Here is a 56,581-nt window from a genome sequence, read left to right on the forward strand (position 1 = left end):
GAGACGCCGCCGTCGTTCACCTCGACCACCGCCCAGCCCCCGTCCTGGAGCATGGCCACGTCCAGGGTGAGGAAGGGCGAGTCGATGGTAAGCGTCCGGCCAACGACGTGCTGAGGGGCGTTGAGTGGGGAGTCGCCGCCATGGACCCTGGCGCATATGTCGAAGCCGGTGGAGAAGCACGAGTGGTTCCGGGTCGCCGAAGCATTTGAGGCGAGCGGGCTGACGCAGAAGGAGTTCTCCGCGCAGCGAGGAGTGCGGCTGAGCACGCTTCAGTCGTGGGTGTACCGGCGTCGGCGTCAGCAGGCCGAGAAGGGCGAGGCGATGCGCTTGCTGCCTGTGGAAGTCGCGACGACGCCCCCGGCAACGGAGTCGATGTTGGAGGTGGTGGTGGCCAGCGGAGCGCGCCTGCGATTCTCCTTGGGCACCGACGTGGACTATGTGGCCCACCTCGTCGCGGCGCTGGGGCGGTGAGGCGGTGTTCGCGCTGCCTGCGTCGGTGCGCGTAGTGTTGGCCACGGAGCCGGTGGACATGCGCAAGTCCATCGATGGCCTCATGGCGCTGGTGCGCACAGCCTGGGGCGAGGACGTCTACTCGGGGCACCTCTTCGCCTTCGTGTCGCGGAGAGGAGACCGCATCAAGGTACTGACGTGGAGCCGGGGCGGCTTCGTGCTGCTGTACAAACGGCTGGAGACGGGGCGCTTCCGGCTGCCGCCGGTGGACGCGGGCGCGCAGGTGGTGCACCTGGACGCCACGCAGTTGGCGATGCTGCTGGACGGCATCGACGTGGCCCAGGTGAGGCGCCAGCCCGCCTGGACGCCTCCCGGGCGGACTGGCACGTGACGGCTCCAGCCCGGGACGCGGCTCAGCGGCGGCGTGTTGAGGCCGGGTGCCGCGAGAGCTTCCTCAAGACCACTTCTGCCCCTGGCGCGAGGAGGCGGAGGAACTCAAGGCCGAGGTGAGCCGCATTGGCGGGGAGGTGGACGCGCTCAAGGGGCAGCTGGCAGCCCTGCAGCGTCACGTCTTCAGCAGGCGGGCGGAGAAACTGCCGACGGTGGCCGCCGAGCTGCGAGGGGACGCGGATTCGACGGCGGCTCGGGCCGAGGCCGCGAAGCAGAAGCGCCGGGAGAGGGCCACTCGGAAAGCCGAGGAGGCGCCCGCGCGGGAGATTCGCCACGCGGTACCCTCCGAGGAGCGCCAGTGCCCGGCGTGCGGCGGCGATGAATTGAAGCCGCTGGGCCAGGGACGCACCTCGGTGGTGTACGAGTACGTGCCGGCGCGCTTCGAGAGGCAGGTGCACGTGCAGGAAGTGCTGGCGTGCGCGTGCGGCCGGGGCGTCGTCACGGCTCCGCCTCCGGCGAGGGTGGTGGACAGGGGCGAGTACGGCCCCGGCTTCATTGCCCACGTGGTGACGTCGAAGTGCGCCGATGCCATGCCCTTGCACCGGCTCGCTCAACGAGTCGAACGCGGTGGCATCCCCATGAGTCGCAGCACGCTGACGGACCTCTTCCATCAGGCCGCCTCGGTGCTTCTGCCTCTCTCCCGTCACCTGCTGCAATGCATTGCGTCCGCGGACGTGGTGTGGGCGGACGAGACGCCGCTGCGGGTGCTGGACGTGAAGAAGACGCGCCTGGGCTACCTCTGGACCTTCCTCACCCAGAACGACGAAGGCCAGTGGCTCATCGGCTACCGCTTCAGCATGGGCCGGGCTAGCAAAACGCCCAAGGAAGTCCTGGGCGGTACCACAGGCGCGCTCGTGGTGGACGCGTACACCGGCTACAACGCGGTGACGCTGCCAAAGGGCCGGGTACGTGTCGGCTGCTGGGCCCATTGCCGCCGCCGATTCTTCGATGCGCTGGCAACCGCCCCCGAGGCGCGAGAGGCACTGGCCTTCATCCTCGAGCTCTACCGCGTGGAGGCGCAGGCACGTGAGGCGGACGTGGTGCGCACCGCCGTCCACCGGGAGCTGCGCCAACTGCACAGCGCCCCCGTCCTCGCGCAACTGCGTACCTGGCTGGAGGCGCAGGCCCCGCACCACCCGCCCAAGAGTCCGCTGGGCCAGGCCATTTCCTACGCGGTGAAGCAGTGGGAGGCCCTCACTCGCTTCGTCGAGAATGAGCGACTTCCTCTCGACAACAACCGCGCGGAATCGGCGCTGCGGAAGGCTGCCCTGGGCCGGAAGAATTTCCTCTTCGTCGGCCACGAGGCCGCGGGCGAAAACCTCGCGGGCCTCTACGCCCTGGTGGCCACCTGCGAGGCCAACCAAGTCAATCCCGAGGAGTACCTCGCGGACGTCATGCTGCGTGTGCAGTCGCACCCCAACTCGCGCATCAGTGAGCTGCTGCCTCACGAGTGGAAGCGGAGACGCGCCGCCGACCCGCCCGATTCCCTCCTCCAGCCCAGCCTCTGAACAGCTCGCTCCTTGCGGCGCTCGCCGACCACGGTCCTCGTCCATCTGCAACCGCTCGCGCCACGTCACTGACCGGACGGTTACAGTCGATGCGCCGGGCCAGGGGCTCGAAGCCGGTGAAGTCGGGCACGTCGACGTCGAACTCGTGGTACGGCTCGGCGGCGAGGAGCCGGCCGCCTCCGAAGAAGAGCCGGAACTCGAGGTGGGCCGGGCCCGCGGGTGTCCGTCCGTACGTCTTGAAGGGGAGGAACTTCCGGACGACGAGGCCCCGCTCGAAGCGGTCTCCGCGCTCATCGACGAGGTTGGCGCAAATCTGTTCGAAGCGCGCCTGCGTCGTGCCCTCGGGGATGAAGCAGGCTTCATCCCAACGCTCCTTGGCCGACTTCACGTGGTCCTTCACCAGCCAGGGCTGCGAGCCGAGCGCCTGGGCCGCGTGCCAGGCTTCCGCCGCGTCCATGCCCTCCGTCCAGACGCTGCGGGCGGTGTAGCGGGAGAGCCGGGGGTACCAGTTGGGTAGGTAGAGCGCCGCCGCGTACTGCTCGGGCGTCGTCGTCAGCCGGTGCCCCAGGGCGGACACGGCTTCGTCCAGCGCCATGTACTCCTCCTCCGTCAACATCCAGCCGCGGTAGAGGAGCCGGAGCCTGCCGCGCTCCGGGAGGGTGGACAGCGCCTGCTCGGCATTGCCGGAGAGCAGGGCGCCCAGGTCTGCCTGGTAGGTGTCGACCCCCAGCGCTTCGGCCGCGTCGGCCTCCACGTCGAAGGGGTCGTCCTGGGTGGGATTCCGGCCAAAGAGGATGGCGCGCGCGTGAGACGGACGTCGGGAGCCTGGCATCCAGAAGCCTCGCATCAAGGGTGGCGGTGTGTGGGGGGCACCTCCGACGCGTGCGCGCGCGAACCCTGACACGGCCAGATGACGCCCTGGCCGGAGCGCTCTGTCCCGGTCCCCGCGCGGATTTAGCGGGGACCGGAAGCGGGACGCTCAGTCCCCCAGCGCGTCGTACCGGACCAGCCGGAAGCGGGCGCCCTGCGCCTCGCGGATGCGGGCCGCCAGCTTCTCGTGCAGCTCCGGCGTCCAGGCGCTCCACCGCTGGAAGAAGGCCGCGGTGGCCGCCTTGTCACCGCCGTGCTGGAGCGCGAGCACCTTCTCCAGCAGCGACGTCACGACGGCCGGGTACTTGTCGTACTGGATGCTCAGGCGCGCCGTCTGCGGGTCCGCCTGGAGGAGGCCGTGCTCCAGGAACCAGTTGAACTGCACCAACTGCATGCGCTGGTAGGGCTGGTCCTCGCGCGGGCGCACGTTCTGGATCGTGCGGCGGATGCCGGAGGCCTGCACCGCGCGCAGCCCGGCGGCGTCGAGCGTGCCCTTCTTGTGGAAGTCATGCAGCGAGAAGAGGCTCACCAGGTCCGCCTTCATCTCCTCCACGGCGCCCGCGTAGTCCTCCAGCGCGTCGTCCAGCGTGCGCCCCTTCTGGTCTCGGTCCGGCCCCAGGTAGTGGCCCACTTCGTGCCACAGGGTGCGCTGGAAGTTGCCTTCGGAGACCAGCTCCCGGACGTGGGCGTCCGCCACCGCGGCGCGCCAGATGCGCTCGTCGGACGCGAACAGGTCCGGGTTCCGCATGATGTTCTCCCGCAGGAGGATGGTGCGGCCGTAGCGACGCGCGGCGAGCGCGTCGTTGGGGAGGATGCTCGCGGTGTTGGTGCCGCGCGACTGGCCGAAGTCGGCGATGACGTCGTAGACGCCCACGGGGATGTCCTCGCGCACGCGCTTCTTCGCGGCGTAGGGCAGCGCGTCCTCCACCGCCTGGAGCCCGCCCAGGCGCTTGCGCAGCTCCTGCGTGGCCGACTCATTGCTCAGCAGCACCGACAGGCTGTGGAACGCCTTCACGCCGAAGAGGGCGTCGTCATACGTCTCATACGCGCCCAACTGTACGTTGAGCTTCTGGAAGCGGCCCGTCACCCAGGCCGCGTCGCCGCTCTCGTAGTCGTTGGTGAGCAAGTCCCGCGCGCGGTTGCGCAGGTAGCGCGCCAGCTCCACGTCGCTGGCCTCCAGCCGCTGCGCCGCGCGCATCACCAGCCCGTAGGCCTTCACCAACTCCGGCCCATAGGCCACGGCATAGGGCACCGCGTAGAGCGCCTTGGCGTCGGGCCGCTTCGCCTTCGCTTGCAGGGCCTGGCGAAGGCCCGGATGCAGCGTGTCCAGCACCGGGTGCGTCTGGAGGACCTTCACGTCCTGGCGCAGGTTGGCCGCTGTGGAGCGGCGGACCACCGTCTTCTCGCTCAGAAGGGACTGGCGCTCGCCGGGGTTCGAGGCCAGGAATGCGTCCACCTCCGCCCGCGTGACGTCCACCGGGTACACGTTGCGCGCGGCCACCTGCGCGTCCACTGGGAGGAACGCCTCTCGCGCGTTGCTCAGGGTGCTGGCGATGGGGCCCTGGTACAGGCGGTACAGCGCGAGCAGGTCCTGCGTGCGCTTGGGGCCGCCCAGTTTCTTGTCCAACGCTTCCAACTTCGCGAGTGCCGGGAGCGCCTGGTGGTGGCGCGAGGACTCGTAGAGGCCCTGGAAGATGGCGCCCACCTCCAGCAGGTCCTTCACCGCTGCCTGCTCGTCGGGCGTGAGGCGGGAGAGGTCCGGCGACAGGCGGACCTCCTGCGTCTTGGCGAGGACTTCGGCCACCTTCTCCTCTGGCCAGTAGCCCGGAGGCAGGGCGGGGGAGGGACGGCTCGGGGCGGCGGCCTGTGCCGACAGCGCCAGGAGGGCGGCGGCGCCCAGGGACAGCGCGTGGGGGATTCGCATGGCGCGCAAGACTGCCACGGAGGTGGGCGTATTCCCCACGGCTTCGGTTGGATTGCGTCACGCACGAGTGACGTCCTGTGCGCCGGGCAAGTCTTGCGCTACATGGTGCGCATGAAACTCAAACTTCCCTTGTTTCTTTCGCTATCCACGTTTCTCCCGGCGCTGATCAGCTGTGGTGCCCCGACGTCCATGGACGCCGAGCACGAGGCCGTTGAGCTCGGGACGCAGACGCAGCCGCTGGCCACGGGGACGCCCGCTGGCGAGGGCGTGCTGTCCTTCCTCAACGAATACTCCATCTCCCTCTCCGTGCTCGACCAGGAGGTGCCGCTGAATGCCCTGGCGGCGCAGGCGCTGATTGACTTCCGGGAGGGGCCGGACGGCGTGCTCCGCACGGGTGATGACCGCCGCTTCGTGAGCATCGAGCAGGTGGACGTGGTGCCATACGTGGGCCCCGCGGCGCTCGCGGCGCTGGAGGCGTACGCCAAGGGCACGGGCCGCGTGGAGCTGCCGGTCGATGGGCACGTGGGGACCTTCCACGGCGTGGCCTTCAACATGGCCGAGGCCCGCCGCGCCATCCACGCGGCGAACACGGAGAGCGCGTCGAATCTGCAGACGCTCTTCGGCATCCCCGCGGCGGCGGTGCAGAGCCTGGTCGCGGCGCGTCCCATCCTCCACATGGTGCAGTTGTCGCGGCTGACGAACGTGAATGCCGTCACGATGGGACAGCTCAAGGCTCACACGCAGCAGGCGGCCGAAGGTGACCCGTGCACGGGCCCTGGCATCTGTCAGCCCGGGCTCATCTGCGAGGGCCGGCCCGGTGACGGCTCCAGCCCCTACGGCCGCTGTGTCGACGCTTCGTACCTCTCCGGCAACGGGGACGTGTGCTCCCGCTTCGTGGCGTGCCCGTCGGAGAAGCTCATCTGCATCGGCCTGGCGTCGGGCTGGGTGGAGGGCTACTGCGCCCCGGCGTGGATGGGCGCATCCTTCATCGAGTACTCGGACCTGCGGCTCCAGTCGACGAACCCGCTGGTGACGGCGCCGCTCACCGTGGTGGGGCTGGCCACCGTGCCCATGGACATCAACGTGGAACTGGACGTCGTCCACACCGCGCCGCACCGGCTGGTGCTGACGCTGGAGGACCCGGGTGGTGAGACGGCCCTGCTGTGGGATGGCCCGAACGAGGGCACGCCGCCCTCGCGCATCGTCGTGACGCGGGGCATCCCGCGCGACGGCGTCATCAACGGACGTTGGAAGCTGCACGTCGCCAACCCGTCCGGCGTGGGCAGCGGCACGCTGCGCTCGTGGACGCTGAAGCTCACCAGCCGCTACGACTGAGCCAGTGTATTCGCGGTGGGCCCCCGCGGTTCTTCAGGGGCCCACCGCGCGTTTCACGGTGGCTACGCGGGCCGGGAGACGTGCACTGGTGGCCGTCGCTGGGCCCAGGGCTGGGCCTGCTCGAGCTGTCCCGCCAGTTGGAATAGCGTGGCCTCGTCGGCATACCGGCCGGCGAACTGGACGCCGATGGGCAGGCCCTCCGCGCTCCAGTGCAGCGGCACGGACATGGCGGGCTGCCCGGTGACGTTGAACAGCGCGGTGAAGGGGCAGTGGCCGAACGCGTGGTCGTACCACTCGCGGGCCGTCCGGGGCGCGTTGGCGTCCAGCAGGCCCAGTGGGAAGGGCGGCGCCGCCACCGTGGGCGACAGCAGCACGTCGTACTTCTCGAAGAAGAGCCCCACCTTCCTCGACACGAAGTTGAATACGCCGAGCGCCCGTTGAAGGTCCGTGGCCGTCAACGCCTGGCCGTGGCGTACCACCGCCCACGTGGTGGCTTCGAGCGAGTCCGGTTCGGCCTCGCGCCCGGAATAGTGGCTGGCCATCTCCACGAGGGACGCAATGGTCGCGGACCAGACGGTGGTGACGGCCTCGTGCAGCAGGAGGCCGTCATGGGCGGGCGCGTCTTCGGTGACGTCGTGGCCCAGTTCCTCGCACAGGCGCGCCGCCAGTCGCGCGGCTTCGATGCACTGAGGGCTCACCGGGCCCCCCATGGGCGAAGCCGTCATCAGCGCGATGCGCAGCCGGCCAGGCGTGCGGCCCACTTCCTCCAGGTACGGGCGCCGTGGGGGCGGCGCGAAGTAGGGGTCCCCGGCCTCTGGGCCTTGCGTGGCGTCCAGTACCGCCGCGCTATCGCGCACGGTGCGCGACAGAACGTGCTCGATGCCCATGCCGCAGATGAAGTCGCCGGAGTTCGGTCCCAGCGAGTTGCGGCCCCGTGTGGGCTTCAGCCCGAAGACGCCGCAGAGGGAAGCGGGGATGCGCAGGGAGCCGCCGCCGTCGTTGCCATGCGCCACCGGCACGATGCCTGCCGCTACCGCCGCCGCCGAGCCACCGCTGGAGCCGCCCGGGCTGCGTCCCACGTCCCACGGGTTGCGAGTGGGGCCGTGGAGCAGGGGCTCCGTGGTGGCGTTGTTTCCGAACTCGGGGGCATTCGTCCGGCCCAGCAGGACCAGTCCCGCGCGCCGGTAGCGCGCCATCAATGCACTGTCGTAGGGGAACACCGTTCCCTGGGTCAGCCGGCTCCCGAGGTCGGTGGGGACGCCCGCCGCATGCACGCCGATGTCCTTGATGAGGAAGGGCACGCCCCGGAAGGGGCCGTCGGGGAGGCCTTGCTTCAGCGCTTCGTGTGCCTGGGTGTCGCGCGTGTCGATGACGGCGTTGATCGCCGGGTTGACTCGGTGGATGGCCTCCACCGCCACCCGGAGCAGCTCCTCGGGCGTGACTTCCTTCCGACGTACCAGCTCCGCCAATCCCACTGCGTCAAAGCGGCTGTAGTCATCCAGGTTCATGAATCCCTCACAGGCGCCGGTGGACATGCGGCGGACCGGGCACGGGAAGCAGGATACCCATGAGTCCCGGGTAGTGCTCCAGGCGCCTCAGCCCACCGCCTGGGTGCGCTCCTCCCGTTGCGCATTCACCAGGGACGCGTAGGCGCCCTGGCGTTCCAGCAGCTCCTGGTGCCGACCCACCTCCACCACCTGGCCTGCCTCCATGACGAGGATGGTATCGGCGTTGCGCACCGTGCTGAGCCGGTGGGCGATGACGACGCGCGTGCACTTCAGGGACGCCAGCGCCTGCTGCACGTGCGCCTCGGTGGTGGCGTCCAGGGCGCTGGTGGCTTCATCCAACAAGAGGATGGCGGGCCTGCGCACCAGGGCGCGGGCCAGGGCCAGTCGCTGCCGCTGGCCGCCGGACATGGAGAGGCCCCGGTCCGTCAGCGGCGTGTCGTACTGCATGGGCATGGCCATGATGTCGTCGTGGATGTGGGCCAGCTTCGCGGCCTCCACGACACGGTCCATGTCCAGGTCCGGGTCGCTCAGGGTGATGTTCTCCCGCAGCGACGCGTTGAAGAACGAGGCATCCTGCAACACCACGCCCAACTGGCTGCGCACCGCGCGCAGGTCCAGCTCGCCCAGCTCCGCGCCGTCGTATCGGACGTGTCCGGAGGTGGGCAGGTAGAGCCCCAGCAGCAGGTGCGCCAGGGTGCTCTTGCCCGCGCCCGAGCGGCCGACGAGCGCCACCATCTGCCCCGGCTCCACGCTGACCGACACGCCCTGCACCACCCAGGCGGAGTGGGGGTTGTAGCGGAAGCGCACGTCCTCCAGGGTGACGGCGCCGCGCAACGTGGGCGCGCGCCCCTGGTGCGCCGCGTCGCGCTCGGGGGGCGTGTCCAGCACGTCGTTGATGCGCTCCAGGTAGGTGCTCAGGAACTGGAGCTGCCCGCCGGTGCCCAGCAGGTTGGACAGGGGCACCAGCAGCGCGGTGGCCAGCGCGTTGATGCTCAGCATCTGTCCCAGGGACACCGCGCCGTCCAGCACGCGCCACGCGCCCACGCACAGCAATACCAGCGGGGACACGCGGCGCAGCGTGCCCGTCAGCGCGTCCAGCCACGCGGAGAGGCGGCCTCGCTCCAGCTCCACGTTGAGCAGGTCCACGTAGAGGTTGGAGTAGCTGCCCACCATGCGGCCCTCCACGCCGAAGGCCTTGAGCGTCTGCATGCCGGACAGCATGGCCATCAGGTAGCTCTGGCTGCGCACGCCCATGTCCAGGCTGCGCGACAGCTGGCTGCGTTGTTTGGCCCGGGGCAGCGCGAACACCAGCACCTGCAACAGGCCCAGTCCCACCACCAGCAGCCCCAGCGACGCATCCGCCACCAGCAGCAGTCCCAGGTAGAGGAGCACCAGCGCACCGTCGAGCGCGCTGGACAGCAGGCCGGTGGAGAGCAGATCGCGGATGGCCTGCTGCGAGCCCAGCCGCGTGAGCAGGTCGCCCGCGGGCCGGAGCTGGAAGAACGGGTAGGCCAGGCTCACCAGGTGGTCCAGCAGCCCTTGCGTCATCTGCGAGTCCAGCCGGGTGCGCAGCTCCACCAGGAGCTGTCCGCGCACCACCGACGAGAGCAGCTCGAAGAGCAACACGCCCGCGAGCGCCGCGGACAACACGCCCATCAGGGAGTAGTCCTGCCGGGGCACCACGCGGTCCACCACCATGCCGGTGAGCATCGGCACCGCCAGCGTCAGCACCTGGAGCACGGCGGACAGCGCGAGCACCTTTGCCAGTGTGCCGGCCTGTCGCTTCACCAGCGGCACCAGGTAGCGGTACGGCCCGCGCCGCGATTGGCCCGGCTGGAAGTCCTCGGACGGCTCCATCAGCAGGGCCACGCCGGTGAAGCACTGGCTGAACTGCTCCATGGACACGCGGCGGCGGCCCTGGTCGGGGTCCACCACCTCGACCCAGCCGCGGCCCAGGCGTTCGAAGACGACGTAGTGCGTGAAGCGCCAGTGGAGGATGGTGGCCGGAGGCAGGAAGGGCAGCCGGTCCAGGTCCACGGAGATGGCGCGCACGCGCAGGCCCAGCTTCTGGGCCGCGGCCTTCAGCGACTTCGCGCTGGCGCCGTCGCGTCCGGGGCCCGTCAGCTCGCGCACCGCCTCCAGGCTCATTTCGCGGCCGTGGTAGGCCAGCACCATGGCCAGACAGGCGGCGCCGCAGTCCGTCATCGTCATCTGCCGCACTTCGGGCACGCGCTTGCGCAGGCCGAGTCGCCACCGGCGCTGGGGCTGCTGCGGAGCCTCGGCCGTCATGGCGACACGTTTCCTTCCGGGGCAATGAGCGCCGGCCACGCCAGGACACCGAGCGCCAGCGCGAGGCCAAAGATGAACAGGAGCGCGAACGTCCACCGCGTCCACCGGCCACCGATGCGCAGCAGGTCACCCTCGTCCTGCACGACGCGCTGGTAGTGCGCCAGGGCTTCCTTGCGGAAGATGGAGGGTCGGCCGTCGGTGGGTGGCTGCATCGCAGGGGACGTTAGCGCATGGGGGAGGGGACTGGCCTGGGACTGAGCCAGTCCCCCCAGGCTCGGTTCAGGACCGAGCCCTAACGCATTGTCATTAGAGGCAGTGATACGGCGGGCACGGCGTGCAGTAGTAGCTGCCGAACTGCTCGCAGGTGTCCGCGCCCGAGATGTTCTCCAGGACCTCGTCGCTCAACTCCAGCTCGGCGGCGGGGTTGGCGGGCAGGGACGCGCGCTCCTCCGACGACAGGCTGTTGAAGTACTCGGGGTCACGCCACGCACGGAGGATGTGTTCCTTCTTCTGGCTCATGACTTCTCCTGGACAGGAAAGGGGTTTGAATCAGAGACAGTGGTACGGCGGGCACGGCGTGCAGATGGCGCTGGACTGACCGGGCTTGCAGCCACAGCCGCCGGTGATGCTTTCCAGGACGTCGTCGCCCAGGTCCAGCTCGGCGGCGGGATTCGCGGGGAGCGCGGCGCGCTCCTCGGCGGTCAGGCTGTTGAAGTACTCGGGGTCACGCCACGCACGGAGGATGTGGTCCTTCTTCTGGCTCATGACTGCTCCTGGAATGGGCTGGGGAAACAACCTCCGCGGTGGCCAGCCCACCACCGTGGAAGAGGGGGATGATTCGAAGACGGCCTCGAATCAGAAGCAGTGCCGCGGCGGGCACGGCGTGCACTGGGGGCTGGACTGGCCGGGCAGGCAGAAGTCGCCGCCGGTGATGACCTCCAGGAGGTCGTCCCCCAACTCCAGCTCGGCGGCGGGGTTGGCGGGCAGGGATGCGCGCTCCTCCGACGACAGGCTGTTGAAGTACTCGGGGTCACGCCACGCGCGGAGGATGTGGTCCTTCTTCTGGCTCATGACTGCTCCTGGTCACGGCTGGAGGGACGGCCATCCGGGGTGCCCAGCCCTTCACCTCGGACGATTCGTGGAGGCGCGACCGTCAGCAGCGAGGGCAACCGCTCCGGCATGGCCAGCCGCGCCAGTCCGTAGGCGATGCCCGCCAGGCCCACCATCATGCCCGGCGTCTCCGTGCTGCCTTGCAGGCCGAAGAGGTAGCCGTGCTCGGAGATGCCGCGCAGGATGCCGCCCGCCACCGCGTTCGTGCGCTCCTGGAGCTTTGAGTCCCCCAGCGTGGCCGCCGCTTCCAACAGGAAGTCCGCGTTGCCCAGGTCGCCGTGACACAGACCGTGGTTGCGTCCGAAGCCCCGAGCCAGCGTGGAGTCCAGCGCGATGGCAATCTCCTCGCGCACCGCGGCGTCGTCCACGAAGGGGAGCCCGGACAGTCGTGCCAGTCCGATGCCGGGGGCGCCGGTACACCAGGCCCAGAGGAAGTGCTCCGCGCCTTCCGCCGCCGCCAGTTCCTTCGCGCCCACGCGCAGGTCGGGCCAGTTGCGCTCCTCGGGCGTGTAGAGCCCGCGCTCGAACTCCATGCCCGCCACCGCGGCGTCACGCAGGCGCGTATCGCCCGTCCGCGCGAACAGCCGCAGCAGCGCCAGGCTGATGCCGGCGGCTCCGTGCGCCATGCCTGCGAGGTAACGGTTTCCGGCGGCTTCGCAAATCCAGGCCGCGCCTCGGGCCTGGGGCGTGGACGTCTCCAGCAGCCGCTGGCCGCAGGCGTCCACCGTGGCCCACAACGTGTCCGACGGGCGGTGCTCACCGAGTACCAGCAGCGCCAGCAGGCAGCCCGCGGCGCCCGCGCCCACGTCCAACACCGTGTCCTTCTCCACCAGGGGCCGCAGCCGCCGTACGTATCCGGCGGCTTCGTCCAAGAGGGCGTCGTCCTTCCAAAGTACGCCCAGGTGCGTCAGCGCGTAGAGGATGCCGCCCCAGCCGTTGAGGATGCCCAACCCCACCACGCCGGCGGGCTCCTCCGCGAGGAGGCGCGCCTGGGTGCGCAGCGTGGCCCGCGCCAGCCGCGTGAAGCGCGCGTCTTGCGTGACGTCCCCCAGGTAGCCCAGCGCGAGCGCGATGCCAGCACGGCCCTGGAACACGTCCGGCCCTGGCGAACCGAGCCTCCATCCGCCGTCTCCCGCATCCAGGCCGAGCCAGTGCGCTTCGTCACGGCGCTCGAAGGCCAAGGGCAGCAGCCGTTCGCCCGCGCGTCGTGCTTCCGCGAGCAACGCGTCGCGGAGGCCCGGCTGGGTGTGCTCCCGGAAGGGATACGTCGGACGCGCCACCGTCTGCGAGCTCAGCAGCAGGACATCCAGCGAGCGCTCCAGTACCCAGCGCTGCCGCGTCTGGTCCTCCGGCGACAGGCCCTTCAGCCGGCGGCGCACGCGCGCCATGCCCGTCTCCTGGAAGAAGTCTGGCAGGTGCTGGCCCGAGCCCGCCTCCAGGTCCTTCGAGTCGGCGCGCGCGGTGAAGTACGGCAGGTCTCCCCGCTCCAACTGCTCCGTCTCCAGGGGCACGAGCGCCGCGAAGTCCGGGACAGGCACCACGGCGCGCCACAGGTGGTCGAAGAAGCGTTGGCGCTCGAGCCCATCCGTCAGCGTGTGCGGGTGGTAGCTCTCGAAGAGGAGCGCGCCATACACCGCCGTGTTGCGGAAGAGGATGCGCATGGGCATGTGCGCGAAGGCGGCCAGCGGCCCGTCCTCGGCGAGCAGCGCCTCGCGGTGCTCCAGCAGCAGGCTGTACATGCGGGTGAAGCCGTCGGCCAGCGCGTCGCGGTAGGCCAGGACGGGCGCGGTCTCGCCCTCCAGGCGCGGCAGGTTGTTGGACCCGGGTAGCTCCACCGGACGCCGCTCGAAGCGCATCCGGTCCGTTCCTCGCTCCGCCGTCATCAAGTAGGCCTGCGGCGTGAGCTGACCTGCACGAGCGCCCAGTCCGCTCAGGTCCACCCCGGCCTTCTTGCGCGTGCCCCAGAACTGCTGCGGCAGCAGTCCGCTGCGTAGCACCGACACCGGCGGCGCCTCTACCGCGTGCTCGGAGTCTCGAAGCGTGCGCGTGCCTGACAGCGGGTGGAAGAGCGTCTCCACGTCCACCAGCACCGGGTGCTCACCGGCGGCGATGAGGTTCTCGAAGTGCAGGTCCGTGCCGTCCAGCGCGTGCATCAGCGCGACGTAGGCACCCTGGCGTTCGTAGAAGCGCCGGACCTCCTCCGTCGACGCGCACGGCGCGGGGGCCACGTACTCCATCCACCCGTACTCGCCCCGGTCCAGCGCCTCCGCGCCCTTCATGACGGGCGTGGCGCCGCGCGCGTTGAGCCACGTGAGGAGCTGCTGGAGCCCGGCCTCTGCTCCCAGCGAGCGCGGCTTGTAGACGATCCGCAGCCCGGACTCGAAGCGGAGGATGAAGACGCCCTGACCGCCCCGGTGCGGGTCGGAGAAGCCGCCACGTGCCTCCACCAGTGCGCCGGGAGACTGGCCCGCGTTGAACCGCTGCCAGAGCAGGGGCGCGTCGCGTGTCAGCCGCTTCATCAGTCCCAGGCAGTTGGACTCCCACTCCGCGATGCGCAGGACGATGCAGCGGGCCAGCACGGGGTAGCGCTCCAGGATGTCCAGGGCGAACCGCGGCTGGCGCAGCCGCTTCGTGAAGTCCTGGAAGCGCGCCTCCGGTGTGTCTCCCGCGAGCAGTCCCTCCAACTGGGCGGCATGGAGCTCCACCACCATGGCGCGGCCCAACGCTGGTGCCAGCACTTGGGGCAGGTGGCCCAGCATCGTGGAGACGACGACGCTCGGCTCCAGGTCGAGCCCAGGCGCGGCGTGCTTCAGGGGCTTCAGCGCGGCGGTGAGCTGCGTCACGGCGCGCGACACCAGCGGCTCCACCAGGGGCAGGAAGGCCGAGCGGTCCGGGCCCTCCGTGCGCTCGGGCCAGATGACGGGCGCGTGCGAGGGCTCCGCGTAGGCTCGCTCCAGCACCTGCACCCAGCCGGGGACTTCAGCAGGCGTGGTCCAGGGTGCCTCGGCGGGCACCTCCAGCAGCATGAGCAGCTCCGTCTCTGTCAGCCCAGAGGATTGCAATCTGCGCTGCCACCAGTCCGCCTGTCCGAAGGGCTCCTGCTGACGCCACGCATCCAATCGCTTGCGCGCCGCGGCGGATGCATCGGGTTGCGTCGTACTGGCTTTGAGAGTGAATGCGGCTCGCTCGGCGAGTGTGGTGGCCCGTGCCCAGCGTGCGAACCGCGACGGAGCGTTGGCTCCCGGCGTCGCCTCGTCCTGCCTCTGCGTGATTTCCACGCGTCCTCTCGTTTCCTGGGCAAAGCCCGGTGAGCTGGCTTCGTTGGAGTATCAGGGAGACGACTGTGATACAGGTAAGGCATTTCGTCTTTGCATGTCAATGCTGAGCGCCCGTGTCCGCATGGCATGCAATACATGCGGGAAGGTGGGAGTGATTTGTACGACGCACTCATCATCGGCAGTGGCGCGGGCGGCGGGCCGCTGGCGTTGAAGTTTTCCCAGGCAGGGCTTCGCGTGCTGGTGTTGGAGCGAGGCCCGCGGCACTCGCCGCGGGAATACGCGCACGATGCGACGGGGTTGGGGCCGCAGGACCTCATCCCCCGCGTCGAAGACGACCCACATACCGTGGTGACACGGAAGACGTCCGTGCCGCTGCGCACCGCGCTGGGCTGGACGGCCAGCTGCGTGGGCGGCGGCACCGTGCACATGGGTGGATATTTCTATCGCTTCCATCCGGATGACCTGCGCATGCGCAGCCGTTTCGGTGACTACGAGGAACTGGCGGACTGGCCTTATGACTACGCCGCGCTGGAGCCCTGGTATGCCGTGGCGGAGCAAGAGGTGGGCGTCTCCGGGCTCGCGGGTGTGAATCCTTTCGAGGGACCTCGCTCGACACCGTTTCCGCTGCCTCCGCTGGATGCGCATCCCCTGGCCGCCGCGTTGGAGGAGGCCTGCGCGCGGCGGGGGCTGCATGCCTTTCCAACGCCGCGCTCCATCAACTCGCGGCCCTATCAGGGGCGCCCCGCGTGCGCTTATTGCCTGGAGTGTTCCGGCCTGGGATGTCCGGTGGGCGCGCGAGGAAGCTCGCAGGCCGCGCTGCTGCCTCGCGCCGAGGCCACGGGCCACTGTGAGGTCCGCGCGCGGTGTCATGTCCGCGAAGTCACGGTGGGGCCGGATGGCCGCGCCACCGGGTGCGTGTACCTGGACGTGGAGGGGCAGGAGCACCGCGTGACGGCCCGCGTGGTGTGCGTGTGCTGTTCGTCCGTGGAGTCCGCGCGGCTCTTGTTGCTGTCGCGCTCGCCGCGCTTTCCCAACGGGTTGGCGAATGGCAGCGGGCGGGTGGGGCGGCACCTCCAGTTCCACGCCGTCACCATGGCGCAGGCGCGCCTGCCGCGAGACCGCCTCCCCGGTGCGCTGCTGGAGAATCCGCACCCGTTCATCGGCCGCTCGGTGATGGACCACTACTTCCTGCCCGACGGCGTGTCGGACCTGCCCAAGGGTGGCATCCTCCGCTTCGGACGCGGGCCGCCCGTGCCCGAGTCCCGGGACGGGGCGAAGGCGTCGGACGTGCTCTTCTGCGAGGTGTTCCACGACTTCCTCCCGAACGCCGGAACCTTCGTGGAGCTGGACCCGGAGGTGAAGGACCGGTGGGGGCTTCCGGTGGCGCGCATCCACCTGGACCGGCCACGGCACCACGTCCGCGCGGGGCAGTGGCTGCTGGCGCGCACCTTCGAGTTGTTCCGCGACTTGGGCGCCGAGGAGTGTGTCCCCCTCATCGTGGGCGGCACCTCGTCGTACCTGGTCCAGGGGACGTGCCGCGCCGGAGACGACCCGGAGACGTCGGTGCTGGACGGCCACTGTCAGACGCACGAGGTGGACAACCTGTTCGTGGTGGACGGCAGTTTCATGCCCACCTCCGGCGGGGCGGCCCCCACGTTGACCATCCTGGCCAACAGCTTCCGGAGCGCGGACCACATCGTCCGCCGCTTCCAGGCGGGGGACTTCGCCTGAGCCGGGGCAGGGGGAGGCCGCCTGCCACGCGACGGTGCGCGCTCATGGCCGTTGCGCGACGCATCCTCGGGGCGTAGGGAAACAACGCCCCATGTCCGCCACCGCCCAACTGCTCGAAACCGTCCGGAAGGAAGCCAAGCCGGGAATCTGGTCCAACGGCGTGAACCTCGCCCGCTCCGGAGCCGTGGTGCTCCAGTCCCAGAAAGGGGGCGAGCTGGAGCTGAGGGTGCGCGCCAAGGGGCGCCCGGTCGCTCTCACGGTCGTCCTGTACCCGAACGACGACGCCTGGGAGTGTGACTGCCCCAGTCAGGTGGACCCCTGCGAGCACGTGGTGGCGGCGGCCATCTCCATCCAGCAGGCGGAGAAGCAGGACACGCCCATGGAGACGGCGGCCACCCGCTGGGCCCGCGTCGTCTACCACTTCACCCGCATGGACGGCGGCCTGGAGCTTCGCCGCTCCATTGTCCAGGTGGACAGCACGGAGACGCCGCTGGAGGGCAGCCTGACGTCGCTGATGGCCCGGCCCGCGGAGGCCGCGAAGCTCCAGGTGGAGAACGCGGACCTGCTGGCCGACCGCATCCTGGAGCAGCGGCGCACGCGCGGCACCCTGGCACCGGAGACGCTGGAGGCGGTGCTCAAGGTGCTGGAGTCGGCGCGCAACGTGCTGCTCGACGGGCGCCCGGTGGCGGTGTCCGACGAGCAGGTGCTGCCGCGCGCGGTGGTGGAGGACCGCAGCGGCCAGATTGTGGTGACGGTGACCAAGGACCCGCGCATCCAGGAGGTGGTCAGCCCCGGGGTGGCGCTCGCGAGTGACACGCTGGTCCGCCTGGGCGAGACGTCCATGTCCGGCCCGTGGCTGCAGAACCTGCCCATCGTCCGCACGTACTCGGCGGACCATCTGGGAGACCTGACCTCGAAGATCATGCCCGAGCTGGGGCGCCGCCTGCCGGTGGAGGTCCGCAGCAAGCGGCTGCCGCGCCTGGACCGCGAGCTGAAGCCGCGCATCCTGCTGGAGCTGAACCAGCTCGACGCCGGCCTGTCCGTGCTGCCCACGCTCGTCTACGGCGCGCCGCCGGTGGTGCGCATCGACAACGGGCGCATGGTGTACCTGCGCGGCGCTGTGCCGCTGCGCGACGAGTCCGCCGAGCAGCGCCTCATCCACCAGCTGCGCGACGAGCTGAACCTGGTGCCCGGCCGCCGGCTGACGGTGCAGGGCTCGGAGATGGTGCGCTGGGCGGACAAGCTGCGGCGTTGGCGAGGCGACCTCGCCGGTGACGCGGCGGGTCTGGTGAGTCCCGACGTCAAGCTGCGCCCGTCGCTCCACCTGGAGTCCAGCGTCACGGGGCAGGGCGTCCCCGACGTGCGCTTCCAGCTCTCCTTCCAGGTGGAGGGGGCCAAGGGCGAGGTCAAGGCCGTGGACGCCGCCGCCGTCATCCGGGCGTGGACGGAGGGGCTGGGGCTGGTGCCGCTGGACGGTGGTGGCTGGGCGCCGCTGCCCCGGGCCTGGCTGGACAAGCACGGTCAGCGCGTGGCGGACCTGCTCAACGCGAGGCAGGAGGATGGGAAGGTCTCCAACCACGCGTTGCCGGAGCTCACCGCGCTGTGCGAGACGCTGGAGCAGCCTCCTCCGCCGGGCCTGGACCGGCTGGCGCCGCTCATCTCCGGCTTCGAGAAGCTGCCCCCGCCCGAGCTGCCCGCGGAGCTCAACGCCACGCTGCGCCAGTACCAGCTCCAAGGCGTCAGTTGGCTGGGCTTCCTGCGCGGCGCGGGGCTGGGCGGCATCCTGGCGGATGACATGGGTCTGGGTAAGACGCTCCAGACGATTTGCGCCCTGGGGCCCGGGTCGCTCGTGGTGTGCCCCACCAGCGTGCTGCCCAACTGGGCCGCGGAGCTGAAGCGCTTCCGCCCGTCGCTCAAGGTGTGCGTGTACCACGGGCCCGGCCGCGCGCTGGAGCCGTCCGCCGACGTGACGCTCACCACCTACGCCATCATGCGCCTGGACGCGGCGGTGCTCGGCGCGAAGACGTGGGACTCGCTGGTGCTGGACGAGGCGCAGGCCATCAAGAATCCGGACAGCCAGGTGGCGCGCGCGGCCTTCGGGCTCAAGGCGAACTTCCGGCTCGCGCTCAGCGGCACGCCGCTGGAGAACCGGCTGGAGGAGCTGTGGAGCCTCATGCACTTCACCAACCCGGGCCTGCTCGGGGGGCGCAAGCACTTCGAGGACAAGATTGCCCGGCCCATCTCCGAGGGCCGGCAGGACGCGGCCGAGGGGCTGCGGCGCCGCATCCGTCCCTTCGTGCTCCGGCGCCTGAAGCGGGATGTCGCGCCCGAGCTGCCGCCGCGCATCGAGTCCGTCATGCACGTGCAGATGGATGAGCGTGAGCGCTCCGTCTACGACGCGGTGATGGCGGCCACGCGCAAGGAAGTGGTGGCCCTGCTGAACGAGGGCGGCAGCGTGCTGAAGGCGTTGGAGGCCCTGCTGCGGCTGCGTCAGGCCGCGTGTCACACCGCGCTCGTTCCGGGCCAGCGGGCCAACACGTCGTCCAAGGTGGAGACGCTGGTGGACGCGCTGGAGACGGCCGTCTCCGAAGGCCACAAGGCGCTCGTCTTCTCGCAGTGGACGTCGCTGCTGGACCTCATCGAGCCGCGCCTGAAGGCGGCGGGCATCGGCTTCGGCCGGCTGGACGGCACCACGGCCAACCGCGGCGAAGTCACCGAGCGCTTCCAGTCCACGGAAGGTGAGCCGGTGCTGCTCATGTCCCTCAAGGCGGGCGGCACGGGCCTCAACCTCACGGCGGCGGACCACGTCTTCCTGGTGGACCCGTGGTGGAACCCGGCGGCGGAGGCGCAGGCCGCGGACCGCGCCCACCGCATTGGCCAGGAACGCACGGTGATGGTGTACCGACTGGTGTCCCAGGGCACCGTGGAGGAGCGCATCCTGGGGCTCCAGGAGAAGAAGCGGGCCATCTTCGAGGCGGCCCTGAGCGAGGCCGCCGCCGCGACGGCCATCACCCGTGAGGATTTGCTCGAACTCTTCTCATGACGCGCGCAGTCCTTCTCTTCGCAGTGGGGTTCCTCACGATGCTTCCCGAATCCGCCGACGCCCGGCCCCAGGCCGCCGCCACGCTGCACGCGCTCATCCAGCAGGAGTGGCAGTACCAGCTGGAGCACAGCCCGACGTACGCGTCCGTGCAGGGCGACCGGCGCTGGAACGACCGCTGGGATGACCTGAGCCTCAAGTCCATCGAGGCGGACCACCAGCACAACCTCCAGGTGCTCGCGAAGCTGAAGAAGGTGGACCGAAAGGCGCTCTCCGCCGCGGACCAGCTCAACTACGACCTGTTCCGCCGCGACTACGAGACGTGGGTGGAGGAGCACCGCTTCAAGACGTACCTGATGCCGGTGAACCACATGGGCGGCATCCCGGAGGGCATCAAACAGCCGCCGGGCGTGCAGACGGCCTACCAGCTCGCGGACAACCTGCGCTTCGAGACGGTGAAGGACTACGAGGACTGGGTGGCCCGGCTCCAGGGCTTCGGCACCTACGTGGACCAGGTGCTGGCGCTGCTGCGCGAGGGACTGCGCGAGAAGCGCATCCATCCCCAGGTCGTCCTCCAGCGGATTCCGCCGCAGGTGGCGAAGCAGCTCGTGGCGGACCCGGCGGACAGCGGCTTCTTCGCGCCGTTCCGCCGCTTCCCCAAGGGCATTGCCTCCGTGGAGCAGCAACGCCTGTCCGCGGCGGGCCGCGCGGCGATTGCGCAGGGCGTGCTCCCCGCGCTGAAGCGCTTCCACCAGTTCCTCACCGAGGAGTACGTCCCGAAGGGCACGGAGGTGGTGGGCATCTGGCAGCTGCCCGAAGGCGCGGAGCTGTATGACTTCCTCGCGCGCAAGTTCACCACCACGGGTCTGGGCGCGGAGGAGATTCACGCGCTCGGCCTGGCCGAGGTCCAGCGCCTGCGCGCGGAGATGGAGGCGGTGAAGGTCCAGACGGGCTTCAAGGGCACGCTGGCGGAGTTCTTCCGCTTCCTGCGGACGGATGCGCGCTTCTATGCGCGGGACGGGGACGAGCTGCTGATGCGCTACCGGGCCTTGTCCAAGCGCATCGACCCGTTGCTGGTGCGGCTGTTCAAGACGCTGCCCCGGCAGCCCTATGGCGTGGAGCCGACGCCGGAGGCCATGGCTCCGGACGCGACCACCGGCTTCTATTACCCAGGGGCGTCGGATGGCTCGCGGCCGGGCACGTACCTGGTGAACCTGTACCGGCCGGAGACGCGCCCCCTGTGGGAGATGGTGCCGCTCACGCTGCACGAAGCCGTGCCCGGTCACCACCTTCAGACGGCCCTGGCCGCCGAGCAACCCGGCCTGCCCGAGTTCCGCCGCTACGGCTACTACGTGGCCTATGGCGAAGGCTGGGCGCTCTACTGCGAGACGCTGGGCGACGAGCTGGGCCTGTACTCCAGCCCCTACGAGAAGTTCGGCCAGCTGGCCTACGACATGTGGCGCGCGGTGCGGCTCGTCGTCGACACCGGCATGCACGTGAAGAAGTGGACGCGGCAGCAGGCGCTCGACTTCTTCATGGAGAACTCACCGCGCCAGGAGCTGGACACCACCAACGAGATTGACCGCTACATCGCCTGGCCGGGGCAGGCGCTGGCGTACAAGGTGGGGCAGCTCAAGATTCGCGAGCTGCGCACGCGCGCGGAGCAGGCTTTGGGCCCGAGCTTCGACGTGCGCGAGTTCCACGACGTCGTGCTGCTCGACGGCGCCCTGCCGTTGGACATCCTGGAGGCGCGGGTGCAGGCGTGGGTGGCGGCGCGGCAGCATGAGGCCGCCGCGCCGAAGCCTCAGCGCGCGCCCTGAGGCGCGCGCGGCGTCACGGCGCGGGCGCGGGAGGCGCCAGTCGGCCGTACTTCTTCATCACCTGGATGAGCCGTTCCTGGGGCAGGCCGTAGACGCGGCTGCTCTCCGCGCCCGTCATCGTGTCGGACGCCAGCATCGAGTTGAGGATGGCCTCCTGCGTGGCCTGGATGGTGGCCTCGAAGAGCGGCGTCATCCGCTCGTTGTCGAGCGACGAGACGCTGGCCACGTCCGTGCCCGTGGGGGGCTTCAGCCGCTGCGTGGAGAAGGCCAGGAAGATGTCGCCAGAGGAGTTCCCCCCCAGGCCGCCCATCTTCCCGATGCCCAGCGGCACGCGCTTCGCCAGACGCTCCAGTTGATGCGGCAGCAGCGGCGCGTCCGTCGCCACCACCACGATGATGGAGCCGGCGCCCTCGGGCGTGCGGGGCTGGGTGTCGCCACGCGACGTCGCGCAGGCCGGCATCTTCTCGAACATGCTGTGGCTCGGCTTCTTGGGCCCGGTGTAGCAGGGGCGCAGGTCGTTGAGCTCCTCGCCCACGGGCACGCCCTCCACGGTGAAGAGGTGCCGCGCGCCGTAGTTGCACTGCAACAGCACGCCCACGGTGTAGCCGCCCTCCGACGCGGGCAGCTTGCGTGACGCCGTGCCGATGCCGGCCTTGAAGCTGTGGCACACCATCCCCGTGCCACCGCCCACCGAGCCCTCCGCGACCGGGCCTCCCTTGGCGCTGTCGAGCGCGCGGTGGGCGTGCGTGGCCTTCACGTGGAAGCCATAGATGTCATTCAGCAGGCCATCCCACGTCTCCGCGACGACGGGCAGGCCCAGCTCCCACTCCAATCCGCGCTTCATCGCCCACGAGATGACGGAGTCGCGGACGGTGCCCACGTCGTTGGTGTTGGTGAGCATGACGGGGCCGGCGAGCTGGCCGGACTCGGTGAGCCAGTGGGAGCCCGTCATTTCACCGTTGCCGTTGAGGGCGTAGATGGCTGCGAAGACGTCCTCGGACACGCCGTCCTTGCCGCGAGGCAGCACGGCGGTGACGCCGGTGCGCACCGCGCCCTTTCCCCGCGGGCCGCGGGTGTCGCCCGAAATCAACGTCGTATGGCCCACCTCCACGCCGGACACGTCGGTGATGGCGTTGTTCGGGCCCGACTGTCCGCCAAAGGTGATGCCCAGGTCGCGGGCGCGGGGCCTCGCCTGGGTGGACTGCGCTTCCGCTGGAAGGGACCACAGCAACAGACAGGACACGATTCCCAGTCGCAAAGGGAGACGGAACGGGTTCATGGCGTGGCGTCATATCGCGACCGCGTCAGGCCCCCAACTGGAGGTCCCGTCTGGCCATGTCCGTTGTCTCCCTGCCAGTATCTCTCTGAGTCCCCTCGCCGTCGGGAGGCCGCCGGGCCGCACATGGCTGAACACGAAGACCTCGATGCGCTGTGGCGCAAGGCGCGGCCGGATGACCTCGCCTCGCTGCGGCGGCTGGATGCCGCACTGGTTCGTTCCGGCTACCAGGTGGAAGGAAAGACGGTGCGCGAGTGGATTGCCGCGCTCGCCGGAGACCGCATCCGCTGGTTCGACGGCAGGGATGCACATGACCGCGTGTGCCAGGCGGGGCTCGCGGCGGTGCCCGCGCTCATAGAGGCCCTGGCGCGAGCGGACCAGGAGGCTTCCTGGCAAGCCACGCGCAACATGCTCGGGCAGTGCGTCGCGGCGCTGGGCACCATCGACCCGCTTCCCACCTGTGCGATTCCGGCGCTCCTCGACGTGCTCCGTCAGCCCGTGGCGCGGGTCCGGCGAATGGCGTTGGCGGTGCTGACGCGCATGCGCCCACGCGCCACCCCCATGGCCCTGCGCGCCGTCCTGTCGTGTCTCAAGGAGCGGGGCGACACACCGACGCGGTTGCACGCGGCGCAGGTGCTGGCGGCGATGCAGGACCCGTTGCCGGAGAAGGTCCGCGTCGTCGCGCTATCGCTGCTCGAAGATGCCCACCGCGCGGTGCGCCGGGAGGGGCTCCATGTCCTCGCTCGCTTTCCGCGCGACGAAGAGGTCCTCACCGCGCTGGAGGAGCAGGCCATTCTGGACGATGAGAATCGGAACGAGGCCCTGCGCGTGCTGTCGCTGCTGGCGCCGGCCCGAGCGATTCCAAGGCTGCTCGAAGTGGCGAGCAGCGCGAGGTCGCGCCGGCAAGAAGACGGGCCGCCTCCGCCTTCCTGGCGGGGCCCGCTCGGTGAGACCCGACGGCTCGAAGATGGGAAGCGAGCCCTCTTGTTCATCGCCCGGCTGGGCGTCCGGGGCGCGGAGGCGCTGGCGTCGCTCGACGCGCTCCGGGCCGTCGAGGTCCTGGCACCCTATGTGGACGCCGTCATGGACGACATCACGCGCGCGGTGCTGCGAAATCGAGCGCCGCCCTTGAGGACGGAGCGTTTCCAGGAGCCGCTCTGCGCCGCGCTCTTGACGGACGTGGCGTGGCCCGTCGAGCGCACCGAGGAGCCGTCCCTGGCGCTGCGCCCGTGGCTCGAGTCCCTGGCCGCCTTCGGCACGGAGGTGGAGGTGCGCGTGGCGCTCGCCGCCGCGAGGCATGTGCTGTGGCTGTGGGAGTCCCAGGACCCGAACAACGACTGGTCGCGCCGCGCCGTCATGGCCATGGACCGCTGGCTCTGTGAGCCCTCGGAGGCGCACGCGGCGCAGGTGGCCGCGGTGGGAAACTTCACCCCCAGCCAGTTCTGCGCGCCGGATGCCTTCTCCGCCGCCTGGTCGGTGAACTACGCCTGCGGGTGTGTCCCCCGGCCGTCCGCGCCCGACGCCCCGCGCCGGCCTGAAGAGGACCCCCTGGGCGCGTGCGTCCATGCCGCGTGCCGGGCGCTGAGCCGCCGGTCAGTCATCACCTTCGCGCTGGGCGCCAGCGAGGAGTCTCCAGAGCCACTCAGCCCGCGTGAGTCGGCACGACAGGTCCATCGTGCCATCGTGGACGAGGTGCTGCCCTGGGCCTGTGGTGCCTGGGACCCCGTGAAGGACACGCCACGGCTGCGCGATGCGCTGCGCGCGGACGGCTGGCGCATCCCCGGCGCGCCCTGACTTCGCGCGTCCGGCTGTCCGCGGGTGTGCAGTGGCCGTGAGACCGCCGGGCCGGGAAGTGTGCACGCGTCAGACGCTGACGTACGTGAATGCCCCCCGAGCGCGCGTGCGGTCCGCGGGGGCAGGTGACAACCCGCTGGCCGCAGGCCTGAGGTCCGGCCCCGTGACTCATGGGGGCGTCCATGGCGTGGAGGGCAGGGGGCGGAGTCCAGCGGTGGTGGGCCGCCCTGCTGTGGGGGACGTGTGTCCTGCTGGCGGGCGTCGTCCGCGCGGACGGGTGGCACGTGGAATACGACGCGCCGGTCCCGCTCTTCCTGGACCGCAGCTACATCCTCGACTCCCCCAACCGCATCCGCCGTCTGGGGGCGCCGAACTCCCCGGAGAAGCTCATCTTCGAGGCGCAGGTGGCGCCCAACCTCTTTCTGCCACAGCTCCATCACGGAGACTTCACGCGGCCCGGCGGTGAGTATTTCCTGTCGCTCATCATCACCCCGGCGGTGCAGCTGCGCATCGTGGACACGGCGAGCGACCCCGCCATCCCGCCGTCCTTCATCGCGAAGGCGACGTTCCAGGTGGCGCACCTGCGACCGCTGGCGAAGCCTCGGGCGGAGGGCGCGGCGGTGCGGGGATTGGCGCTCGCGCTCAACGTCATCGTGGCGCACTACTCGAATGGGGAGTCCGGGTGCTTCTACAGCAACCAGACGCGCGGCGAATCCGGGTGCACGCCGTCGGAAGGGCAGCTGCCGCTGAACGAGGTTTCCGGCAGCTTCACGACGAACTTCTTCCGCATGGAGTTCCACAGCCGGTTGGCTTTCGACGTGGAGCCGGACCTGCGCAACGCGTGGTTGGTGGGCGGGTTCGCCGCCTTCGAGCTGAACACCTCCATTGGCCCTGGCCGCATCACCCGCTCCCAGCGTGCCGTCTACGGTGACGGACACTGGGCGGCCGGCGTCATGGGCCAGCGCACGTGGAGCAACCACCGCTTCCCGTTGGAAGTGTCCGTGTCGCAGCCCTTCGGGGAGACGCCCTCGCAGCGGGCCACGTGGAAGGCTGAGTTCGGCGTCTACCCTCGGTGGGGCGCGGGTTTCGGCGTCTTCGCGCGGTACGTGAAGGGACAGGACTACTACAACATCCTGTTCCTGGAGCCCGTGGCGCTGTGGCAGTTCGGGCTCGCCTTTGAGCTCAACCCCGGCGCGCGACTGCGGGCGGCCGAGGAAGGTCGGCCGCCCGGGTTTCCTTGAGCCGCTTCAGGGCAGGCGCGCGTCGAGCCACGTCAGGTGCGCGTCGACCGTCTCCGCCACCACCTGCGCCTGGTCCGACGCGCTGGGGTCCGTGTAGGGATTGCCAATCTCCTTGTGCTGCCACTTCACCCACGTCTGCTTGTACCAACCCCAGTCGAGGTTCGTGCCCGTCGAAGGCGGGGTGCTGCCCGCGTAGCCGGAGAAGGCGCGGATGCCCGTGGCGGGAGCGACCTCCTGGCCGCCCACCACGTGGAAGATGTGGAGCCTGTCGCGGCGGGGGAACTGGGCCGTCAGGTTCGTGGCCCACGCGCCATAGAAGGTGCCCCAGGGCCGCACGGGGTTGTTGATCTTGCTGTCGAAGGTCCCCAGCTCTCCCTGGCTGTTGCGGCACACGCCGTCGAACGACGACACGTAGATGTCGATGCCGTCGAGCGCCGTGTTCGCGCGGAGCGCTTGCGCCATGCGCATCATCAAGCATCCACCGCGCGAGCTGCCCGCCAGGTAGATGGCGCGCGTCTCCGGACGGACCTGCGCCTGGAGCCAGTTCGAGAAGCCATTCACGATGCGCTGCTTCGTGTCGCTGTCGAACAGGTGGTCGAAGTTGGCGTCGTTGACGACGGACAGGTACGTCTTCCCGCTGGGAAACCAACCCAGGGCGCGCAGCTTCATGGCCAGCGAACGGCCGTCCAGGCTCACGTTGGGACAGGAGACGCTGTCACAGGACGCATCCCAGTTGGAGGCCTGCCCGGTGACGCCGCTGGAGTGGCCGCTGCTCGAAATCTTCTGGCCCGCAGACATGATGACCAGTGCTTCTCGCATGGCAGGCGCGTCCACCTCCGCGATGCGGATGTTGTGGAGCGCGACGTCAAAAGCGCCCGCCGCGCGGAAGTGCTCGAACCCCGCCGCTGCTTGATAGGCTCCCGAGCCGTTCCTGTAGACGACACGGCGGGACACCACCGTCTGGCTGCTGCCGCTGGGATACGTCAGCGCCTGGGCATGGGTGTCCAGCGCGCCGTCGGACTCGGACGCGGACGGGGCCGGCTCCATGGGGCCGCCGCAGCCCGCGAGGGCGCCTGTGAGCAGCAGGGCCAGGTTCAACCTGGAGAAGACACGACGAGCGACGCGTTCGGTGCGGACCATGGTGTGCTCCGAGGGCGGAGGGAGGTGCATCGGCACGCCCTGGGCACGCCCCCCTGGGCCCAGGGCGAAGTCGAAGTGCTCAGGGCACGCTCACGGTGGCTCGGGCCAGGGCGAGCCAGGAGTTTCGCCGGCCCGGGTCCTCCAGCGGCGCGGTGTCGTACCGCTGGGCGTACCCGGCGGCGCCGAGGCCGAAGAAGGACGTCACCCACCAGCGGACCGCGAGGGCGCCGCCCGTCGTACCGCCGGGCTGGATGTCGGAGGCACCCCGGCCCAGCCACAGCCGCTCCACGCGCGCGCCGAGCTCGACGGCGCCCGTGGGCACCTGCCCGGCGTTGACGGCGTCCATGCCGGTGGGGTCGTTCGGCGCCACGGGCCAGCGAGCGCCGTCGCCCCGGGGGCGTCCCACCACCACCCAGGACACCTCCAGCGAGGCACCCTGGCTCTCCATCCGCGGCAGTCCTTCGCGCGGGGTGTTGGGATTGCCATCGGTATCGCGAGAGCGCCGCTCCCAGGCCGCGGCGCCTTCCGCCAGCACCCGCACGGGCCCAACGTCCAGCCGCGCGTGCGCCTCCACCACCGAGCGAGGCCCTGACACCGGCGGGGGCCGGTAGAAGACGAAGTTCTGGGGGCCGATGCCACCGATGCCGGCCCGGTCGTAGGCGTTCTCCACATGGACACCCGCGCCAGCGCGGAAGCCCCAGAAGGCATCCACGTTGCCCCGGGCGCGGCCCCAGCGTCCGTCCACGCGGGCGTCCAGGGCGGGCAGGCTGTTGTCATTGCCCAGCGGACTGCGCGAGCCATTGCCCACGCGCACCCAGGCCTCCACGGGCAGCGCCTTGGGCGCCCACCAGGCCTCGATGCCCAGGTCGCGGCGCGGCCAGAACGTCTGCGCCAGCAGGGACAGCTCGGGAATGGCCCGAGTCTCCAGGTTCTCGTCGCGCGCGCTGATGAACAACGGCGTCTTCGACATGCCCATGGACAGGCGCAGCGACTCCCCCAGGGTGGCGGCCACGAAGGCGTCGACGAGCGCGGGCTTCTCCTGCGCCCACTCCGCCACGCCGGAGGCCATCAGCCAGGGCACGGGGTAGGCCCGGGCGCCCACGCGGAGGCGGGCCAGCGTGACGCCGTCGAAGCCCTCCACCTCGGAGACGTGCTGACGCCAGTCGATTTCACCCACCAGGACGGGCTGGAGCCAGTCCGGGGCCGCCAGCGCGGGCGTGCTCGCCAGCGTGGCCACTGCGATGAGGACATGGCGCATTCAGTCCACCGGGACAATCTGGAGGAAGTGCGTGGTGCCGTTGGACTCGTCCCTGTCGTGGTCGGCGAGGAAGAGGCGGCGGTTGGCGGCGTCGTAGGCGATGCCGCGCACGTTCTGGAAGCCACTGGCGATGACCCGCTGCGCGCCGGTGCTGGGATTGATGCTGACCACGGTGCCCTGACGGGTGCCCGTGAGCAGCGCGCCGCCCGGCCCGAGCGACAGCAGGTCCGGCTCGGTGAGGGTGGCGATGGTGGTCAGCTCCGAGGGACGCGCCAGCGGCGAGCGGTACACCTTCCCGGCAATCTGGTCCGCGATGTAGAGCGAGTCACCCACGGCCAGCACGCCCACGGGCTTCTCCAGCGCGCCCACCACCTCCTGCTCGGTGCCGTCCAGGTTGAGCAGGGCGATGGCGCCCACATTCACGTTGCTGTTGCGGACGAAGTAGGAGTTGAAGAGCCGCCCGTCCTCCGTCACCGTCAGGCCGATGCGGCGGCGGTTGGTGGGCAGTCCCGGCACTGTGCCGGTGGTGCCGTCCGGCCGCGCGAAGAGCACCGCGCCCGCCGTCCCGAAGCCGAAGCGCACCGTCACCAGCGTGCCGTCCGGCATCCGCACCACCTCACCCAGGTTGGTGCTGTTGGGCGGCGCGTCCGGCAGCGCGACGGCCAGGGACACGCCTTCACCGTCCCGGTATTTGAGGATGCGGTGGTTCTGGTCGTCGGCGATGTAGAGCGTTTCGTTCTCGGCGTCCCAGAACATCCCGTTGGGGTCGCCGTCCAGTGGGATGGCCTTGGGGCCCCGGTCCACGGGCGCATCATCCCCCGGACGGTCGGAGGGGGAGTCAGAGCAGCCCACGAGGGTGAGCAGGGCAAGAAGGGGCAACAGGGGAGCGCGCATGTCCGGGCTTCTAACTCACGGGACGGTGAATGTTGGCTGATTTCCCAGTCTAGAAAGCCTCGCCCACGTTCAAGTAGAAGCTCGGTTCGCTTCCGTAGGCGATATCGAGCCGGATATTGACGGGAACGTTTGACATGGGTGCGAAGCGCAGCCCTCCGCCAGCCGCGGGTTTGATGTCACGCAGGTCGAAGTCGCGTGGGCTGCGTGCCACCGTCGCCGCGGAGACGAAGGCCACGCCGCCCAGTCGCCAGAAGAGGGGCGCGCGGTACTCGACCTGCGCGCCCAGGTGCTGGCGCTCGCGGAAGCGCCCCTCCAGGTAGCCTCGGCTCAACTCCATCCCACCCAACCTTCCCGTGTCATAGAAGGGCGGTTCACCGTCGCGCAGGTCGACGAGTCCCTGCATCGCGAGAACGTGCCGCTGTCCCCATGGAAGTGTGAGGTAGCGCCGGACATCCAGCCGCAGCACATCGAAGACGTAGTCGGAGCTCCACGCGTCCCGCGCCCGGCGCAGGTTGAGCCGCGCCACCAGACCTGTCAGCGGATTGAGCGTGTTGTCCCGTGAGTCATAAAGGGCGGTGAGTCCGAATTGAACCGTCGAACCGCCCTCGGCGCCCGTCATGCGCCGCACCGCCCCGTCCTCCGCGACATAGGTGAAGCGCGCGTGCTGATAGCGCACGGTGGGGCCGACATAGAGGCGGGGGGCGATGCGCCACTTCGGACTCAGTTCAAGCTCGAAGAAGATGGGGGTGAAGTCCTCCTCGTCCTCCGCCCGCGTGCGTGCGCCCATGCCGAAGAAGCGGTCCGGGAAGCGCGCCGCGCTGGCGGTGGCCGTGAGGTTCAGCCGGTCGTCGAGCAGATTCACGTCCGGCTGGAGGAGGAGGGTGAACTGGCCACGGGTGCTCGCGGCGGCAGCCAGCATCACCTGGGACTCCCTGCCGCCTCGCGACGCCGGGGGCTGATAGATGAGCGATGCCGCGCCGCCCAGGAGGAAGCTCGTCTCCGGCTGGTAGGCGGGCAGCACGAAGGGGACGACGCTGAAGCGCCCCTCCGGTGCTTCCTCGCGAGTGGCCACGAGCAGGACGCCGAGGACGGCCGTGAGGAGCGGTGTCATGGCGGGGCCTCAGACGTTTTCGTCGAGCCAGTCGAACAGGCGCGCTTCGGCCAGCGCCGTGGACGCCGCCTGGCAGTGCAGGGGCGCGGCCTCTTCGTGGGTGAACATCATCAGGTGCTTGGGGCCCCGGAGCGCGTCGTAGAGCTTCTGGGATTGGCCCGGCGAGGCATCCTCCGCCTCGCCCTCCATGATGAGCACCGGGCAGCGGATGCGGTCGACGATGGCCTCGTTGGTGAACTCCTCCAGCTTGCGGAAGAGCTCCGACGGCGACCGGGCGCCATGCTTCCAATACACGTCACGCAGCCAGTACTGGGCGGTGGGCCAGCGGTCCGCGAGCGCGGTAATCGCCTGGTCGAACTTCTCCGGGTGTGACTTCAGCAGCGCCAGCGAGCCCGGGAGGAAGCGGTTGAAGTGCGAGCTGGTGGACTCCCACCAGCTGAGGACGCCGGGGTTGGCGATGCACAGGGCGATGCGATGCTCGAACGCCGCCGCCCGAGGCGCCAGGGCGCCGCCGAACGACAGGCCCATGAGGAGGATGCGGCGAGGGTCCACCCCGCTGATGCGCTCGGCCGCGTCCACCACGGGGCTGACGGCCTTCTCCCAATCCGGCCGGAAGCTCAGCCGGTGTTCCCGCAGCGAGCGGCCCTGGCCCGGGCCGTGGAACATGAGCACGTGGTAGCCGCGCCGGGCCGCGCCTTCCCAGACCCACTTCGTCTCCTCCGGCCAGGCATGCAGCCCCTGGTGGAGGAGGATGACGGGCGCGCTGGGCTTCGCGTGCGGCGAGCGCACGAAGTACGCCGCCAGCGAGGTGCCCTCGTAGGGGATGGCCAGCGGCTGCACGTCGTAGCCGAGCAGCCCGTTCGACTTCTCGAAGGTGGTGGCCGCCTGGCGCGTCACCTCGAGCGTCCGCGGGTCCTCCAGGTCCGTGTAGTGCATCGTCGCCGCGCGGTAGTAGTTCGCCGCGCGCGCGTAGGCCTGGCCGGCGCTCAGCAGGTGGCCCTTGGACTCGGCGTCCTGGGCGTGGCCGTGGACCCGCCGCGCCGTCTGGGTCCACGCCTCGAACCAGCTGCGCTCGTCCCCGGGCTGGATGCGGCTGGCCGTCTCCAGCACTTCTCCCACGTCGCTTTGGCCATGGGTGGCATGGCTGAGGAACCAGAGCACCTGGTTGTCCATCAGCCCGTCCCCCGTGAGGCGGATGTCGTACCAGGCGTCGCTTCGGGGGTTGAGGCCCTGCACGTCCTTGGACACTGGTGCCAGCGCGCTCCGCAGCCCCAACGCCGCCGCCGCGCCGCCAGCAAACAGCCCCGCTCCCATCAGCACGCCTCGTCGAGAGGGTCTTCCTGCGGTAGGTTCGCCTTCGGGCTTGACCATGGGATTCAATCTCCTGGGTTAATCTGTTGATTGAATCAATAGATTTAAAGTTACCCGCGCCTGTCAAGCGCCAGCGCGGACTCACGTCGTTTCAGGGGTTTGCAGGGATGGGGACCAAGGAGCAGGAGGCCCGGGAGCGCATTCTCCGGGCGACCATCGTGTGCATCGGCCGGGATGGACTGGATGCGACGGGCATCCGGGAGATTGCCCGCGAGGCGCAGGTGAACAGCGCGGCCATCAGCTACTACTTCCGGAGCAAGGAGAAGCTGGTTGCCCTGGCGCTGGAGCAGACGCTGGACCAGGCCTTCGGGAACGTCCTGGAGGACTTCGATCGGCTCCGGTTGGAGGGCCTGGGCATTCGCGAGGCGTTCGAGACGCTGCTCGAGGATTTGATGAGCAACTCGCTGCGCTACCCGTACATCGCGCACGCGCACTTCCACGACGCGCTGGCCCATCAGCGCTACGACAGCTCCGCCATCCAGCGCTTCAATGCGTTCCTGGCCGAGCTGGCCGGGCGGCTGGCGCCGGGGACGCCGCATCTGCCGGAGAACAGGCTGCGGATGGCGCTGACCCAGGTCTGGGCCTCCCTGAGCCTGCTGTCGATGATGCCCCGGCTGTTCGACCAGTTCATCCTGCTCGACTTCGGCACGCTCGACACGCGGCGCGCCTGGGTGCAGCAGTCGTCACGGCTCCTCTTCGTTCCCTGAAGGCGGCTCGCGCGCGTTACTGCGATGGTGATTCACGCATGGCCGCGGTTGCCGACGTCGACGCCGCGGCTCGGCCACGCCGCGAGCCCCAGGGGAACTCGCGACGGGCCGTGTCACACGTGTCTCGTCAGAACGCCGCGCCGTTCGCGCGCAGCCCTGGAGAGCTGGCGACCCCCGGCGTCAGCGTGTCATGCGCGACGAAGTTCGCATTCGGCGAGGCGTCCGTCGAGCGGTTGGCGGAAACCCCGGGCACGGTGGACGTGTAGTCGTAATAGTCCACCAGGGTGGAGTCCTGCCGCCGGACGCGCACGACGTCACTGCCGTTCCCCAGGCCCAGCAGGCCACTGGACGCGGCCAGCGCATTCGCCTGTCCCGCAGGCACCGCCGCGGCGCCACCGAAGACGACCACCGCCTTACCACCACCCAGCTGCGTCCCCTGCGCGAAGACATGCCGCGCGGAACCGCTGGTGGCGTCCCACAGCGTCCAGCCGGAGATGTCCACGGGGAAGCGACTGGCGTTGACCAGCTCCACGAACTCGTGCGCGGATGTCTGGGCGCCTTCATTGGCCAACACCTCGTTGATGAACACGCGCGCGGCGCCATTGGCGATGGTCAGCGCCTCCTCATTCATGTCCGTGTGCGCCGGTTCGTAGACATCCACCACGCGTACCCACACGCTGGAGGCCGCCTCGTCCGGAAGGCTCCAGACGACGCGCCCCAGGGCCGCCGGGACGGACTCGGCCAGGAAGCTCCAGTCTGTGCCGCCATTGGTGGAGACCTCGACGCGGACCCTGCCCACGCCCCAGGACGTCCAGGTGATGGGCAGCGTGCTCCCGCCCTGGTACGTCCCGTCGTGGGGAGACTTCAGGCGGAGGAAGGGGCCGGTCGCCGCGCTGAAGGAGTAGCTGCTGACGACGGGGCGGTGGTCGCTGACCACGTTGAGGAAGTCGGGGAACCACTCGTCCACGTAGAGCACGCGGGCCGATTCCGCGACATAGCGGTCCGCCACCTCGTTGGTGGCCAGGGTGTGGTCGACGACGTTCTCGAAGCCAATGGAGGTGTCATCCCCCGCAAGCGACAGCTCCCGGGTGATGAAGGTGTAGCGAGCCGAGTCGGAGACGAGGTTCTGGTAGGGCGTGGCCAGCGGCGCGCCGGAGGTGGGGTCGAGCGAGATGGACTCGTCCACGTCGTCATTCCAGTCGCCAATCACGAAGACGTGCTGCGTGGGCAGCTGCTCGTCGAGGTACGTCTTGAGCGCCGCGGACGCGCGCTCCCGGGCTTCGCGCGGCCCCGTCGGGTCGGCGCTGTTGGCGCGCATGTGGACGACGATGACGGTGAGCGGCGTCTCCGCCCCGTTGATTTCGGTGGTGAAGTCCACGCGGAGCGGCGGGCGGTCCGCGAAGTCGGAGATGTTGCCAATCCGGACCAGGGTCGCGCTCTGGAAGGTGAGGGAGCTGTCGTAGAGGACGCCCAGCTTCTGGCTGCTCGTGCCGTAGGGAGACGTTCCGCCAGAGACGAAGACCGCGTTGTTGGAGAGGAAGCCGTCGAAGCCGGGGAGCTGGGCCTTGAGCAGGTCGAAGTCGGCGGTATCCACCATCTCCACCATGGCCCACAGGTTGGCGCCCGCGGCGAGCATGATGTCGCGCGCGCCGGCAATCTGCCGGTCATCGGACGTGCCGCCATCCGACGAGGAGTTCGACGGGCCGCGCGAATCCGAGCCGAAGTAGGTGAGGTTCCACTGGCCCACCGTGAACACGGGGGCGCCCGGCGCGCTCACGGAGAGCGTCAGCTCCCGGGTGCCCGTCTGGCCATTCGCATCCTCCACCGTGACAGTGAAGGTCCTGTCGGCCACCTGGGCGGGCGTGCCGCTGAGCGTGCCCGTGGCGGACAGCGTGAGGCCCGCCGGCGCCGTCCCCGCCGTGATGCTCCAGGTCAGGGGCGCGGTGCCACCCGCGGCGGCCAGCGTCGTCGTGTACGCCCGGCCTACGGTGCCTTTCGGCAGCGCCTCGGTGGTGATGCCAGGCGGCGCATCCTGTCCGGCGTCCGTCCCCGCATCGGAATCGGTGCCCGCATCGGAATCGGCGCCCGCATCGGAGTCCGTCCCAGAGTCGCGATTGTTTCCGGCGTCGACGACGCCACTGTCCGCGGGCGTGGGCGTGGGGTCGTCCCCGCAGGCGGACAATAGGAGCAGGACGAGAAGCGGCGCGAGTGCGCGGGGTGGCGACATGAACGACTCCATGGCAGGGAACGAAGCTCGAAGGACAGCGACGGTAGCCGATGGGGAGGACATGCGCCCCCTACCACGACAGGGTCGCCGCGTCCTCAGGTCGCGCCTTCGTCAATGACTGACTGGATTGAGGCAGCCAGCCAGCGCTGGGTGGAGGTGTCGAGCCCTTCGGAAAGCCGTTGAATGGGCAGCAGCCTCCCGCTGACGAGCAAGCCATTCCAGAGGATGTTGAGCCGGGCCGCGCGCCCCTCTCCATCCGGAGCGCCCAGCCAGCGGGCCAGGGGCGTGATGACTTGCTTCTGGAGCAGTTCGACGCTGGTCGCGTGGGCTTCGGGGTCGGACGCCGAAAGGATGAGCATCGCCAACGGACCCGAGGCGTCGTGTGCGCCCAGGAAGAGGGACACCACCGTCTCTCCAAACTGGCGCCTGTCTATCTGGAGCAACGGGCCGATATCGAGCACCTGCGCCAGCGTCTCCCGGTACAGCCCCTGCTTGGAGCCGAAGTAGCGGCCCACGAGCGAGGAGTTGACTCCGGCCAGCGCCGCGATGTCCCGCACCCCCGTGTTGGCGAAGCCCTGTGTGGAGAAGAGGGTCCGCGCGGCGGTCATCAGGGAGGTGCGTGTGCGTTCAGAGTCTCTTTGCCGAGCGGCTGGCTTTGCAGTGGGCAGTTGGGGCGGGGGCATCCGGGTTTACTTACAATTCTGATTGAGTTATGTCTATGTAAGTAAACGGTCGTGTACATCGTGCGTGGCTCCCAACTCGAAAGGATGTGTGCGGATGACTGCGACAAAGCAGGATGGGCGCGCTTTTTCTCCGGAAGCCTTGAAGGAGAGGTACCGCCTCGAGCGTGAGAAGCGGCTGCGTCCCGACGGCAATACGCAGTACATCCCCGTGAAGGGCGTCTTCGCGGACTTCGACAAGGACCCTTACGTTGAGCCTGGGTTCACGCGCCCGGCGCTGGCGGAAAAGCTAGACGTCTTGATTGTCGGAGGTGGGTTTGGCGGCATGTTGTCGGCCGCGCGGCTGCGTCAGGCGGGTGTGGACTCCATCCGCATCGTCGAGAAGGGCGGCGACTTCGGTGGCACCTGGTACTGGAACCGCTATCCAGGCGCCGCTTGCGATGTGGAGTCCTACATCTACCTGCCGTTGCTCGAAGAGACTGGCTACATGCCCACGGAGAAGTATGCGCGGGCGCCCGAAATCTTCGCCCATTGCCAGCGCATCGGCAGGCACTTCCAGCTCTACGAGAAGGCGCTGTTCCAGACCCTGGTCCAGTCCATGGACTGGGATGAGGACGCCCGGCGCTGGAATGTCACGACGGACCGAGGGGACCGGCTGGCGGCGCGGTTTGTCATCATCGCGGGAGGCATCCTCCACAAGGCCAAGCTGCCCGGCATCCCAGGCATCGAGACGTTCAAGGGGCATTGCTTCCATACCAGCCGTTGGGACTACGCCTATACCGGTGGCAGCCCCACCAGCCGCATGACCCGGCTGGGCGACAAGCGCGTGGGCATCATCGGCACGGGGGCCACGGCGGTTCAGGCCATTCCCCAGCTGGGCGCAGTGGCCCGGCAGCTGTATGTCTTTCAGCGCACCCCCTCGAGCGTTGGCGTGCGCGGCAACCGGCCCACGGATGACGCCTGGGCGAAGTCGCTCCAGGCCGGCTGGCAGCAGGACCGCATCCGCAACTTCTCCGCGATTGTCTCCGGCCGCCCGCTGCCGGTCGACATGGTCCAGGATGGCTGGACGTACATCTTCCAGGACGGCGCGACCCAACAGGCTCGGACGCCCGAGGAGGCAGTCGAACTCCGCCAGCTGGCTGACTACCAGAAGATGGAGGAGATCCGCGCGCGGGTGGATGCCATTGTCTCGGATGCGGCGACGGCCGAGGCGCTCAAGCCCTATTACAACCCGATGTGCAAGCGGCCCTGCTTCCACGACGAGTACCTGGAGACGTTCAACCGGCCCAACGTCCAGCTCGTCGACACCGAAGGCAAGGGCGTGGAGCGGATTACGCCGACGGGCGTGGTGGTGAAGGGGAAGGAGTACCCGGTCGACTGTCTCGTCTACGCCTCGGGCTTCGAAGTCTCGGGTGACTACACCCGGATGCTGGGCTTCGACATCCGCGGCCGCGACGGCACCTCGCTCCGGGAAAGCTGGGCCGACGGTCCGGCGACGCTGCATGGCATGCACAGCCGCGGCTTCCCGAACCTGATGATGTTCACCACGACCCAGAGCGGCTGGGCCATCAACTTCGTGCACATCCTCGACGAGCAGTCCCAGCACGCCGCCTACATCATCGGGCGGTGCCTGAAGCAGGGCGTGGAGGTCATCGAGCCGTCGGCGCAGGCACAGCAACAGTGGTGGGACGTGATTCTCTCCCGCCTCAGGACGGGGATTTCCTTCGGCGGGGCGGATTGCACGCCCGGCTACTACAACAACGAGGGCGTCAGCCCGGGGCCGAACGCCATCCGCTACGCCACCTTCGGGGGCGACACGCTCGCGTTCATCGACGTCCTGCGTGCCTGGCGTCAGGGTGATGGGCTCGTGGGCCTGGAGCTCACGCAGGGCAAGGTGGCTTCGAATCCATGAGTGCTTCCCTGTTCCGATGTGTCTCCAAGTCCCTGGCCGCCGGTCTGCTGTTGATGGCGGGCCCGGCCCTGGCCACCCCGCCCAAGTCCTACCGTCAGGAGGTGGTGGTGGCCGGCTCCCACTTCCAGGGCGTCCACGGGCTCGCCGTGGATGGAAAGGGAAACCTGCTGGCCAGCAACCTGCTGGGCCAGTCGGTCCACGCCGTCAACCTGAGCACGGGCGTGGTGAGCACGCTCGTGGGGCCTCCGCTGGGCGGCGCGGATGACGTGGCGCTGGGGCCTGACGGTTCCATCTACTGGACGGGTTACTTCTCCGGCCAGCTGATGCGGCGCACCCCGGATGGGAAGACGCGCGTCATCGCCAGGAACCTGCCGGGCCTCAACTCGCTGGCCTTCCGCGGCGATGGCCGGCTCTACGTGACGCAGCTCGGACGGGGTGATGCGCTGTGGGAGGTGGACCCGACCGGGCGCAAGCCGCCCCGGAAGGTCATCGACGCGCCCGGTTATCTCAATGGCTTCGAGTTCGGCCCGGATGGCCGGCTGTATGGCCCGCTCATCCTCAAGGGGCAGATAGCCCGCGTGGACGTGGACACGGGCCTCATCGAGAAGGTGGCGGAAGGCTTCACGGTGCCCGTCGCCGTCAACTTCGACGCGCGCCGGGAGAACCTCTACGTCGTCGACGCGGCGACGGGTGAGCTGGTGCGGGTCCGTCTGCCGTCGGGTGCCAAGGAGGTCGTCGCGAAGCTGCCCACCGGGCTCGACAATCTGGCAGTGGGCCCGGATGACCAGGTGTACGTGTCCAACATGGTCGACAACGACATCCGCGTGGTGAATCCCGCCGATGGGGCCGTCCGCCTCCTGGTCGAATCTCGCTTGTCCGTGCCCTCGGGTATCGCCGTCGTGCCGGATGACCCCGAGGAGACACTGTACGTGGCGGATGTGTACGCCCTGCGCCAGGTGGGCGGGCGTGATGGCCGGGTGACCCAGACGACGCGGGTCCTCTTGTCGCAGCTGAACTTCCCCATGAACGTGAGCGTGACTGCCCGGCATGTCGTGCTGAGCACGGCCTATCTGGGCAGCCACAGCACCCTCCAGGTGTTGGACCGCGGCACGGGAGCGCTCCTGCGGACCATTCCCACTCCGAATGGCGCGCAGGGCGTGGTGGAGTTGGAGGACGGCACGTTGCTCGTCGCCGAGGCCGCCACGGGCCGGCTCGCTCGTGTGGATACCTCCGAGCCCGCCGTCACCACGGTGCTGGCGGAGAGGCTGGGTGGGCCCGTGGGACTCGCGGCCGACACCAAGGCGAACGAGCCTGCGGTGTATGTAACGGAGGTGCGTTCGGGGAAGGTGACCCGCGTGCGTCTGTCGGATGGGGCGCGGCGCACGGTGGCCACGGGCCTCAAGGCGCCCGAAGGCATCGCGCTGCATCCCGACGGTGGATTGATTGTCGCGGAGGTGGGCCGCAAGCGGCTGGTGCGCATCGACGCGGCCACGGGCCGGGTGACGGTGCTCGCCAGTGGCCTGTGCATCGGTCTGCCTGAGAGCGAGGGACTGCCACCTGGCTACATCCCCACGGGCGTGGCGGTGGGCGCGTCGGGCACCCTCTACGTGACGTCCGACATCGAGAGCGCGCTCTACCGCTTCGTCCCCGTGCCTTGAGCCTGTGCGGCCACCGTCACACGGGGACTTCGAGGTTCATGGACAGACCCGCTTCGAACTCGGGCGCTTGCCGGAGCCGCTCCAGGACGATGCGGGTGCAGTGGAGCGTGACGAGGGGAATCGTCCCCGGTTCGCTGATCCACCGGACCGCGTCCATCAGGTGGTGGGCTTTCAGGAACGCGAGCACGGCGTCCCAGAAGCGGCGTCCCTCGTCGAGCGCGGCGTGGTAGGCGGACCGGCGGTCCGGGGCCGATGCCGGGATGGCATCGGCTCCACGCTTCTTTCGCGGCAAGGGCCGGTACGGCGCGGCGCTCTGCCGGGGCATGACGATGGCTTCAATCCACATCGCGTCACCCTCCACACTCCCGGTCCTCGGGTGGGTCTGGGGATTATCGGACATGGCGCGTGCAGGTTGCGCCCCCTTCAGCTCGCCCTCAAGGGTGGGGCCCACTTGCCCCCATGGCATGCGTTGCCTGCTTCGGGGCTCAAGGCTCGCTCGCACTTCAGGCGTGACAGTGCGCGCACGTCTGCTTGCCTGCTGGGGTGCGCTACGCCAACTGCTTGAAGTTGCAGGAGCGCCTGTCAGGTGACGCGGTGGTGTGCTCCGGGCCGCCTACCGTCCGTGCAACCACATCCTACCTTGTGAGGCATGAAGGCATCTCGTCGGCAGCTCCCCGTCTATGTTCCGCCGCGGACGGTCTGGGTCGTCGGAACGCAGGTCCTGCTGCTTATCCTGTGCTGGGCCGCGCTCCGGGCGCTGTACCCGGTGCTCACGCTGCTGGCTGTCGTGCTGCTGCTCTCCATCGCGCTGAGTCCGCTGGTGCGCAGGCTGACGCAGTGGGGGCTTCCTCGCGGCGCGGCTGTGGCCATCGTGGCGCTGGCGCTGTTGGGGATGATGGGTGTCCTGGTGGGCTCGTTGGTGCCCATGCTCATCCACCAGCTCCAGGGCCTGGTCCAGTCGATGCCCGCCATGCTTGAACGGCTCGCGCAGTCCCACTGGGTGGAGGAGCTGAGCGCGCGTTATGGCGTGCAGGTCCAGGCGGAGGACCTCATCCGCTTCGAGCCCTCGGACGTCGCGGGCCGCCTCATCAATGTCCTGTCGTCGACGCTGGGCCTGGTGGCGGGGGGCATCACCGTGGTGGTCCTCACGGTGTTCAGCCTGTTGTTCGGTGAAGACCTCTACGAGAGCGGCATCCAGTGGGTATCGCCGCGCCGCCAGCCTCGCGTGCGGTTGCTCATGTCCCGGATGCGCAAGGCCGTGGCCAACTACCTGGCGGGGACCCTGCTGGTGATGACCATTGGCGGAACGGTCGCCGCCACCATGGCGATCATCCAGGGCGTGCCGTACTTCCTGCCGCTGGGATTGATGGTGATGATGATGGGCGTCATTCCCTACCTGGGCAGCATCGTCAGCGCGGTGCTGGTGGGCGTCATCACCCTGGCCGCGGTGGGCCTCAAGGATGCGCTCATCGCGGTGGCCGTGTTCATCGTGTACCAGCAGATTGAGTCCAACGTGCTGGGCCCGATGATTCAGCGGAGGGCCATCAAGATGAACCCGCTGCTCATCTCCATCGTGGTGCTCTGCGGCGGCGCGGTGGCGGGGCTGCCCGGCGTCGTCCTGGCCGTGCCGCTGGCCGCGGCGGCGCAGGTGCTGGTGCAGGAGGTGCTGGGGCTTCGCCAGGAAGCGTGGCAGCGCAGCCATCGGTTGGAGGACTCGAAGCGGGAGCCGGGCCGAGGCGCAGTGGAGGAAGGGTTGCTCTTCGCGGGCCCCATGGCGGGACCACGTCCGTCAGCGCCGCCGAGCAGAGAGCCACCACCGCCGCCGGACACTCCCTCGGCGCACTGAGCGCGAAAGCAGAAGGGCCTCCAGACATCGACCCGGAGGCCCTTCGCGTTCATTCCGCCGTCACGCCGGGTGACGGGGTTCGTTCATCAACGGGCCGCCTGCGTCGAGCGGCCCTGCACGCTGCGCGTCTTCTCCGGCGCCGAGGCGGCCACCGCGGCCGACACGCCGAAGACGAGGTCGTCGCGGTCGTTGTAGCTACCGGCGGTGCACGAGCTCGCGGTGCCGCCGTATCGGAATTGCGCGCGGATGGCGTGGTTGCCCGCGGTGGCGCCCAGGTTGAAGGTGTGCGTGAAGGTCCGCGCACCGCTGCCCGTGCAGGCCACGTCCGTGGTCAGCGCCGTCCACGACGGCGCGGAGGTGTTGGTCGTGTAGTACAGGTCGAAGCGGTCCGTGGTGCCCCAGCACCACACCGTCACCTCGGCCGTCACCTGCTTGCCGACGGAGAAGGCGCTGTGGTCCACCGTGCGGAGGACGACACGGTCGACGCTCTCATCGCTGTGGTAGGTTCCGGAGTTTCCGTCCGCGCAGGAGGCGTTGATGGTGTTGGGCTGGTTGGGCTCGGCGCCGCCGGACAGGGTGCCGCGGCCGTTGACGAGCACCGTCCCGGTGTCACACCCGCACACGTTGCCGCAGGACGGGGCCCGCAGCGTGGCGTTGTAGGTGGCGGCCACCGGCGTGCAGATGTTGGTGGTGGTGAAGCTTCTCGCCGTGCTGTAGGCGCTGGTGCCGCAGGAGTCGGCTGCCCGTGCGCGCCAGTAGTACGGGGTGCTGCTGCTCAGCGCTGGCGTCACCGTCCACGCGCTGGCCGTCAGGGCGGTGGCCGAGCGGACCACATTGGTGAAGGCCGAGTCCGTGGCCACCTGGACCTCGTAGGTGGCGGCGCTGGGCACGTCGCTCCAGTCGAGCGCCGCGGACGTGCCGACACCGGTGGCGCCGTCGGCGGGGCTGCTCAGCGTGGGCGCCGCCAGGGCGACGCAGCCGCGCGTGGTGAAGGTGGACGCCGCGGACCAGGCGCCCACGCCGCCGCACGAGTTGCTCGCGCGCACGCGCCAGTAGAACGGGGTGCTGGTGGCCAGGGCTGGCGACACCGTCCAGGTGCTGGCCGTCAGCGCGGTGGTGCTGGCCACCACGTTGGCGAAGGCCGCGTCGGTGGCGACCTGCACCTCGTATGTGGAGGCGCCGGAGACGTCGTTCCAATCCAGCACCGCGGACAGCTCCACGCCGGTGGCGCCGCCGGAGGGCGCGGCGAGCACGGCCGTGCCGGGCGCGGCGCAGACGGGCGTGGCGCACGTGCACGCGCTGGCGGCGCCGTAGCACGCGTTGGAGGACGCCGGGACGATGGAGTAGCAGTACTGCCGGCCGTTGGCGACCTCGCCGTCCGTGTAGGTGGTGCCGGTGACGGTGGCGACCTTCGCCTTGCCGAAGTCGCAGCCCGCGAAGCCCTCCGTCTTCATCACCCAGTACTGGGTGGCGCCCGCGGACGCGTTCCAGCTCAGGCTGACCTGCCCGTCACCCGGGGTGGCGGTGGTGTTGGCGGGCGCCGCGGTGGGGCCGGCGGCGCAGCCGCTGTTCGTCACCGTCGGGGTGGAGCACGCGATGCGGTGCCGGTTGTACGCCGCGTAGATGGCGGACATGTGCGGCGTGCCGTTGGCCAGGTTGCCGTCGTCGTCGTCCGCCGCCAGCCACTGCATGTAGCCGTTGGTGGCGCCACAGCCGTCGGATGTGCCCGCCGTGCAGTTACAGGCGTGCCACGTGCCCACGTTGCCGCTGCCCTGGTAGAACGTCTTGTTGCCCACGATGAAGGCGGTGTTGGAGTCGTAGTTGAACGGCGGCGCCGTCAAGTCGCGCGTGACGAAGTCCCAGGCCGCCTGACGCACGGGCGAGGCCGCGCAGTGGACCTGGCGGCTGCACGGGCCGGAGCCGGAGCTGCACATGGGGCACACGAAGTTCTGCGGCGTGGCGGGGATGTTGGGCACGCTGGCGGCCCAGTCCGCGTCACGCACGCCGGAGCACTTGGTGTTGCACCACGACTGGCCGGAGACCTGCGCCTCCTGCTGGTTGTAGCCCGTGCCGTCCGGCGTCAGGCCGCAGCCGGTGTTGACCGTCTGGAAGAAGCCATAGCCCACGCAGGACGTCTGCAGGCGGTAGATGGCCGCGATGTCCGCGTAGCCCTCCGACGAGTTGCTGAGCGAGCCGTTGGCGTCGAAGTCGTCGATGCCGTGGCCCCACTCGTGGTCGAACACGGCGCCAATCTCACCGGTGTTCCGGCAGCCGCCGCCGCTCCGGTAGAAGTTCACCGAGCTGCCGTTCCAGAAGGCGTTGCAGGTGCTGTTGATGTTGACGTTGGAGAGCAGCTGGCCCTGGAGCCAGGTGTTGGTGGGCAGCCACCCGCGGGCCTGCTCGGCCAGCTTGTTCAGCTCGTAGAAGCTGGAGCGGGACGCGGAGGTGTTGCCCGGCGAAGTGCCCGGAGGCACGTTGCAGTCGTGGCCGTTCCCCATCAGGTCGATGTTGCCCGAGGAGCTGACGTTGATGGCGCCGCACGAGTCGCTGATGCGCACGTACTTGCCCGCAAGCGTGGTGGTGACGGTGCCGGAGCTGTAGTTGAAGACGCCCGCGCCGTCCGTGAAGTTGTTCGGCGCCGGCAGGCCCGTATTGGCCCAGGGCATGGGCGAGTTGGGCTGTATGGTGCCGCACGTCTCGTTGGAGGTGCAGATGTCGATGTTGGTGGTCGGGTAGATGCCGCCCTTGATCTGCGCGTCGAAGTAGTGGTTGTCGTCCTCCACGGCGAGCACCTCGCCCGTTTGGGCGTCCACCGTCGTCTTCCAGCGCTCGTTGCCGCCGGCCTCGGAGAAGCCGTAGGTGTACACGAGCCGGTGCTCGTAGCCGGTGCCGACGGCGCCGTTGAAGGACTCGCCGTTGAGCGCCACGGGGGCAATCTCCAGCGTGGGCTGCTGCCACAGCGTCTGGGGACTGGTGCTCAGCCCCACGAAGCCGTTGCCGGACACCAGCGCGTCCTGCGGGGCCAGCCGGGGGCGGGTGTCGATGCGCACGTTGGCCCAGGCCTCGGTGCCGATGAGGATGAGGTTGCCGTGGCTGATGGTGGCCGCGATGCGCCCGTGGCGCACGGGGACGCCGTTGACCTGCTGGGAGATGTGGACCTGGATGAGGTCGTCGTTGACGTACGTCACCCGGGGGTTGCCCATCTGCATCAGGTCGACGTTGAACGCGGACTGGTTGTCCGCGATGAACTTGAAGATGATGTCACCGACGGCGGCCTCGTCCACGTTCGCGATGGAGCGGCCAATGGACTCACGGACCTGGTCCATGGTGACTTTGTTGTTGAAGCCGTCACCCGGGATGAGGGGAATGGTGCCTTGCACCGCGGTGGGCGTTCCCGTACGCGGGTCGACGTAGACGTTGAACTCGCGCCCATTGCGCTTGAAGAAGTCGTCCCACGCGTCGGCGCCGAGCGAGTTCATCTGCTGGCGGGCTTGCTGCAACGGCATGTTCTGGATGGGCAGGTACAGCTCTGGTTTGAAGAAAGCCTTGTCGGCGACGGCGCTCTGTCCCTTGTCAGGTGGCTTGAAGGCCCAGGCGGAGGTGGATAGGAGCAGGACGAGACATGCTGCTGACACCCGTGTGTGGCGCATGCGTTTCTCCTCTGCGGACCCGCGGAGGCACATGCCCTCGCGGTGGCTCCTGCACGGAGCACGTCAACGCCCATACCGGGTGTGAAATTAAATCTGAATACGTGGGATTCCGTTCGCTATTCCCGAAGAAAGTTTTGCAAGAATAACGGGACTTAGAAGTGTTCACTGGTGGCGTGCCTGGCGTTCGAACCGCCGTGCACGAACCGGGCTGTCATCCCGCGGGATTGAAGTTTTCCCATGAGGGCGCGAATCGCCTTCAGTCTGGCCAGATGCGCACCCAGTCATCCTGGATGAGCTTGCCGCTGGAGCGGTCGGTGCTCCCGCTGGCCATGAAGCGCCGGGGCGCGGTCAGCGCGAGCACGCTGGCCTCCACCCAGAAGAAGAGCAACGCGGCGGCGGCGACGGCGGGCAGCCGCGTGGCCCACCGCTGAGCGGAGGCGCGTGTGGCGAGCACCACGAGCGGAAGCAACAGCAACGGGATGAGCGCGGGAAAGACGGCGAGCAGGCCGCGCGTGTAGCCGAAGAAGGCGACGGTGATGAGGGCCCGATGCAGCAGCACCGCGGTGAACAGCGCGAAGCCGCGCCACGCGGGCCGCAAGGACAGCGCGGCGCCCGCGAGCAGCAGCAGGGTGAGCGGCCACTTCAGCCACGCGCTCTCCGGCACGAAGACGTCCACGGGGGCCCGGGCGCCGTTCAGTCCCGCGGGCAGGTTGGAGGCCCCCAGACCCAGCCGGAAGCCGTCCAGCCAGCGGTCCAGCTTGGCCAACCACAGACGCGCCGCGTCCGCCGGGTAATCCCGCATCCACGCGAGCCCCTCCGCGTACCCGTGCAGCAGCAGGTGTCGCTGGGCGGAGTTGGCCACGTCCAGAAAGCCCTCCTGGCCCATCTGGTTGACGCTGTCGGGCGTGAAGCCCCCGGTGGCCGCGGCGTGGTTCGCCATGGCGAAGTTGATGGGGCCGTACACGGTGACGGGGGCCAGCACGGGCAGCGGCTCCAGGTGCGGCGTCCGGGCGTTGAGCTCGCGCAGCACGCGCGCGTTGTGGATTGCCCAGGGGGCCAGCACGACGGCGGTGACGAGCAGGGCCGCGCCCCAGCGCAGCGCCAGTGTCCGCGCGGGCATGGCGCCTCGGTAGAGCCAGGCCCAGGCGAGGAGGAAGGGCCAGAGGTACAGGTGCTCGGCGCGGGTGAGCGAGCCCAGGCCCATGACGGCGCCCAGCAGCACGGCGCCCGTCCACGTGGGGCCCGCGCGGTGCTGGAGCATCAGCGCGCAGGTGGCCGAGAGGAAGAAGACGTAGAGCACTTCGTTGCTGTACGTGGTGGACAGCACCAGCCAGCCGAAGCTGCACGCGAAGAGGGCGGCGCCCAGCAGGCTCCAGCCGGTGCCCAGCACCTTGCGCCACCACCACCCCGTGAAGGCGACCGTGCCCGCGTTCAGCAGCGCCAGCGCGAGCTTGTACGGGTAGGCGCTGCCCTGCGGCGGGCCCAGCACGCGGTAGAGCAGCCCCAGGAGCCAGGGGAACAGGGGCGGGTGGTAGGGCAGGGTGGCGGGCCCGGTGTGCCCCCGCGCGAGGTCGGCGGCGTAGGCATGGAAGAAGCGCGCGTCGCCGTAGAAGAAGATGGAGAAGGGCCAGGTCCGGTCGGGCGACGCCTGCAGGTAGAGCCAGCGCAGCAGCAGGCTGAGGCTGAAAGTCACGGCGGCGCCCAGGGCCACCGGGTGCCGCCGACACAGCTCGCTCACAGCGGTGAAGCGCCTGCGCATGCCACCCCCCGGACGCGTTGCCCGCCACCTTAGCCAGGCGCGAGCGCGGCGGCCAGGCGGCGCTCAGCTCCGCAGGGGCGGCTTGCCCTGGTGCGCCACCAGCAGGTCATGCATGTCGTTGGCGTGCTCCTCCTCCTTGGCGAGGATGTCCTCCATCATCCGGCGCGTCGTCGGGTCATGGTTGGCGAAGTAGCGCACCATCTCCTGGTACGTCTGGATGGCAATGCGCTCGGCGATGAGGTTCTCCTTGATCATGTCCACCAGGTTCTGCCCTTCGGCGTACTGGCTGGCGCTGCGGGTCAGCAGACCTTCGGGATTGAAGTCCGCCTTGCCTCCGAGCTGGTTGATGCGCTCGGCGATGCGAAGCGCATGCTGCTGCTCCTCGCGGGCGTGCTCTCCAAACTCGTCCTTCACGGACTCGCTCTGGATGCCCACCGCGGCGACGTAGTGGTAGGTGTAGCGCAGCACGCAGACGATTTCCGTCGCCAGCGCGTCGTTGAGCAGTTTGATGGTGGCGTTGACGTCGCCCTCGTAGTCCTCGGTGATGGCGCCTTCCTCCAGGTGCTCCCGGGCGCGGCGGCGAATCTCGGTGATGTCCGTGAGGAAGGGCTGCTGGGCTTCGGCCATGGTGCTCCCCCTGTTCTGGGCCTCGCGCAAAGGTAGGAAGGGCGGGGCGAGTCGCAGCCACCCACGGGAGGAACGGTCCGCCACCACGCCCCGGGGGCGGACGAGGGCTCGGGGACTTCTTCCGGGCTTTCAGAAAAACGACGAACTTCCACGCGTCGGTGGCAGGCTGCACGCGTTCGTTTCCTAGACTCGGCCGCCGCGGCAGTCGCCCGGCCGGTCTGTCTTGACGCCCGGCATGGAGGGAAGTGTGTCCCACGCAGGTGAACAGTCCATCCTGGCCATCGACCTCGGGACGTCCGCCGTCAAGGTGGCGGCCGTCACGCTGAGGGGACGGATTCTGGGCGGTGACGTGGAGCCGCTGGAGTTGTCCCTGCTCCCGGATGGGGGCGCCGAGCAGCAGCCGGAGGCGTGGTGGCGCGCCATCGTCCTGGCGACGCGGCGCCTGCTGGCCTCCGGGGCCGTGCGCGCGGAGGACGTCATCGGCGTCAACTGCAGCTCGCAGTGGTCCGGCACCGTCGCGGTGGACGAGTCCGGCACGCCCGTGTGCCCCGCGCTCATCTGGATGGACTCGCGCGGAGCGCCGGACGTGAAGCGCGCGGTGGGCGGCTTCCTCTCCGTAGAGGGTTACGACGTCCGCCGCCTGATGACGTGGATTCGCCTGTCGGGCGGAGTGCCCAGCCTGTCGGGCAAGGACCCGGTGGGCCACATCCTCTACCTGCGGCGCGCGCGCCCGGACGTGTACCGCCGGACGTACAAGTTCCTGGAGCCGAAGGACTGGCTCAACTTGAAGCTGAGTGGCCGCTGCGCCGCCTCGTATGACTCCATCACCCTGCACTGGGTGACGGACAACCGCGCGCTGGGCCGCATCGCCTATGACGACCGGCTGCTGAAGCTGGCGGGGCTCGAGCGGGAGACGCTCCCGGACCTGGTCCCTGCCTCCTCGGTATTGGGGCCGCTCCAGGCGCAGGCCGCGAGCGAGCTGGGCCTGCGTGAGGACGTGCAGGTGGTGACGGGCGCGCCGGACATCCTCGCCGCCGCCGTGGGCTCTGGGGCAGTGGGGGACTTCGAGCCCCACCTGTGCGTGGGCACCTCGTCGTGGCTGTGCTGTCACGTGCCCTACAAGAAGACGGACCTCTTCCACCAGATGGCGTCCCTGCCGTCCGCCCTGCCCGGGCGCTACCTGCTGGCCAACGAGCAGGAGTCCGCCGGCATCTGCCTCACCTTCCTCAAGGACAACATCCTCTATGGCCGGGACGCGGAGGCGGGCACGAGCGGTGACGCGCCGGATCTCTACCGGGTGATGGAGGCGCAGGCGGGCAACGTCCCCGCGGGCAGCGACCAGCTCATCTTCCTGCCCTGGCTCAACGGCGAGCGCAGTCCGGTGGACGACAAGTCGCTGCGTGGCGGCTTCTTCAACCAGTCCCTGAAGACGACGCGGGCGCACATGGTCCGGGCGGTGATGGAGGGCGTGGCCTACAACTCGCGCTGGCTCTTCACCTATGTGGAGCAGTTCGTGGGCCGGCGGTTGGACTCGCTGCGCATCATCGGCGGCGGGGCCCGCTCCGCGCTGTGGTGCCAGATTCACGCGGACGTGCTGGGCCGCGTGGTGCAGCAGGTGGATGAGCCGGTGCTCGCCAATGCACGAGGCGCCGCGTTCCAGGCCGCGGTGGCGCTGGGGCGGCTGACGGTGGAGGAGATTCCCTCGCTCGTGCCGGTCGCCCGCACCTTTCATCCGGATTCGAAGAACGCGGCGCTCTACGACGAGCTGTTTCGCGAGTTCGTCAACATCTACAAACACAACAAGGCCATCTTCGCGCGGCTCAATCGCGCGCGAAGCGCCTGAACCCCCAGGAGTTCGCCATGGCACTTCCAGACCTGAAGGCGCTGAGCCTGCTCAACCACGTCCCGCCGCGGCTGCTGTCCGCGGCGGAGCGCTATCTCAAGGCGGTTCCGGGCGTGAAGGGCCTGCTCAACCGGGAGACGGGCTCGCTGCTGTCCGAGTTGGAGAGCGGCCTCAAGCCCTACCGCGGGAAGATGCAGTCGTTCGACCACCTGCCGCCGACGGGGCGCCCGCGCGAGGACGTGCTGCGCGAGCTCCAGGCCCTGGAGTCGCAGGAGGAGTACCGTTGGCGCGAGGGCCGCGTGTCCGGCGGCGTGTACAACGGTGACGCGGAGCACATCGCGTTCCTCAACCGCGTCTATGCGCTGCATTCGCAGAGCAACCCGCTGCACGCCGACCTGTGGCCCAGCGCCACCAAGTTCGAGGCGGAGGTGGTGGCGATGACGGCCAGCATGCTCGGCGCGGACGTGGCGAACGTGGGGCAGCCGGAGGAGGCGCGCATCTGCGGGGCCATGTCGTCCGGTGGCACCGAGAGCATCATGCTGGCGATGAAGACGTACCGGGACTGGGCCCGGGACACCAAGGGCATCACCAGGCCGGAGATGGTGGCGCCCGCCAGCGCGCACCCGGCCTTCGACAAGGCGGCGCACTACTTCGGCATCAAGATGGTGCGGGTGCCGGTGGGCCCGGACTACCGCGCGGACGTGGCCGCCATGCGCAAGGCCATCAACCGCAACACCATTGTCCTCATCGGCTCGGCGCCCGGCTTTCCGCACGGTGTCATCGACCCCATCGAGGCGCTGTCCGAGATTGCGCGCAAGAAGCGCATCGGCTTCCACACCGACGCGTGCCTGGGCGGCTTCGTGCTGCCCTTCGCCATGAAGCTGGGCTACGACGTTCCGCCCTTCGACTTCCGCCTGCCGGGCGTGACGTCCATGTCCGTGGACACACACAAGTTCGGCTATGCGGCCAAGGGGTCCTCGGTGGTGTTGTACCGGGGCACGGAGCTGCGCTCGCACCAGTACTTCACGGCGACGGACTGGCCCGGTGGCATCTACTTCTCGCCCACCTTCTCCGGCAGCCGGCCGGGCGCGCTCATCGCCTCGGCGTGGGCCGCGTTGGTGAGCATGGGGGAGCAGGGTTACCTGGACGCCACCCGGCACATCCTGGAGACGGCGGCGGCCATCAAGAAGGGCATCCGCGACATCCCGGAGCTGCACGTGCTGGGTGACCCGCTGTTCGTCATCGCCTTCGGTTCGGAGTCCCTGGACATCTTCCAGGTGATGGAGCGGATGAGCGAGCACGGGTGGAACCTCAACGGCCTGCACAAGCCGTCCGCCGTCCACCTGTGCGTCACGCTGCGCCACACGCAGCCCGGCGTCGCGGAGCAGTTCCTGGTCGACCTGCGCGACGCCGTGGACTACGTGAAGTCCCACCCCAGCGCGAAGGGGACGATGGCGCCCGTGTACGGCATGGCGGCCTCCGTGCCCTTCCGCGGTCTGGTGAGCGACCTGCTCAAGAAGTACATGGACCTGCTCTACAAGGTCTGAACGAAGTCCGAATAGGGCTGGGCGGGATGGGAGATGGATGCTGGGCGCAGCCGCGAGAGCTGCGCCCATTGCTCCTGGGCGAAGCCATCAGGATTCAGTCGGACGGCCCCCTTGCTGCGAATGGTGACATTCAGAGCAAGGGCAGGCCGCCGTAACATGGGCGCCTGTTGCAGTGCCTCCAGTATCAGTGCGGCGGTCATCGGTTGTCCGTGTAGATAGCGCGTGCCCGGCATGAAGCGCTTTCGCTGCTCCCTCCACCAGGCCTCAATGGCCTCGTGGTCGGGGAATGGCAGTTCGTCCTCGGGCGCCGGGACGAGCGGGGCATCGTCCTCATCCCCCTCATTGTCTGGTGCCTCCCGACGGAAGGGTCCTTCCACGACCAGGCCCGTGATGGTGGAGATGGCTTCGGCCGCGAGGTGGGCCACCTTTGGATTTCGCAAGAAGGGGAGGCAGGCCTCGACGGCCGCCGGACTCCCGCTGGTTCCCAGTGCCCGGAGCACGTCCCCCTGGAGTTCGGGCGCACCCAGCGCCTTCGTCAGCATCTCGATGTCCTTGGGTTGGCCTCCCATCGCCACGAGGAGTGCAGCTCGCGCCATGGCCGGTGCGCGGGCATCGACGAAGTGCCTGCAGGCGCTCCATGCCGCACGTCGGCCCAGCAACAGCCCCGCGACGAGCGCGGCGTCGCGGACGGACGCGTCGGGCGAGTCCAGGGGGCGCGCCATCGCCGCAGTGTCGAGTGGCGACAGCCAGCGGCCCACCGCGCGCAGAGCGGCGGCCTGGAGCCGGGGGACGGCGCTGGACAAGAACGGTTTCAGTTCGACACGGGGATGCGGCTGCCGGAGGCTCACGGCATCGAGCGCGGTGGCAAGTACGGACGCGGGGGCCGTGCCTTCCGTCAATATCTTCTCCAGCCGTGCCGTGAGGGCCTCGCCCCCTCCCAGTTCCAGCACGCGGCGGATGCAGGACTGTCGCTGCTCCGAAGCCTCGTCAAAGCCATCCAGCAGCGTGTCGAGATGCGCCGCCATCGAATCCGACAGCAACGTGAAGGCAGCGGTACAAAAGAGGCCGGCCTCCTCTTCTTCGAGCGCGGGTCGCAGCAGCCGCTCAATGGCGAGCGCTCCGCCCTCGCGCAGGCCTTCCACGTGCGCCAGCAATCGCTCCTCAGGCCCGTCGATGACCTCTCGCAGCACGTACCGATGCGAGCGTAGCGAACGTTCCCACTGTCCCCAGAGAAAGGCTGCTTCGTTGAGATGCTCTTCGAGGATGTCCCAGAGAATCATGGACACCTAGTTGACCTTCACCGAGGCGCCCTTGATGCGATTGGTGCCTGTGGCGTGGGTTTCGACCTGGACGCCCCGGATGACGACCTTCCCATTGCGCCGCAGCGTGATGGTGGCTTCGCCACACCGGAGCACGACCTCCTCTTTCCCCTCCAGGACGACTCGCCGGCCATCCACATGGGCATCCAAGGCGGATTCGGAGTCGGCTGCTCCCGAAAGCAATGCCTCGACCAAGGGCGCGGTGGACGCCGGTTGAAGCAACCCGATGAGCACCGGCCGCGACAGGTCATCCTGCTCGAAGAGCAGGACCGCCCCTGGCCTTCGCGCGGTGGCGTCCGCCAGGACCTTGGGGCTCATTGGGATGATGGTGCGCGCGCAAAGGGGACCCGCCGTATTTCCCTCGAAGTCCACCTGTGGATTGCCCGCTCCATCCACTCCCACGAGCCAGCCGACCCGTGGCCCCCGGGAGTCGACACGCGGCTCTTCCGCATCTCCTACGAACGGAACCGTTTCTCCATCCTTTGCGTGCATCGGCTTTTCTCCTGCCTTGGGGACTTGCCTCGCGACCGCTTGTCAGACGCCCGCGTAGCCTTCGGCGGGTTTGAACTGAAACCCTCGCATGCCTGACTTCTGGAGCACTTCCTTCACTGACTCGTGGACGATGAGGACGGACGGCTTCCCGAAGAGCCTGAACAGCTTCGCCCCCTGGATTTTCTGGGGGGCCAAATGCAGTTCCTTCAATTCGAAGATGGTGTTCTTGCCCAGGGGCTCCGCTGGGAAGCCGGCCATGGGCGTGAAGACCGACGCTTGCCGGTCCATGCAGTCAATCAGGCCGACGACGTTGGCCGCCTGATGGCCGGACGTCTTCTTGCCTGACGACTCGTCGATGAGCGTCAGCGGGTAGTAATCGACGTTGTCGATTCCGGCTGATGCCAGGGCCTCGCGGAAGCGAGGGGAAAAGACCAGGGTGGCGGGAGACGCGCTCATGTAGTCCACCATGTCCCCTTCGGCGCCCACGCGTTTTCGCGCGGTCAGGGGAGGCAGGGGCCCCAGCTTGGCGCCGCTCATGAACGACACCTTCTTCTTTTCGAATCCCGGAATGGGATCCAGGTACAGGCTCGCTGCGTTGTCTTCGGCGGGCCCATAGCGAATGACGTGGTACATCAGACTCTCTTCGAGGCTTTGCGTTGCGTGTTCTTGAGGATCTGCTGTCGCTGCTGCTCCATATAACGTTGCCGCCGATCCTCCAGGGTGCGAACCGCGCTGGTATAGACCGACAGCGAGTTCAAGTGCAGCCCCCAGAACTCCACGCCACTGGCTTGTTGCCGGATGCCTAGGATTTGAGTCTGGACGAACACCGAAGCTTGCTTCAACTGCTCTGCAAGGGCGAGCTGTAATGCGTATCCGTCCGGCCAAGGACGTGCTGAGAGGCGTTGAGTGAGGAGTCGGCGCCGAGGACCCTGGTGGGAATGTCAAAGCCGGTGGAGAAGCAGGAGTGGTTCCGGGTCGCCGAAGCCTTCGAGGCGAGCGGACTGACGCAAAAAGCGTTCTCCTCGCAGCGAGGCGTGCGGCTCAGCACGTTGCAGTCGTGGGTGTACCGGCGCCGACGCCAGCACGGCAGTCAGGCAGAGGTAGTGCGCCTGCTGCCGGTGGAGGTCGCGACGAGGCCCACGGCGACGGAGTCGATGCTGGAGGTGGTAACGGCGAGCGGAGCGCGGGTGCGCTTCGAGGAGGGCACCGACGTCGACTACGTGGCCCGGCTCGTCGCCGCGCTGGGGCGGTGAGGCAGTGTTTGCCCTTCCAGCCTCGGTGCGCGTGGTGCTGGCGACAGAGCCGGTGGACATGCGTAAGTCGATTGACGGCCTGATGGCACTGGTGCGCAGCGCATGGGGCGAGGACGTCTACTCGGGGCACCTCTTCGCCTTCGTCTCGCGCATGGGCGACAGAGTCAAGGTGCTGACGTGGAGTCGAGGCGGCTTCGTGCTGCTGTACAAGCGGCTGGAGACGGGCCGCTTCCGCCTACCACCGGTGGACGCGGGCGCGCAGGTGGTGCACCTGGACGCCACGCAGTTGGCGATGCTGCTGGACGGCATTGACGTGGCGCAGGTGAGGCGCCAGCCTGCCTGGACGCCTCCCGGGCGCACGGGCACCTGACGCGCCGGGCCCGGGACGCAGCGTGGCGGAGGCATGTTGAAGCTGGGTGCCTCGAGAGCTCCCTCAAGACCACTTCTGCCCCTGGCGCGAGGAGGCGGAGGAACTCAAGGCCGAGGTGAGCCGTATCGGCGGGGAGGTGGACGCACTCAAGGGGCAGTTGGCGGCCCTGCAGCGTCACGTCTTCGGCCGCAGGGCGGAGAAGTTGCCGACAGTGGCTGCCGAGCTGCGAGGGGACGCGGACTCGACGGCGGCCCGGGCCGAGGCCGCGAAGCAGAAGCGCCGGGAGAGAGCCTCCCGGAAGGCGGAGGAGGCACCCGCACGGGAGATTCGCCACGCGGTGCCAACCGAGGCGCGCCACTGCCCTGCGTGTGGCGGCGAGGACATGAAGCCACTGGGCAAGGGCCGCGCTTCGGTGCTGTACGAGTACGTGCCGGCGCGCTTCGAGAAGCAAGTGCACGTGCAGGAAGTGCTGGCGTGCGCGTGCGGCCGGGGCGTCGTCACCGCCCCGCCTCCGGCCAGAGTAGTGGACAGGGGCGAGTACGGCCCGGGCTTCATCGCGCATGTGGTGACGTCGAAGTGTGCCGACGCCATGCCGCTGCACCGGCTGGCCCAACGTGTTGAGCGCAGTGGCGTCCCCATGAGTCGCAGCACGCTGACGGACCTCTTCCACCAAGCCGCCTCGGTGCTGCTGCCGCTGTCGCAGCACCTGCTGCAATGCATTGCAGCCGCGGACGTGGTGTGGGCGGACGAGACGCCTCTGCGCGTGCTGGACGTGAAGAAGACGCGGCTGGGTTACCTCTGGACTTTCCTCACCCAGAACGAAGCCGGTGAGTGGCTCATTGGTTACCGCTTCAGCATGGGCCGGGCGAGCAGGACGCCCAAGGAAGTCCTGGGAGGTACCTCGGGTGCGCTCGTGGTGGACGCATACACCGGCTACAACGCGGTGACGCTGCCCCAGGGCCGGGTGCGCGTCGGCTGCTGGGCGCATTGCCGCCGCCGATTCTTCGACGCGCTGGCCACCGCGCCCGAAGCGCGCCATGCCATGGACCTCATCCTCGAACTCTACCGAGTGGAGGCCCAGGCGAGAGGCGCGGACGTGGTGCGCACCGCCGCCCACCGCGCTCTGCGCCAATTGCACAGCGCCCCCGTCCTCGCGCGACTGCACGTCTGGCTTGAAGAACAGACGCCGCGGCCCCCACCCAAGAGTCCGCTGGGCCAGGCCATTTCCTACGCCCTCAAGCAGTGGGCGGCCCTCACGCGCTTCGTCGAGAATGAGCGCCTACCCCTGGACAACAACCGCGCGGAGGCGGCGCTGAGAAAGGCCGCCCTGGGGAGGAAGAATTTTCTCTTCGTCGGCCACGAGGCCGCGGGGGAGAACCTGGCCGGTCTCTACGCGCTGGTGGCCACCTGTGAGGCCAACCAAGTCAATCCCGAGGCATACCTCGCGGACGTCCTGCTGCGCGTTCAGACGCACCCCAACTCCCGCATCGACGAACTGCTGCCCCACGAGTGGAAGCGACGGCGTATCGCCGACCCGCCCAACTCACCTCTCCAGCTCTGCATCTGAACAACTCGCTCGTCGCGGCGCCCGCCGAACACGCTCCTCGTCCGCCTGCAACCTCTCGCGCCACATCACTGGCCGGACGGTTACGTAATGCGACATCTTCCTTGCCCTGGCAGACCTCCGCGTACGCGTTCTCGATGTCATCCAAGAGATCTGCGATGGGGGAGGTGTATGCGCCAGGATGGCTGCCGTTGTGCTGCTGCAGGAGGTGGAGCGCGACGTCCGCCTCGTCTTTGGGCAGGAGCATCCCGTTGGAAATACCGTTGATGTCCCATCCTGCGAGGACGGCGTTGTCCTTCAAGGTCGAGGTGCTGTCCAACTGCTCAACGGGTGTGGATCTGGCACTGAGCAGCGAGCGAGCTGACAGGCAAGGGGACCACCGGAGGCCTGATGGTCGGCAGCATGCGAGGCCACTGGTGGGTTGTGCCACTGGAGGACATCCAACGATGCCAAAGGTGACCATCGAAGTGCCGGAAGGATTCGAGGACAGCGTCAAGGCGCTGGAGGAGACGCTGAAGCGCGCCCACCGAGGGGTGGAGGGAGCGAGCAGAGGGGACCTGGCCGCGTTCGACGCCGCATGGCAGGAGTTGAATGCCGGAGCGGAACAAACGGAGCGGTTGATTCGACTGGGGAGCCTATGGTTCAGTTACCGCAGAAGCTGTGCTGGAAGATGGCACGGTTCTGACGGCTCGATTCAGAGACACTGGCGACAATCCAATGCGTATTCCCAAACGGGAAAGCACGTCATATATCGCGGACTCTTGGAAACTGGCGGCAGGGGTGGCGGACCTTCCTGACTCTTCAGATGAAGAGACCTTGAGCGGGGGCGCTGGTGATGGACATTCCGGCGATGGATTGACTCTCTATGAGGAGTATCGTGGCTTTGTTGCGAACGGGCAATGGGGGACCACGGATCCAGCCAAGGTTGAATTCCATGTTTACAATGGACTTCACCCCTACCCATCAATACTCACTCAAGTGACCGCAGGAATCCAGACATTCAAGAACGCGACTGGGCTCAATGTCCATTCCAACTACAGAGAGGCTGATTTTGAACAGGCATCAGACCCCTCTGATATCGACCCTTCCAAGCGCGTCATCAACTTCAATGCATTACACGAAGGTGGACGGCATCGCGTTGATCAGCACATCATCATGCTCATTCCGTCAATCAACCCATTGTCCGTCGTATCACAGGCACACCGTGGCCCCAGTAGCCCCGTCAACATTCCCATGATTGAGATCGGGCAGATGACCGACCCTGGGGACATCGCAGGCACCGTTGCGCATGAGCTCGCACATAGCGCCAACGTCCCTCATCACGGGGAAAATGGCCACGATTTCGTCACCTGGATACCTCAACTCACTGACTATCTTGAAATCTCCACCGCAACTCCTGCGCCAGGAGTTCCTATTACTCTGCGAATGGAGGCGGACGGGAGTCTAGCTCCAATCCTGGCAAATCCATTGCAAATGCTACTACTCTCGATCGAAGTCACAGATCCAACGAAGGGTAGTCGATTCGGAGGAGACGAGAATTGCCTAATACGATATTGCGGAGCAAACGCAGTGAAATGGAACAGCAAGCCGTCTGCGGAGCGATTTCTCATTCTTCCAAGAGAAACGCCGGGAACGCAGTTGTGTTCAGATGGCCTCGGCAAGACTTTCAATGCAACCGTGAGACCTGACTACTCCCCTCCAGAGAGCCGACCTTCGCGCCACGGACATG

The 56,581-nt window shown here is 68.8% G+C and carries 45 protein-coding genes and 1 pseudogene (2 of these 46 running past the window's edge); 19 read left to right on the forward strand and 27 right to left on the reverse strand.

Going from position 1 to position 56,581, the window contains the following annotated elements:
- On the reverse strand, positions 1-266 hold the 5' portion of the coding sequence (locus tag BHS09_RS39915; protein WP_140798105.1) for an ATP-grasp domain-containing protein. The gene continues 61 nt to the left of window position 1, outside the view; only the first 266 of its 327 coding nucleotides appear in the window; the start codon lies at positions 264-266; the stop codon falls past the left edge of the window.
- Here BHS09_RS39915 and tnpA (BHS09_RS13940) point away from each other — a divergent pair.
- The 3 genes from tnpA (BHS09_RS13940) to tnpC (BHS09_RS13950) are packed head-to-tail and all read left to right on the forward strand — an operon-like array spanning position 157 to position 2,408.
- Complete coding sequence (gene tnpA, locus BHS09_RS13940) at positions 157-471, forward strand: IS66 family insertion sequence element accessory protein TnpA (RefSeq protein WP_140795586.1); 315 nt, start codon at positions 157-159, stop codon at positions 469-471. The genes BHS09_RS39915 and tnpA (BHS09_RS13940) overlap by 110 nt on opposite strands.
- A complete protein-coding gene (gene tnpB, locus BHS09_RS13945) occupies positions 437-841 on the forward strand; it encodes an IS66 family insertion sequence element accessory protein TnpB (protein WP_140795585.1) in 405 nt (134 codons plus the stop codon). Before tnpA (BHS09_RS13940) ends, tnpB (BHS09_RS13945) begins: the two co-directional genes overlap by 35 nt.
- Positions 842-887: 46 nt before the next feature.
- Positions 888-2,408, forward strand: a complete 1,521-nt coding sequence (gene tnpC / locus BHS09_RS13950) for an IS66 family transposase (protein WP_140798106.1) — start codon at positions 888-890, stop codon at positions 2,406-2,408.
- Here the strand turns inward: tnpC (BHS09_RS13950) and BHS09_RS13955 are convergent.
- Both BHS09_RS13955 and BHS09_RS13960 read right to left on the reverse strand, forming a co-directional pair.
- On the reverse strand, positions 2,329-3,240 hold the full coding sequence (locus tag BHS09_RS13955; protein WP_237080350.1) for an ATP-grasp domain-containing protein: 912 nt from the start codon (positions 3,238-3,240) through the stop codon (positions 2,329-2,331). The genes tnpC (BHS09_RS13950) and BHS09_RS13955 overlap by 80 nt on opposite strands.
- A gap of 147 nt (positions 3,241-3,387) precedes the next feature.
- Positions 3,388-5,202, reverse strand: coding sequence for an NUDIX hydrolase (locus BHS09_RS13960; protein WP_237080351.1), 1,815 nt, complete (start codon positions 5,200-5,202; stop codon positions 3,388-3,390).
- A 189-nt stretch (positions 5,203-5,391) separates the two neighbouring features.
- Here BHS09_RS13960 and BHS09_RS13965 point away from each other — a divergent pair, with 189 nt between their 5' ends.
- On the forward strand, positions 5,392-6,537 hold the full coding sequence (locus tag BHS09_RS13965; RefSeq protein ID WP_237080352.1) for a proprotein convertase P-domain-containing protein: 1,146 nt from the start codon (positions 5,392-5,394) through the stop codon (positions 6,535-6,537).
- Positions 6,538-6,599: 62 nt separating this feature from the next.
- Here BHS09_RS13965 and BHS09_RS13970 read toward each other — a convergent pair whose 3' ends face one another.
- The 7 genes from BHS09_RS13970 to BHS09_RS14000 form a co-directional block, all read right to left on the reverse strand.
- Positions 6,600-8,045, reverse strand: coding sequence for an amidase (locus BHS09_RS13970; RefSeq protein WP_140798109.1), 1,446 nt, complete (start codon positions 8,043-8,045; stop codon positions 6,600-6,602).
- 87 nt (positions 8,046-8,132) lie between these two features.
- Positions 8,133-10,334: a peptidase domain-containing ABC transporter gene (locus tag BHS09_RS13975; RefSeq protein WP_140798110.1), complete on the reverse strand. Its 2,202-nt coding sequence runs from the start codon at positions 10,332-10,334 to the stop codon at positions 8,133-8,135.
- Positions 10,331-10,546: a hypothetical protein gene (locus BHS09_RS13980; RefSeq protein ID WP_140798111.1), complete on the reverse strand. Its 216-nt coding sequence runs from the start codon at positions 10,544-10,546 to the stop codon at positions 10,331-10,333. Before BHS09_RS13980 ends, BHS09_RS13975 begins: the two co-directional genes overlap by 4 nt.
- A 94-nt stretch (positions 10,547-10,640) precedes the next feature.
- Positions 10,641-10,853, reverse strand: coding sequence for a mersacidin/lichenicidin family type 2 lantibiotic (locus tag BHS09_RS13985; protein ID WP_140790402.1), 213 nt, complete (start codon positions 10,851-10,853; stop codon positions 10,641-10,643).
- Positions 10,854-10,883: 30 nt separating this feature from the next.
- Positions 10,884-11,099, reverse strand: coding sequence for a mersacidin/lichenicidin family type 2 lantibiotic (locus tag BHS09_RS13990; protein ID WP_140790404.1), 216 nt, complete (start codon positions 11,097-11,099; stop codon positions 10,884-10,886).
- A gap of 90 nt (positions 11,100-11,189) precedes the next feature.
- A complete protein-coding gene (locus tag BHS09_RS13995) occupies positions 11,190-11,405 on the reverse strand; it encodes a mersacidin/lichenicidin family type 2 lantibiotic (RefSeq protein WP_140790406.1) in 216 nt (71 codons plus the stop codon).
- Positions 11,402-14,722 carry a type 2 lanthipeptide synthetase LanM family protein gene (locus BHS09_RS14000; RefSeq protein ID WP_140798112.1) on the reverse strand — a complete coding sequence of 1,107 codons (3,321 nt, stop codon included), beginning with the start codon at positions 14,720-14,722 and terminating at the stop codon, positions 11,402-11,404. Before BHS09_RS14000 ends, BHS09_RS13995 begins: the two co-directional genes overlap by 4 nt.
- 135 nt (positions 14,723-14,857) lie before the next feature.
- Between BHS09_RS14000 and BHS09_RS14005 the strand changes: the two genes are divergently transcribed.
- The 3 genes from BHS09_RS14005 (at position 14,858) to BHS09_RS14015 (ending at position 21,313) form a co-directional block, all read left to right on the forward strand.
- Positions 14,858-16,453 (forward strand): GMC family oxidoreductase, encoded by a 1,596-nt coding sequence (locus tag BHS09_RS14005; protein ID WP_161604880.1) that lies wholly within the window; start codon positions 14,858-14,860, stop codon positions 16,451-16,453.
- Between the two features lie 91 nt (positions 16,454-16,544).
- Positions 16,545-19,496, forward strand: coding sequence for a DEAD/DEAH box helicase (locus tag BHS09_RS14010; RefSeq protein ID WP_140790413.1), 2,952 nt, complete (start codon positions 16,545-16,547; stop codon positions 19,494-19,496).
- The gene (locus tag BHS09_RS14015) at positions 19,493-21,313 is read left to right on the forward strand and encodes a DUF885 domain-containing protein (protein ID WP_140798113.1); all 1,821 of its coding nucleotides are present in this window, start codon (positions 19,493-19,495) and stop codon (positions 21,311-21,313) included. The genes BHS09_RS14010 and BHS09_RS14015 overlap by 4 nt, the downstream gene beginning before the upstream one ends.
- 13 nt (positions 21,314-21,326) lie before the next feature.
- On the opposite strand, the gene BHS09_RS14020 is transcribed toward BHS09_RS14015, so the two are convergent.
- Positions 21,327-22,592 carry a DmpA family aminopeptidase gene (locus tag BHS09_RS14020; protein WP_140798114.1) on the reverse strand — a complete coding sequence of 422 codons (1,266 nt, stop codon included), beginning with the start codon at positions 22,590-22,592 and terminating at the stop codon, positions 21,327-21,329.
- Between the two features lie 123 nt (positions 22,593-22,715).
- Here BHS09_RS14020 and BHS09_RS14025 point away from each other — a divergent pair, with 123 nt between their 5' ends.
- Complete coding sequence (locus BHS09_RS14025) at positions 22,716-24,383, forward strand: HEAT repeat domain-containing protein (protein WP_140798115.1); 1,668 nt, start codon at positions 22,716-22,718, stop codon at positions 24,381-24,383.
- A gap of 182 nt (positions 24,384-24,565) precedes the next feature.
- A complete protein-coding gene (locus tag BHS09_RS14030; RefSeq protein ID WP_140798116.1) occupies positions 24,566-25,624 on the forward strand; it encodes a hypothetical protein in 1,059 nt (352 codons plus the stop codon).
- A gap of 6 nt (positions 25,625-25,630) precedes the next feature.
- Here the strand turns inward: BHS09_RS14030 and BHS09_RS14035 are convergent, their stop codons facing one another.
- From BHS09_RS14035 to BHS09_RS14055, 5 genes are all read right to left on the reverse strand, one after another.
- The gene (locus BHS09_RS14035) at positions 25,631-26,764 is read right to left on the reverse strand and encodes a hypothetical protein (protein ID WP_237080354.1); all 1,134 of its coding nucleotides are present in this window, start codon (positions 26,762-26,764) and stop codon (positions 25,631-25,633) included.
- 79 nt (positions 26,765-26,843) lie between these two features.
- A complete protein-coding gene (locus BHS09_RS14040; RefSeq protein WP_140798118.1) occupies positions 26,844-28,022 on the reverse strand; it encodes a hypothetical protein in 1,179 nt (392 codons plus the stop codon).
- Positions 28,023-28,916, reverse strand: a complete 894-nt coding sequence (locus tag BHS09_RS14045; RefSeq protein ID WP_140790427.1) for an SMP-30/gluconolactonase/LRE family protein — start codon at positions 28,914-28,916, stop codon at positions 28,023-28,025.
- A 49-nt stretch (positions 28,917-28,965) separates the two neighbouring features.
- Positions 28,966-30,027: a BamA/TamA family outer membrane protein gene (locus BHS09_RS14050; protein ID WP_140798119.1), complete on the reverse strand. Its 1,062-nt coding sequence runs from the start codon at positions 30,025-30,027 to the stop codon at positions 28,966-28,968.
- A 9-nt stretch (positions 30,028-30,036) separates the two neighbouring features.
- Positions 30,037-31,341, reverse strand: coding sequence for an alpha/beta hydrolase family protein (locus tag BHS09_RS14055; protein ID WP_174260541.1), 1,305 nt, complete (start codon positions 31,339-31,341; stop codon positions 30,037-30,039).
- A 164-nt stretch (positions 31,342-31,505) separates the two neighbouring features.
- Between BHS09_RS14055 and BHS09_RS14060 the strand changes: the two genes are divergently transcribed.
- Positions 31,506-32,105: a TetR/AcrR family transcriptional regulator gene (locus BHS09_RS14060; protein WP_140790433.1), complete on the forward strand. Its 600-nt coding sequence runs from the start codon at positions 31,506-31,508 to the stop codon at positions 32,103-32,105.
- 127 nt (positions 32,106-32,232) lie between these two features.
- Here BHS09_RS14060 and BHS09_RS14065 read toward each other — a convergent pair whose 3' ends face one another.
- Entirely contained in the window at positions 32,233-34,332 is a 2,100-nt protein-coding gene (locus tag BHS09_RS14065; RefSeq protein ID WP_237080355.1) for a lamin tail domain-containing protein, read from the reverse strand.
- A gap of 95 nt (positions 34,333-34,427) precedes the next feature.
- Complete coding sequence (locus tag BHS09_RS14070; protein WP_140790437.1) at positions 34,428-34,940, reverse strand: TetR/AcrR family transcriptional regulator; 513 nt, start codon at positions 34,938-34,940, stop codon at positions 34,428-34,430.
- A gap of 169 nt (positions 34,941-35,109) precedes the next feature.
- Here BHS09_RS14070 and BHS09_RS14075 point away from each other — a divergent pair, with 169 nt between their 5' ends.
- The gene (locus tag BHS09_RS14075; RefSeq protein WP_174260542.1) at positions 35,110-36,924 is read left to right on the forward strand and encodes a flavin-containing monooxygenase; all 1,815 of its coding nucleotides are present in this window, start codon (positions 35,110-35,112) and stop codon (positions 36,922-36,924) included.
- The gene (locus BHS09_RS14080; protein WP_174260543.1) at positions 36,921-38,582 is read left to right on the forward strand and encodes an SMP-30/gluconolactonase/LRE family protein; all 1,662 of its coding nucleotides are present in this window, start codon (positions 36,921-36,923) and stop codon (positions 38,580-38,582) included. The genes BHS09_RS14075 and BHS09_RS14080 overlap by 4 nt, the downstream gene beginning before the upstream one ends.
- Positions 38,583-38,598: 16 nt before the next feature.
- Here the strand turns inward: BHS09_RS14080 and BHS09_RS14085 are convergent, their stop codons facing one another.
- Positions 38,599-38,928: a hypothetical protein gene (locus BHS09_RS14085; protein ID WP_237080356.1), complete on the reverse strand. Its 330-nt coding sequence runs from the start codon at positions 38,926-38,928 to the stop codon at positions 38,599-38,601.
- 303 nt (positions 38,929-39,231) lie between these two features.
- Between BHS09_RS14085 and BHS09_RS14090 the strand changes: the two genes are divergently transcribed.
- Positions 39,232-40,428: an AI-2E family transporter gene (locus tag BHS09_RS14090; RefSeq protein WP_140790441.1), complete on the forward strand. Its 1,197-nt coding sequence runs from the start codon at positions 39,232-39,234 to the stop codon at positions 40,426-40,428.
- A gap of 86 nt (positions 40,429-40,514) precedes the next feature.
- On the opposite strand, the gene BHS09_RS14095 is transcribed toward BHS09_RS14090, so the two are convergent.
- The 3 genes from BHS09_RS14095 to BHS09_RS14105 form a co-directional block, all read right to left on the reverse strand.
- Positions 40,515-44,078, reverse strand: coding sequence for a PepSY domain-containing protein (locus BHS09_RS14095; RefSeq protein WP_174260544.1), 3,564 nt, complete (start codon positions 44,076-44,078; stop codon positions 40,515-40,517).
- Positions 44,079-44,334: 256 nt separating this feature from the next.
- Complete coding sequence (locus BHS09_RS14100) at positions 44,335-45,837, reverse strand: ArnT family glycosyltransferase (RefSeq protein ID WP_140790445.1); 1,503 nt, start codon at positions 45,835-45,837, stop codon at positions 44,335-44,337.
- 63 nt (positions 45,838-45,900) lie between these two features.
- Entirely contained in the window at positions 45,901-46,464 is a 564-nt protein-coding gene (locus BHS09_RS14105; protein ID WP_140790447.1) for a ferritin-like domain-containing protein, read from the reverse strand.
- A 235-nt stretch (positions 46,465-46,699) separates the two neighbouring features.
- Between BHS09_RS14105 and BHS09_RS14110 the strand changes: the two genes are divergently transcribed.
- Positions 46,700-48,307: a xylulokinase gene (locus BHS09_RS14110; protein WP_140798125.1), complete on the forward strand. Its 1,608-nt coding sequence runs from the start codon at positions 46,700-46,702 to the stop codon at positions 48,305-48,307.
- Between the two features lie 17 nt (positions 48,308-48,324).
- Positions 48,325-49,854, forward strand: a complete 1,530-nt coding sequence (locus tag BHS09_RS14115) for a pyridoxal phosphate-dependent decarboxylase family protein (protein ID WP_140798126.1) — start codon at positions 48,325-48,327, stop codon at positions 49,852-49,854.
- On the opposite strand, the gene BHS09_RS14120 is transcribed toward BHS09_RS14115, so the two are convergent.
- The 4 genes from BHS09_RS14120 to BHS09_RS14135 are packed head-to-tail and all read right to left on the reverse strand — an operon-like array spanning position 49,842 to position 52,492.
- Positions 49,842-51,134: a TIGR02270 family protein gene (locus BHS09_RS14120; protein WP_140798127.1), complete on the reverse strand. Its 1,293-nt coding sequence runs from the start codon at positions 51,132-51,134 to the stop codon at positions 49,842-49,844. The genes BHS09_RS14115 and BHS09_RS14120 overlap by 13 nt on opposite strands.
- A gap of 6 nt (positions 51,135-51,140) precedes the next feature.
- Positions 51,141-51,665: a DUF6484 domain-containing protein gene (locus BHS09_RS14125; protein ID WP_140798128.1), complete on the reverse strand. Its 525-nt coding sequence runs from the start codon at positions 51,663-51,665 to the stop codon at positions 51,141-51,143.
- 42 nt (positions 51,666-51,707) lie between these two features.
- On the reverse strand, positions 51,708-52,298 hold the full coding sequence (locus BHS09_RS14130; RefSeq protein WP_140798129.1) for an imm11 family protein: 591 nt from the start codon (positions 52,296-52,298) through the stop codon (positions 51,708-51,710).
- Positions 52,298-52,492, reverse strand: a complete 195-nt coding sequence (locus tag BHS09_RS14135; protein ID WP_140798130.1) for a hypothetical protein — start codon at positions 52,490-52,492, stop codon at positions 52,298-52,300. Before BHS09_RS14135 ends, BHS09_RS14130 begins: the two co-directional genes overlap by 1 nt.
- 111 nt (positions 52,493-52,603) lie before the next feature.
- Between BHS09_RS14135 and tnpA (BHS09_RS14140) the strand changes: the two genes are divergently transcribed.
- Genes tnpA (BHS09_RS14140) through tnpC (BHS09_RS14150) form a run of 3 tightly spaced genes read left to right on the forward strand, consistent with a single transcriptional unit; the run spans position 52,604 to position 54,855 of the window.
- The gene (gene tnpA / locus BHS09_RS14140) at positions 52,604-52,918 is read left to right on the forward strand and encodes an IS66 family insertion sequence element accessory protein TnpA (RefSeq protein WP_140787622.1); all 315 of its coding nucleotides are present in this window, start codon (positions 52,604-52,606) and stop codon (positions 52,916-52,918) included.
- A 4-nt stretch (positions 52,919-52,922) separates the two neighbouring features.
- Positions 52,923-53,288 (forward strand): IS66 family insertion sequence element accessory protein TnpB, encoded by a 366-nt coding sequence (gene tnpB / locus BHS09_RS14145; protein ID WP_140797277.1) that lies wholly within the window; start codon positions 52,923-52,925, stop codon positions 53,286-53,288.
- A 46-nt stretch (positions 53,289-53,334) separates the two neighbouring features.
- On the forward strand, positions 53,335-54,855 hold the full coding sequence (gene tnpC, locus BHS09_RS14150; protein ID WP_140798131.1) for an IS66 family transposase: 1,521 nt from the start codon (positions 53,335-53,337) through the stop codon (positions 54,853-54,855).
- Between the two features lie 109 nt (positions 54,856-54,964).
- Here tnpC (BHS09_RS14150) and BHS09_RS40270 read toward each other — a convergent pair.
- A pseudogene (locus tag BHS09_RS40270) lies at positions 54,965-55,315 on the reverse strand (AHH domain-containing protein); the annotation flags it as partial.
- Positions 55,316-55,512: 197 nt separating this feature from the next.
- On the opposite strand from BHS09_RS40270, the gene BHS09_RS14160 reads away from it, so the two are divergent.
- A protein-coding gene (locus BHS09_RS14160; protein ID WP_140798133.1) for a hypothetical protein crosses the window boundary here: on the forward strand, positions 55,513-56,581 show its 5' portion. The gene runs 80 nt beyond the window's last position; 1,069 of the gene's 1,149 nt are visible here — the first part of the coding sequence; it begins with the start codon at positions 55,513-55,515; its stop codon lies off the right edge, out of view.

This window comes from Myxococcus xanthus, assembly GCF_006402735.1.
In the GTDB taxonomy this organism is placed as follows: Bacteria; Myxococcota; Myxococcia; order Myxococcales; family Myxococcaceae; genus Myxococcus; species Myxococcus xanthus_A.

Excerpts from the sequence above, each read along its gene's own strand:
- BHS09_RS14010 (WP_140790413.1), top strand. The coding sequence starts at position 16,545 with ATGTCCGCCACCGCCCAACTGCTCGAAACCGTCCGGAAGGAAGCCAAG.
- BHS09_RS14085 (WP_237080356.1), bottom strand. The coding sequence starts at position 38,928 with ATGTGGATTGAAGCCATCGTCATGCCCCGGCAGAGCGCCGCGCCGTAC.
- BHS09_RS14035 (WP_237080354.1), bottom strand. The coding sequence starts at position 26,764 with ATGGTCCGCACCGAACGCGTCGCTCGTCGTGTCTTCTCCAGGTTGAAC.
- BHS09_RS14055 (WP_174260541.1), bottom strand. The coding sequence starts at position 31,341 with ATGGGAGCGGGGCTGTTTGCTGGCGGCGCGGCGGCGGCGTTGGGGCTG.
- BHS09_RS14040 (WP_140798118.1), bottom strand. The coding sequence starts at position 28,022 with ATGCGCCATGTCCTCATCGCAGTGGCCACGCTGGCGAGCACGCCCGCG.
- BHS09_RS14115 (WP_140798126.1), top strand. The coding sequence starts at position 48,325 with ATGGCACTTCCAGACCTGAAGGCGCTGAGCCTGCTCAACCACGTCCCG.
- BHS09_RS14070 (WP_140790437.1), bottom strand. The coding sequence starts at position 34,940 with ATGACCGCCGCGCGGACCCTCTTCTCCACACAGGGCTTCGCCAACACG.
- BHS09_RS13970 (WP_140798109.1), bottom strand. The coding sequence starts at position 8,045 with ATGAACCTGGATGACTACAGCCGCTTTGACGCAGTGGGATTGGCGGAG.
- BHS09_RS14030 (WP_140798116.1), top strand. The coding sequence starts at position 24,566 with ATGGCGTGGAGGGCAGGGGGCGGAGTCCAGCGGTGGTGGGCCGCCCTG.
- BHS09_RS14110 (WP_140798125.1), top strand. The coding sequence starts at position 46,700 with ATGGAGGGAAGTGTGTCCCACGCAGGTGAACAGTCCATCCTGGCCATC.
- BHS09_RS13965 (WP_237080352.1), top strand. The coding sequence starts at position 5,392 with ATGGACGCCGAGCACGAGGCCGTTGAGCTCGGGACGCAGACGCAGCCG.
- BHS09_RS14130 (WP_140798129.1), bottom strand. The coding sequence starts at position 52,298 with ATGTACCACGTCATTCGCTATGGGCCCGCCGAAGACAACGCAGCGAGC.
- BHS09_RS13955 (WP_237080350.1), bottom strand. The coding sequence starts at position 3,240 with ATGCCAGGCTCCCGACGTCCGTCTCACGCGCGCGCCATCCTCTTTGGC.
- BHS09_RS14100 (WP_140790445.1), bottom strand. The coding sequence starts at position 45,837 with ATGCGCAGGCGCTTCACCGCTGTGAGCGAGCTGTGTCGGCGGCACCCG.
- BHS09_RS14050 (WP_140798119.1), bottom strand. The coding sequence starts at position 30,027 with ATGACACCGCTCCTCACGGCCGTCCTCGGCGTCCTGCTCGTGGCCACT.
- BHS09_RS14090 (WP_140790441.1), top strand. The coding sequence starts at position 39,232 with ATGAAGGCATCTCGTCGGCAGCTCCCCGTCTATGTTCCGCCGCGGACG.
- BHS09_RS14025 (WP_140798115.1), top strand. The coding sequence starts at position 22,716 with ATGGCTGAACACGAAGACCTCGATGCGCTGTGGCGCAAGGCGCGGCCG.
- BHS09_RS13975 (WP_140798110.1), bottom strand. The coding sequence starts at position 10,334 with ATGACGGCCGAGGCTCCGCAGCAGCCCCAGCGCCGGTGGCGACTCGGC.
- BHS09_RS13960 (WP_237080351.1), bottom strand. The coding sequence starts at position 5,202 with ATGCGAATCCCCCACGCGCTGTCCCTGGGCGCCGCCGCCCTCCTGGCG.
- BHS09_RS14005 (WP_161604880.1), top strand. The coding sequence starts at position 14,858 with ATGCGGGAAGGTGGGAGTGATTTGTACGACGCACTCATCATCGGCAGT.
- BHS09_RS14120 (WP_140798127.1), bottom strand. The coding sequence starts at position 51,134 with ATGATTCTCTGGGACATCCTCGAAGAGCATCTCAACGAAGCAGCCTTT.
- BHS09_RS14080 (WP_174260543.1), top strand. The coding sequence starts at position 36,921 with ATGAGTGCTTCCCTGTTCCGATGTGTCTCCAAGTCCCTGGCCGCCGGT.
- BHS09_RS14020 (WP_140798114.1), bottom strand. The coding sequence starts at position 22,592 with ATGAACCCGTTCCGTCTCCCTTTGCGACTGGGAATCGTGTCCTGTCTG.
- BHS09_RS13995 (WP_140790406.1), bottom strand. The coding sequence starts at position 11,405 with ATGAGCCAGAAGAAGGACCACATCCTCCGCGCGTGGCGTGACCCCGAG.
- BHS09_RS13980 (WP_140798111.1), bottom strand. The coding sequence starts at position 10,546 with ATGCAGCCACCCACCGACGGCCGACCCTCCATCTTCCGCAAGGAAGCC.
- BHS09_RS14060 (WP_140790433.1), top strand. The coding sequence starts at position 31,506 with ATGGGGACCAAGGAGCAGGAGGCCCGGGAGCGCATTCTCCGGGCGACC.
- BHS09_RS13990 (WP_140790404.1), bottom strand. The coding sequence starts at position 11,099 with ATGAGCCAGAAGAAGGACCACATCCTCCGTGCGTGGCGTGACCCCGAG.
- BHS09_RS13985 (WP_140790402.1), bottom strand. The coding sequence starts at position 10,853 with ATGAGCCAGAAGAAGGAACACATCCTCCGTGCGTGGCGTGACCCCGAG.
- BHS09_RS14015 (WP_140798113.1), top strand. The coding sequence starts at position 19,493 with ATGACGCGCGCAGTCCTTCTCTTCGCAGTGGGGTTCCTCACGATGCTT.
- BHS09_RS14125 (WP_140798128.1), bottom strand. The coding sequence starts at position 51,665 with ATGCACGCAAAGGATGGAGAAACGGTTCCGTTCGTAGGAGATGCGGAA.
- tnpB (WP_140795585.1), top strand. The coding sequence starts at position 437 with ATGTGGCCCACCTCGTCGCGGCGCTGGGGCGGTGAGGCGGTGTTCGCG.
- BHS09_RS14095 (WP_174260544.1), bottom strand. The coding sequence starts at position 44,078 with ATGCGCCACACACGGGTGTCAGCAGCATGTCTCGTCCTGCTCCTATCC.
- BHS09_RS14105 (WP_140790447.1), bottom strand. The coding sequence starts at position 46,464 with ATGGCCGAAGCCCAGCAGCCCTTCCTCACGGACATCACCGAGATTCGC.
- tnpA (WP_140787622.1), top strand. The coding sequence starts at position 52,604 with ATGTCAAAGCCGGTGGAGAAGCAGGAGTGGTTCCGGGTCGCCGAAGCC.
- BHS09_RS14045 (WP_140790427.1), bottom strand. The coding sequence starts at position 28,916 with ATGCGCGCTCCCCTGTTGCCCCTTCTTGCCCTGCTCACCCTCGTGGGC.
- tnpA (WP_140795586.1), top strand. The coding sequence starts at position 157 with ATGTCGAAGCCGGTGGAGAAGCACGAGTGGTTCCGGGTCGCCGAAGCA.
- BHS09_RS14065 (WP_237080355.1), bottom strand. The coding sequence starts at position 34,332 with ATGTCGCCACCCCGCGCACTCGCGCCGCTTCTCGTCCTGCTCCTATTG.
- BHS09_RS14075 (WP_174260542.1), top strand. The coding sequence starts at position 35,110 with ATGACTGCGACAAAGCAGGATGGGCGCGCTTTTTCTCCGGAAGCCTTG.